Annotated in this window: 39 protein-coding genes, 3 tRNA genes, 1 other RNA gene, 1 pseudogene, 1 CRISPR repeat array and 1 riboswitch (1 of these 46 running past the window's edge); of the genes and pseudogenes, 31 read left to right on the top strand and 13 right to left on the bottom strand. The window is 49.5% G+C overall.

Translation table 11 applies throughout. From position 1 onward, the window contains the following. The 5 genes from Q0090_RS06430 to Q0090_RS06410 all read left to right on the top strand — a co-directional run. Positions 1 to 351, top strand: partial view of a hypothetical protein gene (locus Q0090_RS06430; protein ID WP_297948868.1) — the 3' portion only. Its footprint begins 162 nt before the window's first position; only the last 351 of its 513 coding nucleotides appear in the window; the start codon falls outside the window, past its left edge; it ends in the stop codon at positions 349 to 351. Beyond that, positions 348 to 1,649: a hypothetical protein gene (locus Q0090_RS06425; RefSeq protein ID WP_297948866.1), complete on the top strand. Its 1,302-nt coding sequence runs from the start codon at positions 348 to 350 to the stop codon at positions 1,647 to 1,649. The genes Q0090_RS06430 and Q0090_RS06425 overlap by 4 nt, the downstream gene beginning before the upstream one ends. Positions 1,650 to 1,779: 130 nt before the next feature. Further along, the gene (locus Q0090_RS06420) at positions 1,780 to 4,113 is read left to right on the top strand and encodes a cation:proton antiporter (RefSeq protein WP_297948865.1); all 2,334 of its coding nucleotides are present in this window, start codon (positions 1,780 to 1,782) and stop codon (positions 4,111 to 4,113) included. Between the two features lie 28 nt (positions 4,114 to 4,141). Further along, a complete protein-coding gene (locus Q0090_RS06415) occupies positions 4,142 to 5,872 on the top strand; it encodes a phosphoethanolamine transferase (protein WP_297948863.1) in 1,731 nt (576 codons plus the stop codon). 169 nt (positions 5,873 to 6,041) lie between these two features. Further along, positions 6,042 to 7,040 (top strand): malate dehydrogenase, encoded by a 999-nt coding sequence (locus tag Q0090_RS06410; protein ID WP_297948861.1) that lies wholly within the window; start codon positions 6,042 to 6,044, stop codon positions 7,038 to 7,040. A 69-nt stretch (positions 7,041 to 7,109) separates the two neighbouring features. Here the strand turns inward: Q0090_RS06410 and Q0090_RS06405 are convergent, their stop codons facing one another. Further along, complete coding sequence (locus Q0090_RS06405; RefSeq protein ID WP_297948860.1) at positions 7,110 to 7,313, bottom strand: hypothetical protein; 204 nt, start codon at positions 7,311 to 7,313, stop codon at positions 7,110 to 7,112. Positions 7,314 to 7,549: 236 nt separating this feature from the next. On the opposite strand from Q0090_RS06405, the gene Q0090_RS06400 reads away from it, so the two are divergent. The 11 genes from Q0090_RS06400 (at position 7,550) to Q0090_RS06350 (ending at position 20,335) form a co-directional block, all read left to right on the top strand. Then, positions 7,550 to 7,620 (top strand) — tRNA-Gln (locus Q0090_RS06400). Positions 7,621 to 7,866: 246 nt separating this feature from the next. Beyond that, on the top strand, positions 7,867 to 8,772 hold the full coding sequence (gene ftcD, locus Q0090_RS06395) for a glutamate formimidoyltransferase (protein ID WP_297948858.1): 906 nt from the start codon (positions 7,867 to 7,869) through the stop codon (positions 8,770 to 8,772). An 86-nt stretch (positions 8,773 to 8,858) separates the two neighbouring features. Next, the gene (gene hutI, locus Q0090_RS06390; RefSeq protein ID WP_297948856.1) at positions 8,859 to 10,115 is read left to right on the top strand and encodes an imidazolonepropionase; all 1,257 of its coding nucleotides are present in this window, start codon (positions 8,859 to 8,861) and stop codon (positions 10,113 to 10,115) included. Between the two features lie 24 nt (positions 10,116 to 10,139). Further along, positions 10,140 to 10,766, top strand: a complete 627-nt coding sequence (locus Q0090_RS06385) for a cyclodeaminase/cyclohydrolase family protein (protein ID WP_297948854.1) — start codon at positions 10,140 to 10,142, stop codon at positions 10,764 to 10,766. A gap of 8 nt (positions 10,767 to 10,774) precedes the next feature. Continuing rightward, on the top strand, positions 10,775 to 12,271 hold the full coding sequence (hutH, locus tag Q0090_RS06380; protein ID WP_297948852.1) for a histidine ammonia-lyase: 1,497 nt from the start codon (positions 10,775 to 10,777) through the stop codon (positions 12,269 to 12,271). Positions 12,272 to 12,547: 276 nt separating this feature from the next. Continuing rightward, complete coding sequence (rpsA, locus tag Q0090_RS06375; protein ID WP_297948850.1) at positions 12,548 to 14,347, top strand: 30S ribosomal protein S1; 1,800 nt, start codon at positions 12,548 to 12,550, stop codon at positions 14,345 to 14,347. A gap of 155 nt (positions 14,348 to 14,502) precedes the next feature. Next, the gene (locus tag Q0090_RS06370) at positions 14,503 to 15,198 is read left to right on the top strand and encodes an NAD-dependent deacylase (RefSeq protein WP_297948848.1); all 696 of its coding nucleotides are present in this window, start codon (positions 14,503 to 14,505) and stop codon (positions 15,196 to 15,198) included. Between the two features lie 147 nt (positions 15,199 to 15,345). Next, entirely contained in the window at positions 15,346 to 17,157 is a 1,812-nt protein-coding gene (gene argS / locus Q0090_RS06365; protein WP_297948846.1) for an arginine--tRNA ligase, read from the top strand. 10 nt (positions 17,158 to 17,167) lie between these two features. Then, positions 17,168 to 18,319 carry a tRNA 2-thiouridine(34) synthase MnmA gene (gene mnmA / locus Q0090_RS06360; protein ID WP_297948844.1) on the top strand — a complete coding sequence of 384 codons (1,152 nt, stop codon included), beginning with the start codon at positions 17,168 to 17,170 and terminating at the stop codon, positions 18,317 to 18,319. A gap of 14 nt (positions 18,320 to 18,333) precedes the next feature. Continuing rightward, a complete protein-coding gene (locus Q0090_RS06355; RefSeq protein ID WP_297948842.1) occupies positions 18,334 to 19,425 on the top strand; it encodes a hypothetical protein in 1,092 nt (363 codons plus the stop codon). Positions 19,426 to 19,456: 31 nt separating this feature from the next. Next, positions 19,457 to 20,335 carry a GSCFA domain-containing protein gene (locus tag Q0090_RS06350; RefSeq protein WP_297948840.1) on the top strand — a complete coding sequence of 293 codons (879 nt, stop codon included), beginning with the start codon at positions 19,457 to 19,459 and terminating at the stop codon, positions 20,333 to 20,335. 29 nt (positions 20,336 to 20,364) lie between these two features. On the opposite strand, the gene Q0090_RS06345 is transcribed toward Q0090_RS06350, so the two are convergent. The 12 genes from Q0090_RS06345 to Q0090_RS06290 form a co-directional block, all read right to left on the bottom strand. After that, complete coding sequence (locus Q0090_RS06345) at positions 20,365 to 21,072, bottom strand: LrgB family protein (RefSeq protein ID WP_297948838.1); 708 nt, start codon at positions 21,070 to 21,072, stop codon at positions 20,365 to 20,367. Then, positions 21,069 to 21,449 (bottom strand): CidA/LrgA family protein, encoded by a 381-nt coding sequence (locus tag Q0090_RS06340; protein ID WP_297948836.1) that lies wholly within the window; start codon positions 21,447 to 21,449, stop codon positions 21,069 to 21,071. The genes Q0090_RS06345 and Q0090_RS06340 overlap by 4 nt, the downstream gene beginning before the upstream one ends. A gap of 17 nt (positions 21,450 to 21,466) precedes the next feature. After that, complete coding sequence (locus Q0090_RS06335; RefSeq protein ID WP_297948834.1) at positions 21,467 to 22,045, bottom strand: DUF3109 family protein; 579 nt, start codon at positions 22,043 to 22,045, stop codon at positions 21,467 to 21,469. Positions 22,046 to 22,056: 11 nt separating this feature from the next. Next, positions 22,057 to 22,623 (bottom strand): aminotransferase class IV, encoded by a 567-nt coding sequence (locus tag Q0090_RS06330; protein ID WP_297948832.1) that lies wholly within the window; start codon positions 22,621 to 22,623, stop codon positions 22,057 to 22,059. A gap of 9 nt (positions 22,624 to 22,632) precedes the next feature. After that, on the bottom strand, positions 22,633 to 23,619 hold the full coding sequence (locus tag Q0090_RS06325; RefSeq protein ID WP_297948830.1) for an aminodeoxychorismate synthase component I: 987 nt from the start codon (positions 23,617 to 23,619) through the stop codon (positions 22,633 to 22,635). A gap of 118 nt (positions 23,620 to 23,737) precedes the next feature. Next, positions 23,738 to 24,376 carry a 3,4-dihydroxy-2-butanone-4-phosphate synthase gene (ribB, locus tag Q0090_RS06320; protein ID WP_297948828.1) on the bottom strand — a complete coding sequence of 213 codons (639 nt, stop codon included), beginning with the start codon at positions 24,374 to 24,376 and terminating at the stop codon, positions 23,738 to 23,740. A gap of 177 nt (positions 24,377 to 24,553) precedes the next feature. After that, positions 24,554 to 24,709: riboswitch (FMN riboswitch) on the bottom strand. Positions 24,710 to 24,860: 151 nt separating this feature from the next. Next, positions 24,861 to 24,935 (bottom strand) — tRNA-Pro (locus Q0090_RS06315). 98 nt (positions 24,936 to 25,033) lie between these two features. Then, a tRNA-Arg gene (locus tag Q0090_RS06310) sits at positions 25,034 to 25,107 on the bottom strand. 185 nt (positions 25,108 to 25,292) lie between these two features. After that, positions 25,293 to 26,003: a hypothetical protein gene (locus tag Q0090_RS06305; protein ID WP_297948826.1), complete on the bottom strand. Its 711-nt coding sequence runs from the start codon at positions 26,001 to 26,003 to the stop codon at positions 25,293 to 25,295. Between the two features lie 518 nt (positions 26,004 to 26,521). Further along, positions 26,522 to 28,936, bottom strand: a complete 2,415-nt coding sequence (locus Q0090_RS06300) for a T9SS C-terminal target domain-containing protein (protein ID WP_297948824.1) — start codon at positions 28,934 to 28,936, stop codon at positions 26,522 to 26,524. A gap of 131 nt (positions 28,937 to 29,067) precedes the next feature. Further along, positions 29,068 to 30,963, bottom strand: a complete 1,896-nt coding sequence (locus tag Q0090_RS06295) for a hypothetical protein (RefSeq protein ID WP_297948822.1) — start codon at positions 30,961 to 30,963, stop codon at positions 29,068 to 29,070. Positions 30,964 to 31,199: 236 nt separating this feature from the next. Further along, the gene (locus Q0090_RS06290; protein ID WP_297948820.1) at positions 31,200 to 32,243 is read right to left on the bottom strand and encodes an Omp28-related outer membrane protein; all 1,044 of its coding nucleotides are present in this window, start codon (positions 32,241 to 32,243) and stop codon (positions 31,200 to 31,202) included. 540 nt (positions 32,244 to 32,783) lie between these two features. Between Q0090_RS06290 and Q0090_RS06285 the strand changes: the two genes are divergently transcribed. From Q0090_RS06285 to Q0090_RS06215, 15 genes and pseudogenes are all read left to right on the top strand, one after another. Further along, a complete protein-coding gene (locus Q0090_RS06285) occupies positions 32,784 to 33,176 on the top strand; it encodes a DUF1573 domain-containing protein (RefSeq protein WP_297948817.1) in 393 nt (130 codons plus the stop codon). Positions 33,177 to 33,258: 82 nt separating this feature from the next. Continuing rightward, positions 33,259 to 34,380, top strand: a complete 1,122-nt coding sequence (locus tag Q0090_RS06280; RefSeq protein WP_297948815.1) for a DUF1573 domain-containing protein — start codon at positions 33,259 to 33,261, stop codon at positions 34,378 to 34,380. Between the two features lie 58 nt (positions 34,381 to 34,438). Next, positions 34,439 to 35,563 (top strand): methylmalonyl Co-A mutase-associated GTPase MeaB, encoded by a 1,125-nt coding sequence (meaB, locus tag Q0090_RS06275; protein WP_297948813.1) that lies wholly within the window; start codon positions 34,439 to 34,441, stop codon positions 35,561 to 35,563. Further along, complete coding sequence (locus tag Q0090_RS06270) at positions 35,556 to 35,897, top strand: hypothetical protein (RefSeq protein WP_297948811.1); 342 nt, start codon at positions 35,556 to 35,558, stop codon at positions 35,895 to 35,897. The genes meaB and Q0090_RS06270 overlap by 8 nt, the downstream gene beginning before the upstream one ends. A gap of 3 nt (positions 35,898 to 35,900) precedes the next feature. Then, the gene (gene trmB, locus Q0090_RS06265; RefSeq protein ID WP_297948809.1) at positions 35,901 to 36,689 is read left to right on the top strand and encodes a tRNA (guanosine(46)-N7)-methyltransferase TrmB; all 789 of its coding nucleotides are present in this window, start codon (positions 35,901 to 35,903) and stop codon (positions 36,687 to 36,689) included. 2 nt (positions 36,690 to 36,691) lie between these two features. Beyond that, positions 36,692 to 37,813, top strand: a complete 1,122-nt coding sequence (locus Q0090_RS06260) for an Mrp/NBP35 family ATP-binding protein (protein ID WP_297948807.1) — start codon at positions 36,692 to 36,694, stop codon at positions 37,811 to 37,813. A 32-nt stretch (positions 37,814 to 37,845) separates the two neighbouring features. Continuing rightward, positions 37,846 to 38,270: RNase P RNA component class A (gene rnpB, locus Q0090_RS06255), an RNA gene on the top strand. Positions 38,271 to 38,355: 85 nt separating this feature from the next. Then, positions 38,356 to 39,279, top strand: a complete 924-nt coding sequence (gene rsmH, locus Q0090_RS06250) for a 16S rRNA (cytosine(1402)-N(4))-methyltransferase RsmH (RefSeq protein ID WP_297948805.1) — start codon at positions 38,356 to 38,358, stop codon at positions 39,277 to 39,279. Positions 39,280 to 39,439: 160 nt separating this feature from the next. Next, a complete protein-coding gene (secDF, locus tag Q0090_RS06245; protein ID WP_297948803.1) occupies positions 39,440 to 42,412 on the top strand; it encodes a protein translocase subunit SecDF in 2,973 nt (990 codons plus the stop codon). Positions 42,413 to 42,543: 131 nt separating this feature from the next. Further along, positions 42,544 to 46,560, top strand: coding sequence for a choice-of-anchor J domain-containing protein (locus Q0090_RS06240; RefSeq protein WP_297948801.1), 4,017 nt, complete (start codon positions 42,544 to 42,546; stop codon positions 46,558 to 46,560). A gap of 276 nt (positions 46,561 to 46,836) precedes the next feature. Continuing rightward, positions 46,837 to 47,670 (top strand): annotated as a pseudogene (locus Q0090_RS06235) (IS30 family transposase); the annotation flags it as partial. 215 nt (positions 47,671 to 47,885) lie between these two features. Beyond that, a complete protein-coding gene (gene nusB / locus Q0090_RS06230; protein ID WP_297948799.1) occupies positions 47,886 to 48,932 on the top strand; it encodes a transcription antitermination factor NusB in 1,047 nt (348 codons plus the stop codon). Positions 48,933 to 48,961: 29 nt separating this feature from the next. Beyond that, the gene (locus Q0090_RS06225) at positions 48,962 to 49,720 is read left to right on the top strand and encodes a lysophospholipid acyltransferase family protein (protein WP_297948797.1); all 759 of its coding nucleotides are present in this window, start codon (positions 48,962 to 48,964) and stop codon (positions 49,718 to 49,720) included. A 9-nt stretch (positions 49,721 to 49,729) separates the two neighbouring features. Next, on the top strand, positions 49,730 to 50,221 hold the full coding sequence (locus tag Q0090_RS06220; protein ID WP_297948795.1) for an MGMT family protein: 492 nt from the start codon (positions 49,730 to 49,732) through the stop codon (positions 50,219 to 50,221). Between the two features lie 52 nt (positions 50,222 to 50,273). Continuing rightward, on the top strand, positions 50,274 to 53,564 hold the full coding sequence (locus tag Q0090_RS06215) for a DUF2723 domain-containing protein (protein ID WP_297948793.1): 3,291 nt from the start codon (positions 50,274 to 50,276) through the stop codon (positions 53,562 to 53,564). Between the two features lie 151 nt (positions 53,565 to 53,715). Beyond that, positions 53,716 to 57,615: direct repeats of the CRISPR family, unit length 32 nt; unit sequence GTTTCAATTCACGCACCCCTAAAGGGTGCGAC. Positions 57,616 to 57,671: the final 56 nt, after the last annotated feature.

Here is a 57,671-nt window from a genome sequence, read left to right as displayed (position 1 = left end):
GGTAAGATGCATCTCTCCGCAAAAGACAATGCAACACTGCCTATGGGTGGCGTCTTCTCCCTCAGTGGGATCGCCAAGTGTCTATTCTCCACAAAGTATGCTCCTACGGGGATTCTCTCTCCTCTAGTAGCTCCCGAGCTCATCACTTGGCGCGATACCGAGGGGGCTCTCTTCCTCGAAGGGCTTGACGCCGATCGTCTCCATAGCGTAGCCGTTTATGCTGCCAATGGAGCTACCATCGCTTCCTTCCCCAGATTCAAAGCCGGCACACCCATTCCTACCGTGCAATGGGCTCCCGGGGTTTATCTTATTCTCATCAACAATCAAACTATTAAATACGTAAAGAAATGAAGAATCTCTATACTCTTTTTATCGGTGCATGTGTGGCTGCTGCCTCTTGCTTTAGCTCTCATGCCCAAGTGCGCGAGCGCATGGTGGTTTATCCTAAGGGGGGTGCCCCCGTTGGTTACTGGGTAGATCGCACGGATAGTGTTATGTTCCTTACCGATATGCCCGACCTTACAACCACCCTCAAGATAACGGAGCCCACGACTCCTACCCCCGGTGGTATGCACCTTGAGTTTACGATGGGGCTCGATGTTAAGAAGGTGAAGATAGCCTTCCCCGAGCGCTTTATGTTCCGTGGCGATATCAATAAGTTGACACAGGAGCAGCTTATGGCTGCTTTTGATAGGATGGAGGTAAATGAATTCGCTCCCAGTGGGCCTAAGATGGAATTTGACCTCTCAGGCTTGCAGCAAGGTTACTCTTACTATGCTATATTCTACGTCTTGGATGAGTATGGTTGTGCCGGAGATATACAGTTCATGCCCTTCGATGTGCCTGCCGCCGCTATTACAGGAAATCCTCAAGTAAAGGTTGATTTCCTCAAGGTGGGTGCTACAAGCTTGGAGATCAAGCTGACCCCCAACGACGAAACTCTAGGGTACTATTACCTCGTACTGCCCGTAGAAGATCCCAACCGTGAGATGATGATGCAGATGATGGGTATCCCCGACCTCCAGCATTACGTTACTCTTTTTGGTGTTGACTTCCAGACTAGAAGACAACATGTTGGCACGAGCGAAATAAAAGTCGATGGACTTGCTAGTGGAACTGAGCACGCTGTATATCTAGTAGCTATCGACCAGAACGGCCAGTACACCAAGGTTATTGATACCAATCGAGTTACTACCAAAGTGTTGGGTACAGAGCAAAAGGCGCACATCACGCTCAGCGTTAAGGAAAAGACGGCCAACATGGCTAAGATTGTTTGTACCCCCGACGAAAACACAACCGTGTATCGTGTGGCTGTGCTAGAAAAGGCTAAATATGACGCAGCAGCAGTTGAGAGTGCATTCAAGGAAAGTCCGGATGAAGACATGAATATCCCTCTCTATGCCGAACAAAAGACTCTGAACGCTAATGGGCTTACCCCCAATACCGACTATGTGATCGTAGCTATGCCTCGTAACCTCAAGAAGGAATGGGGAGACCTTACCACACTCGAGTTTAAGACAGATGCAGGTGCTACACAGAGAGCTCCCTTCAGCCTTCAAGTTGTAGATGGAGCCAAAGAAGTAGTGCTTCCTACAGCCACTTCGCTCGAGATGTCCTCAGCAAAGGTCGCTCTAGAGCTTACAAAGTAATCATCCTTTCTTAGTGTTTTGATAGGAGGTGCTCCCGGGGCTACGGCTCTTGGGGGCACCTTTTTTTTTATGGGGTTATTCGTACCTTTGCGTCGTATTATTGGTATATGTCTCGAGAAGGATTCGCTCCATGAAAGAAGCTCCTACCCCTATATCTGCCACCCAAAAACGTGGTGCCATCATTTATTATTTAGTGCTATTACTCCTCTTTGTTGGGGCTATTTGGGCCACGGCAACTGTGGCTACACCTATCCTATCCTCAGGGGAGTTGGCAGGAGGCTCTTCGGGCGGTTTGCGAGGGGCTTTCACAGCCTTTGGCGAAGGGGTGCAGCACCATGTGGCTACCACTATTGGGCGTTTGTTGCTCCAAATCGTGGTTATCTTGTCGGTAGCTTGTGGGGTGGGGTGGCTTTTTGCCCGCCTCGGGCAGCCTACGGTTATTGGGGAGATTATTGCAGGTATCCTGTTGGGTCCGAGCCTTCTGGGACTGCTGGCTCCGGGCGTATCTGCTTGGCTTTTCCCTGAGGAAAGCATAGTTAATATCGAACTTCTGAGTCAATTCGGCCTTATCCTCTTTATGTTTACCATTGGGATGGAGCTGCGAATTGCCGATATTAAAGCCCAAGCACGCAACTCGATTATAATAAGTCAGTCCGGTATTTTTATCCCCTTTATTCTGGGCGTGGTACTGAGCATTATGACGTATGAGCGCTATGCCGCCGAAGTTGCCTTCTTCCCCTTGGCTCTTTTTATCGGTATTTCGATGAGTATTACAGCCTTCCCCGTATTGGCGCGCATCGTGCAAGAGCGCAATATGAGCCGCACCTATCTTGGGAAGCTGACTCTTAATACCGCCGCTGCCGGGGATATTATGGCATGGCTCATGCTGGCCGCCATTATGGCCATAACCCAAAGCGGGAGCGTAGCCAGTGCGTTCTTCAATTTTCTTTTCCTACTGCTCTATATGGGGCTGGCCTTTGGCGTACTGCGTCCCCTCTTCTCCCTTATTGGGCGTATGTACAACAAAGAAGAGCTACTGGGCAAGGGGCTTGTCGGGATTATCTTCATTCTGTTGCTCTTGAGCGCTTACCTTACGGAGATCCTGAGCATGCACGCCCTTTTCGGAGCCTTCATCTTTGGGCTGATTATGCCGGAGGACGTGAAGTTCCGGCATGTGATGACTGAGAAGGTGGAGGATGTCTCACTTAATATTTTCTTGCCGCTCTTTTTTGTTTCCTCGGGTCTTCGTACCGAGCTTGGGCTTATCAATTCGGGCGAACTTTGGTTACTTTTGCTCCTCTTTGTGCTTGTAGCCGTTGTAGGGAAAGCAGGGGGTACCTATATTGCCGCTCGCGTATGTGGGATCAATCAAAAGGATAGTCTTTACCTCGGGGCTTACATGAATACCCGAGGGCTCATGGAGCTTGTGGTGCTCAAGATAGGACTGGATATGGGGGTATTACCTCCCGTCTTCTTCGCGATTTTGGTATTGATGACGCTCGTCACAACGGTGATGACCACCCCTATAATTCATCTTATAGATTACCTCTTTTTACACTTCCATCGCCCAACCAAGGAGGCTGTGGCTCGCCTTTCGCACCGAATCCTTATCGCATTTGGTCGCCCCGAGACGGGGGCTTTGCTCCTGCGCTTGGCTCGGCAGTTGTTCCCCGACGAAAAACTCTCATCCGGGGTGTCGTTGTTGCACGTTACCATGAGCAACAATGTAAATGTAATTAACGAGGAGACCTTCTTTGCCGAAAACTTCCAACCCGCTTTGCGTGAAGCTCGCCACCTTGGGCTCTCTGTAGAGCCTATCTATCGAGTGAGCGATCAGGTCACAAGCGAGATCATTGATCAGGCCAATCTACCCCATCATACTTTCTTGCTCGTGGGGGCGGGGTTAAGCCTCTCGAGTGAAGAAGAGGACCGCAATGTGGTCTCTTACCGGATGCTCTTGCAGAAGCGTTGGCGCAAATTCTCAATAACCTCTCCCGAAGTGCTCCTCAACGCCCGTACCCTCTTCAATGATAAGATGACCCGATTTGCCGAGGAGACCAATTGCTCGTTGGGCGTATTTGTCGACAGACACTTTGGCTCTCTCAAGCGGATTTTGCTCCTCGTAAAGGATGCAACCGATAGAGAGGTGCTTCTCCCGCTGGCTCGGCGTCTCTCCAAGGCACACAATGCCTCTGTTGCCATTTTACCCTTGTCGCTCGGGGAAAATGCCCCGGCCCTCGATTTGGGTCCCCTGCCGGAGGGGGCGAATCTGCTCACAGCCGGAGATGGCGTAGGGGTGCTGCGTGGGTACGACTTCCTCTTCATTTCTTACGATACGTGGGGGCTTCTTACGGAGGTGCGCCCCGAGATCTTGCAGGAGTTGCCGAGTACGCTTATCGTTCGCCCCTTTGAGGCTAAAGCCGATCCCCTGGCCATCCCTGCCACAAAGAACGTTTTTGAGTGAGTCTTCTTATGAGTAAATAAATGCTTTTATGCCCTTTTTGTCCCGCCTTGCTACACGCTTTTATCGGAATTCTTGGGTTGGAGTTTTCATCATTCTCCTTGTTCTCTGCTCCAATTTTCGCTACTCTTTTATCAATACAGACCCGGGGGGCGACTCAACACTCCTCTCCCTGCCCGAAACTTTTGGGTGGGGATTTTTCATTCCGCTCCTCATAGCCTTCGTGCCCGATAGGTGCCGAGTGTTGCGCCGTTGCCTTATCGGCTTCTTCTTGTTCCTTGCCTCGCTGCTTTTTTTCGGGGAGCAAATTCTCATCTCCGGCTACAAAACGATTTTCACGGATAGTATTGCGCTTAATATCTTGGCGACGAATCCTCGTGAAGCCGCAGAGTTTATGGCGGGAGCCAGCCTCGTAAAATATCTCTTTTTGCCGCTCTTGCTATTTGTTGTCAGCCTTGCTATTGCCTACGTTGTGTACCGTCTTTCTCGTAGAACAAAGGGGGAGATAAGTGCCTATTGGCTGGCTGCTCCTCTCGTGGTCGTATTGGGAGCCGGTTTCTATTCCTCCGATCTCATTATTACAAGTTACCGAGATAATTACCCCAACTATAAGGTGATGACTCCCATTACTCGCCTTGCAACGGGAGTGATGAAGTGCGCCGAGGAGATGTCTTCTGTGGAGGAGACGCTGGAGGCTTTGCGGCGAGTAGACTGTGGTGCGGTGCATCAAGACCCCTCTTTTTCGGCGCATTCGTTGGTGCTTGTTGTGGGGGAATCTGCTACGCGTGCCTACCATCATTGCTATGGCTTCCCCTTGGCGAATACCCCTTTTTTGGATAGCCTAATTGCAAGCAAAGAGGTGATTCTCTTTGATAATGCTGTGGCTCCGGCTCCCTATACGGCGGCTTCTTTGTCCCAAGTGCTTACCTTTTTCCAACGGACGGATACGCTCTCTACGTGGGATGCTACGCCTACCCTGCCGCTCGTTTTGCAGAAAGCCGGCTACTATACCTACTGGCTGAGCAACCAAGAGAAGCAGGGCCTGTTTATCCAACCTGTGGCAGCGATTGCCTCCACTTCGGATAGTTTGTACTACGCTAATGTGCGTTCTTCTCGCGATTGGTGGGCTCAGGAGTTGAAGCTGGATGGCGATGTTCTGCCCCATTTGCTGACGAGTAGAACGCCCTCACTTCCCAAGAAAAAACTCTTTGAACTCGTGCATTTGATGGGTTCGCACCCCTCTTGCAAAGAGCGTTACCCGAGTAATTTTGCCCGATTCAAACCCGAAGACCTCCCTTCTCCCCTCAAGGATCGGAGCCAAAATGAGGCAATTTGCGAGTATGCCAATAGTATCCTCTACACGGACTATATGCTCCATGAGATCATTCAACGCTATGCGCAAGAGCCCTCTGTGGTAGTCTATGTGGCAGATCATGGTATCCTCACGTACGACCCCGAAGCCGGCGATATGAGTGATGTCTTTGGGCACGCTCCGCACTGGAAGTCAATCTCAGTACCCTTTATGGTGTACGTAAGTCCCAAAATGCGTCAGCTCCATCCCGAACTGGTTTTGCGTCTGGAGGCGGTGAAGCATCAGCTCTTTACTACCGACGTATTGCCCTACTTCCTTTGCTCCCTTATGGGGATTCGTGTGGAAAAGTACCCTGCCTCTTCGCAAGACCCCCTCTCTTCTAAATATGTTGCGGCAGACTCCGTGGTTGTGACTTGGCAAGATGAGCCTATCGTTGTGCGTGCAACGTAGTCTGCCCTATTGTGCGTGGCAACAAGCTTTTTATATATCTTTGCTTAGGAGTTGGAGGCTTCGTTTTTAGGCCCCTTCTCCGAGGAGTTTAGAGTGGCTACGTGCCCCCGGCGAGAGACCGTGGTCTAGGCTCCCAAAGGTGTGGAATGATAATAAAAAGAATATCGCTATGAATTATCTAACAAACGATAAGTTAACGCTCATTGGAGCAGCCGGCATGATCGGCTCCAACATGGCGCAAACGGCTGCCATGATGCGCCTTACTCCAAACATTTGTCTCTACGATCCATTCGCCCAAGGGCTGGAAGGCGTAGCAGAAGAGATGCGCCATTGTGCTTTTGAGGGGCTCAATCTTACTTTTACTTCGAGTATAGAAGAGGCTCTCCGTGGTGCTAAATATATAATCTCTGCAGGGGGTGCTCCACGCAAAGAGGGGATGACCCGTGAGGATCTTCTCCGTGGTAATAGCCAAATCGCGGCGGAATTGGGCGACAATATCAAGCGTTACTGTCCCGATGTACAGCACGTGGTGATCATATTCAACCCTGCTGATATTACAGGGTTGGTTACGCTCATCCATTCCGGTTTGAAGCCTTCGCAAGTAACCACGCTAGCGGCTCTCGACTCCAATCGTCTGCAAAGCGAGCTCGCGAAGCACTTCGGGGTACTACAAAGCAAGGTGACTCGCTGCCGCACCTATGGCGGTCATGGCGAGTCTATGGCAGTCTTTGCCTCTACGGCAGCTGTGGATGGAACTCCCCTGCTCTCGCTTATTGGTACAGAGAAGCTCTCGCAGGAAGAGTGGACGGCTCTCAAAGAGCGTGTTGTAAAAGGGGGTGCCAATATCATTAAGTTGCGGGGGCGTAGTAGCTTCCAAAGTCCCTCTTATGTGGCTGTGGAGATGATTGCCGCTGCCATGGGAGGCGAGCCTTTTACGCTACCTTCGGGGTGCTACGTGTCTCATGCTGATTACGGCAAAGTGATGATGGCCATGGAGACGCGCATCGACAAAGATGGGGTACATTGTCTCGAAACGAAGGGAACCGATGAAGAAATGGCCGCCCTCAAGCAGAGCTCAGAGCACTTGGCTACCATGATCGCTCAGGTGGCAGAGATGGGGATCATTCCCCCTGTTGCAGATTGGGCTACGCTCAATCCGAATCTCTAAACCAAATCCTTTTCCAAATATAACGTGAACCCCTTGCTCAACTCCTTTGGGCAGGGGGATTTTTTTCGTTTAGTGGCAGTCGTGATGGAGGCAGGCCATGCCCGAGCCGGACAATGTGCCTCGGAGATAGTCTTCTGCGACCTTTTCTACCAGACCGCTGCACCCTCTCCCTCTGCCACGTTGGGTGGGGACTTGGTTCGTTTTAGGAGTGAAATGCTCAGATTTTGCTGCTCTGTACTTTTCCCTTTTTAGGGCAGGAATAAAATGTTTCATGGGCTGTTTTTTGCAAAATATTAGGCAGAAGTCGGAGTACTTTCCGGCTGATTCTTTTTCAGAAATCAGCCTCCTTTTCTCTTCCTTTTTGCTCGGGAAATGGGGGAGGAATGGGCGCGAAAGAAAATCAGTGGGTTGTTGCCTTTTCGGATTTTTATTGTACCTTTGCACCGCAATCTCGCATGGGGCGCAACCTAAGCCGCCTACTTAGAGTGGGGTTGTAGCTCTAAATGAATTGTCCCGTGGTGTAATGGTAACACGTCAGATTCTGGCTCTGAAATTGAGGATTCGAATTCTTCCGGGACAACTTGGGCTGATAGCAAAAGAGGGAGGTGGTGTACATGCCCTTCTTTGTGGGGTTGCTCTCCTGTCTATTTTAGTGTCGCATCTTTCCTTCCGTGGGTTAGATGCGTTTTTTATTTCCCTTGGATAAGGTGCTGTGAGTATTGTTTCTTACGAGGTGGAGCTCTTCTTTGCCCCATATCTCTGTAAGCTCAAGAAAATGCGCTAACTTCGCCGACGAAAAGACTAAACTATTAAAGAATAAATCATCATGGCAAGTGCAACGAAAATTGTAGAATGCGTACCCAATTTTAGCGAGGGGCGCGACCGCGAAAAAATCGAGAAGATTGTAAATCCTTTCCGTACACGTCAAGGCGTTAAGTTGCTCAATTATAGCAACGACGAAGACCACAACCGCCTTGTTGTAACCGTAGTAGGTACTCCCGAAGCAGTGAAGGAGTCGCTCCTCGAAGCAGTGGGTGTAGCTGTTGAGGTTATCGATATGACTAAGCACTCGGGGCAACACCCCCGTATGGGTGCTGTGGACGTAGTTCCCTTCATCCCCATCCGCAATATGGAAATGGACGAAGCTATCGCCCTCTCTCGTGAGGTTGGCGAAATCATTGGTACTAAGTATGGTGTGCCCGTATACCTCTACGAAAAGAGTGCAACCGCTCCCCATCGTGAAAACCTTGCTAAGATCAGAAAGGGTGAATTCGAAGGCATGGAAACCAAAGTACACGAAGCTGAATGGCTCCCCGACTTCGGTCCCGCAGATCGTCACGCTACGGCAGGTTGTGTGGCTGTAGGTGCTCGTATGCCTCTTGTTGCCTACAACGTAAACCTCAATACTAGCGATGTAGCTATCGCTGATGCTATTGCTAAGAGAGTACGTCACATCGGTGGCGGTCTCCGCTTCTGCAAGGCTATGGGTGTGGAGTTGACCGATCGTCACATCGCCCAAGTATCTATGAACCTTACCGACTTTACCAAGACCAGCGTATATCGTGCACACGAAATGGTACGTATGGAGGCAAAGCGTTATGGCGTAGAGATTGTAGGTAGCGAAGTAATTGGTTTGCTTCCTATGGCTGCTCTTATCGATTGTGCAGAATATTACCTCGGGATCGAAAACTTCTCACACGATCAGATCCTCGAGCTCCGCATGATGGAGTAATATTGGAATGAGCTAGGAATATCTCTCGGGAGGGTGGTACATATCGCTTGCTCTCCCGGGAGCTTCCCTTGTTTTATATAGTGTACATGAGTCATAATCTATACGTAAAAAATATAGGCAATGTAGCTACGCCTAAGGGGAATAAGGCGATCCATGGGAAAGCCATGGGAGAGCTGGATATCCTTATGGGGCCTGCAGCTATCGTAATCCGAGATGGGATTATCGCCTATGTGGGAAAGGAGTCTGAGGTCCCCGGCGACCTTATCCAAGATTGTGCCGTCTACGACGCCCAAGGAGGTGCCGTAGTGCCCGGTTTTGTTGATAGCCATACTCACCTTGTCTTTGGAGGATTCCGCGAAGAGGAGTTCCAGATGCGATTGCGTGGAGCTTCCTACATGAGCATTATGCAGGCAGGGGGAGGAATTGCCAGTACTACCAAGGCAACTCGCGAGGCGAGTGTGGAAGAGCTAGAGGCAGCCGCCCAAGTTCACCTCCGCGCTATGCTCTCTATGGGTGTGACTACGGTCGATGCCAAGAGTGGCTATGGCATGGATTTGGAGACCGAATTGCGCCAGTTGGAGGTAATTCGCCGTCTGCAAAAGTCGCAACCCATTGCACTTCACGCTACTTTTATGGGGGCGCACGATACTCCTCCCGAGTTCAAAGGTCGCTCCACGGACTACATCGAGTATTTGGTACAGACGGTACTCCCCGAGGTTAAGAGCCGAGGGCTTGCCGAGTGCTGCGATATATTTACAGAAGAGGGGGTCTTCGACCACGAGCAGACTCGTCGCTTGCTCAATGCCGCTCGCGCTATGGGCTTCACCCTCAAGATGCATGCCGATGAGATTGTGCCCTTTGGTGGTGCCGAATTGGCTGCGGAGCTTGGGTGCCTCTCTGCCGACCATTTGCTTCAAATCTCAGAAAAGGGGATTGCCGCACTCGCTAATTCTAATACGGTGGCTACCCTATTACCCTGCACGGCTTTCAGCTTAAAAGCCGCCTATGCTCCCGCTCGTAAGATGATAGACAGCGGCTGCGCTGTGGCTGTTGCCAGTGACCTTAACCCCGGGAGCTGCTTTAGTGCATCCATCCCCCTCATGTACGACCTCGCGTGCATTTACATGGGCATGACGGCCGAAGAGACCCTTACGGCACTTACGCTCAATGGTGCAGCTGCTATCGGGCGTGCCGATAGAATCGGTAGTATCGAGGTGGGTAAAGAAGGAGACCTCGTGGTACTGGGTTATCCTAGCTATAAATTCCTTTCGTATCATATCGGTATGAATATCGTACACTCTACGATAAAGGGTGGTGCGGTTTATACCAATCACATAGACTGATTTTAATACTTAACAACCAGCAATATGCTTACCGAACTAACTGTAAAAGGCCTTCTTGCCGAGACTGCGGGCGACGCTCCCGTACCTGGTGGTGGAAGTATCTCTGCCCTCAATGGCGCCATTGCTGCCGCTCTTGCTGAGATGGTAGCCAATCTTACTATAGGCAAAAAGAAATATGCCGACGTACAAGACGAAATGGCAGAAATCGCTAAGAGCGCAGCTGCTCTACAGAAAGAACTCGTACTTGATGTAGACCGAGACAGCGAAGCTTACGACGGCGTTGCTCAAGCCTTCAAACTCCCCAAAGAAACGGAAGAAGAGAAGGCAATCCGCTCAGCGGCTATCCAAGAAAATACCAAAAAGGCAGCTCTTGTGCCTATGGAAGTAGCTCGCCGTGCCAGTGCGCTTTTGCCCGCTATTGAGGCTGTGGTAGCTCGTGGCAACCAAAATGCAGTAACCGATGGTTGTGTAGCCATGATGTGCGCTCGTGTAGCCGTGGTAGGTGCCCTCTTCAACGTTCGTATCAACCTTACCTCTATCAAAGACGAAGAGTTTGTAGCTCGCCTTCGCGAAGAAGCAGACCGCCTCGAAGCTGATATTCTAGCTCGTGAGGCAGCTGTTATTGCTCACACAAAGAAGGCTTGTGAATAAATAAAGACATGGCACAGACATTTTATATCGGGAGTGAACCCCTTACCCTCGCCCTTTGTGAACGTTATCTCAAAGAGCGTTTCCCCCTAGCATTGGGAGACGATGCACGTGCTCGCATTGAGCATTGTCGCAACTATCTTGACAATAAAGTAAAGGAGAGCGATCGCCCTATTTACGGTGTAACCACGGGCTTTGGCTCGCTTTGCAATCGCTCGATCTCGGCTGAGGCTTTGACTACGCTCCAAGAAAATCTCGTTAAGAGTCACGCTTGTAGCTGTGGTACAGAAGTGAATCAGGATATCGTGCGTTTGATGTTGCTCCTCAAGGCTCACGCTTTGCAATTAGGGCATAGCGGGGTACAGGTGGTAACGGTAGAGCGTATCCTCGATATGCTCAACAAGGATATTATTCCCATCGTGTACGATAGAGGTTCTTTGGGTGCATCGGGCGACTTGGCTCCCCTTGCCAATCTTTTCCTCCCCCTTATCGGCGAAGGCGAAGTGCGTGTAGCCGGTGGCGAAAAGCGTTGCGCTCGCGAAGTCTTTGCAGAGCACGGACTTAGCACGGTTACTCTCAAGAGCAAAGAGGGTCTTGCCCTTCTCAATGGTACGCAGTTCATGAGCTCGCATGGGGTATATGCCCTCATCAAGGCTCATCGTATCGCCCGTCTTGCGGACTCTTGCGCCGCCCTCTCACTAGAGGCTTTTGATGGGTTGGATGCTCCTTTTGCAGACGCTCTTCACACCATTCGTCCGCATAAGGGTCAGCTCACCGTAGCTCGTCACCTCCGCTCTCTTCTAGAGGGTAGCGAATTGATCGCTCGCCCCAAAAAGCAGGTACAAGACCCCTATAGCTTCCGTTGCGTGCCCCAAGTGCATGGAGCCTCTAGAGATGCCATTGACTACGTTACCTCTGTGGTTGAGACCGAGATTAACTCTGTAACGGACAATCCTACGGTATTCCCCGACGAAGATAAGGTGGTATCGGGTGGTAACTTCCACGGACAGCCTCTTGCCATCGTATACGACTTCCTCGCTATTGCTTTGGCTGAGTTCGGAAATATCTCTGAGCGTCGCGTTGCTCAATTGATCCTTGGTTTGCGCGATCTCCCCGAGTTCCTCGTTGCCAACCCCGGGCTTAACTCCGGTTATATGATTCCTCAGTATGCTGCCGCTTCTATGGTAAGCAAAAACAAAATGTACTGTTTTGCTGCCTCTAGCGACAGCATCGTTTCGAGCAACGGTCAGGAAGACCATGTTTCCATGGGGGCGAATGCGGCTACTAAGTTGCTCCCTATCATCGAAAACTTGGAGATCATCTTTGGTATCGAATTGATGAATGCGGCTCAGGCTTTAGAGTTCCGTCGCCCTGCTAAGTCTTCTCCCAAAATCGAAGAGATGTTGGCAGCATTCCGTCAGGTTGTACCCCGAGTTGAGGATGACATCGTAATGTACAAGCTCATTCAAGAAGCAACAGAGTTTGTTCGCACCTACGCCTTTGCCTAAAAGAGGCTGAGAGCAAATTCGGATATAATGGAGGTCGTCTCCAGGCTCTTCTCTCTTGAGGGAGAGGGCCTTGGAGGCGATCTTTTTTTTGCTTTCTCTCTGATAGTTAGTTTGTTTTTAGTGAATTATTTGTACCTTTGCCGAGCACGTGTCTCTACACATGCAGGGTTCTTGCGGTAGGCGTTTGCGATGGGCGCTTGGGTAGGAGTCCGCTGAGGGTAGGGCAGTGTGTATTAGTTTAAGTATAACAGTTTAGATCCATCGCATTAATTATTGATGAGCAATCAAGAACATCTTACACCCAATCCAGATTTCGACTGGGGGATGTATGAAAAAGGGACGACCCTAAGCGAGGCTGCCCGCAAAGAGCAAGAAGCTAAGTATGAAGAAACCCTTAACTCTCTCAAAGTTAATGAGGTAGTTATTGGTAAGGTAGTTGAGTTCGTAAAGAACGATAAGACTATCCGTGAAGTGCTTGTAGACGTAGGTTACAAGTCGTTGGGCGCAGTTCCTTACACAGAGTTCCGTTACAATCAAGACCTTAAGATCGGCGACGAAGTAGAAGTGTACGTGATCAGTCAAGAAGACCGCTCCGGCGCACTCGTACTCTCTCACCGTCAGGCTCGTCTCGAACGTGCCTGGGAGCGTATCAACGAAGCTCAAGAAAAGGACGAAGTTATCCTTGGTTTTATCAAGAGCCGCACCAAGGGCGGTATGATTGTGGACGTGTTTGGCGTGGAAGCTTTCCTCCCCGGTTCACAGATCGATGTTCGCCCCATCCGTGACTACGATGCTCTCATTGACAAGACAATGGAGTTCAAGATCGTAAAGATCAATCAAGAGCAAAAGAATGTGGTTGTATCGCACAAGATCTTGGTAGAAGCCGAGCTTGAGCAACAAAAACGCGACATTATCAGCAAACTCGAAAAGGGTCAAGTACTCGAAGGTACGGTTAAGAACATCCTTCCTTTCGGTGTGTTTGTAGATCTTGGTGGTGTAGATGGTCTTATCCATATTACCGACCTCTCTTGGGAACGCGTATCGCACCCCAGCGAAGTGGTAGAGCTTGATCAGAAGATCAATGTAGTAATCCTCGACTTCGATGAAAACAAGACGCGTATCGCTCTTGGTCTCAAGCAGCTCACTCCCAACCCCTGGGATAACCTCGACCCCAACCTCAAACCTGGGGATGTACTCAAGGGTAAGGTGGAACTTATCACGGATTACGGCGCATTTGTAGAGATCGCTCCCGGTATCGAAGGTCTTATCCATGTAAGCGAAATGTCTTGGGCTCAGCACCTCCGCAGCGCACAAGATTTCCTTAAGGTAGGCGAAGAAGTAGAAGCTGTAATACTCACTCTCGACCGCGAAGAGCGCAAGATGAGCCTCGGTATGAAGCAACTCACTCCCGACCCCTGGGCAGATATCGAAGAACGCTACCCTGTAGGCTCTCGTCATCAGGCTAAGGTTCGCAACTTCACAAACTTCGGTGTATTCGTAGAAATTGAAGAAGGCGTAGATGGTCTTATCCACCTCAGCGACCTCTCTTGGACTAAGAAGGTAAAGCACCCCAGCGAAGTAACCGAAATCGGTGCGATGATCGAAGTTGAAGTTTTGGAGATCGACAAAGAAAATCGTCGTCTCAGCCTTGGTCACAAGCAGACCGAAGAAAATCCTTGGGATGCTTTTGAAGATACCTTTACGGTAGGCTCTATCCACGAAGGTGTGATCACAGAAATCATCGACAATAAGGGTGCTGTTGTGGCTCTCCCCTATGGAATCGAAGGTTTTGCTACTCAAAAGCACCTTGTAAAAGAGGATGGCTCTAAGGCTCAAGTAGACGAAAAGCTCCCCTTCAAGGTTCTTGAGTTCAACAAAGACAAGCATCGTATCATTGTATCGCACAGCCGTACATTCGAAGACAAGCAACGCAGCGAACGCGCTTCTGAAGGCGCAGAACGCAAGCCCGCTCGTCGTGCAGAAGAAACAGCAGCTCAGGCTCCTGTAGAAAAGGCTACACTTGGCGATCTTGGTGCTCTTGCCGCTCTTCGCGATCAACTCGACGAGAACAACTAATAGTAAACTCCGCTTCCTCCCTTCTTTGTGAGGGGAGGAGGAACGATTTTGTGACCCCTCGCTCGGGAGAAATCCTGGGTGTGGGGTTTTTCTTTTGCTGCCTAGCAGTTATCAATTATCTTTGTGTTATATCACAAAAGAATAAGCAAGATACTATGGGAAAGAAGCGTTTGGTAGTCCTCACAGGGGCCGGGATGAGTGCCGAGAGTGGCATATCGACATTCCGAGACAGCGACGGTTTGTGGGAGCATTATCCCGTACAGAAGGTAGCTTCCATAGAGGGATTTCGTGAGAATCCTCAGTTGGTACTCGACTTTTATACAGCGCGGCGGCGAGACTTCATGGGTTGCGAGCCCAACGCCGGTCACTATGCTTTGGCTGCATTGCAAGAGGAGTGGGAGATGACCATCATAACCCAAAATATCGACGATTTGCACGAGCGAGCCGGTAGTCGGCACGTGATCCATTTGCATGGGGAGATCTTGAAAAACTGCTCCGTTGCCCATCCCGATATTACCTACCCCGTGGATATGGAGCATCCCGAGATCAAGGTGGGAGATCTTGCCCCCGATGGCAGTCAGTTGCGTCCCTTCATTGTTTGGTTTGGCGAGGCTGTGCCCATGATTGTCCCGGCGGCAGAGGCGGTTTGTCAAGCAGATTGTTTTGTGGTGATTGGTACCTCGCTCAACGTTTATCCTGCGGCAGGTCTTCTCGCTTATGTGCCTCGCTCTACGCCTATTTATCTGATAGATCCTAAGCCGGTGGAGAGTTCTTATCGAAAGGATATTGTCTTTATACAATCTACGGCTTCCGAAGGGGTGGCAAAGCTTGTAGCCCTTCTGGCCAAATAAGACTCCTCGTCCACTTCTTTCCTCCCTCTCGGTTTTGAGGATATTTCAGCCCTCCTCAAGGGTGCTTCTTGCCCTGCAGGTAGAATTTCGTAACTTTGTTCCACAAAACTAAGTAGGTAACAACGAACTATACATCCCTATATAAAGATGTCTCCCATCGAATCACTCAATCAAGCTATTACTAGTACATTGGGGAAGCTTTACGGCGCAACCCCGAGTCCGGATCAAATCCAAATACAAAAAACGAGGGCCGAGTTTGCAGGGCATTATACCCTTGTTGTATTCCCTCTACTCAAGCTCTCTCGCAAGAAGCCTGAGGATACGGCTACCGAGATTGGTACTGCCCTCAAGGCCGAATATCCCTGGATTACCGATTTTAATGTGGTAAAGGGGTTCCTTAACTTGAGCCTCTCTACGGCTCTTTGGCTTGAGCTTTTGAGTACAATCGATGGCGACAGCGCATGGGGGCATACCGCCGTAACAGAGCAATCGCCCCTTGTAATGGTGGAATACTCTTCCCCCAACACCAATAAGCCTTTGCACCTAGGGCATGTCCGCAACAACCTGTTGGGGAATAGCCTTGCGCGCATCCTTACAGCCAACGGAAAGCGAGTGGTAAAGACCAATATCGTAAATGATAGGGGTATCCACATCTGCAAATCTATGCTTGCGTGGCAGAAGTGGGGCAATGGCATTACGCCCGAGAGTGCCGGTAAGAAGGGCGATCACTTGGTAGGAGACTTCTATGTTGCTTTTGATAAGCACTACAAAGCCGAGGTGGCAGACCTCATGGCTCAAGGTATGACCAAGGAAGAGGCCGAGGCGAAAGCCCCCTCTATGGTAGAGGCTCGAGACCTGCTCCGCCGCTGGGAGGCCGGAGACGAAGAGGTGCTTGCCCTCTGGCGCATGATGAACCAATGGGTGTACGATGGTTTCGATGAGACCTATCGCCGTTTGGGCGTTGACTTCGATAAGATTTACTACGAGAGTGAAACCTACCTCAAAGGGAAAGCAGAAGTGCTCCGTGGTTTGGACGAAGGCCTTTTTGTAAAGCACGAAGATGGTAGTGTGTGGGCAGACCTAACGGCCGATGGTTTGGACGAAAAGATCCTACTCCGCTCCGATGGTACGTCTGTGTACATGACCCAGGATATCGGTACCGCCAAGATGCGTTACGAGACCTATCCCATCGACCAAATGATTTACGTTGTGGGCAATGAGCAAGAGTACCACTTCAAGGTGCTCTCCATCCTTCTCGATCGTTTGGGATTCTCTTTTGGCAAGAGCCTTGTGCACTTTAGCTACGGAATGGTGGAGCTACCCAACGGTAAGATGAAGAGCCGTGAGGGTACGGTGGTGGATGCCGACGACCTAATGGACGAAATGATTGCCTCGGCACGAGCCATCGCTCAAGAGGCAGGGCGTGCAGCTCTCCTCCCCGAAGACGAGATGCAGGAGGTAGCCCGCCGTGTGGGCTTAGGTGCTCTCAAATACTTTATCCTCAAGGTAGATCCGCGCAAGAATATGACCTTCAATCCCGAAGAGTCTGTGGACTTTAACGGCAATACGGCATCGTTCATTCAGTACACGTATGCCCGTATCCGCTCTCTTGTAGAGAAGGCGCGTGTAGCCGGCGAGGCCCCCGAGGCTCCGCTTACTTCTGAGGCAGCCGTTCGGTTAGACAATGCTCATTCCGATCGCGAAGTTGCCCTTATCCGCCAACTCTCTGAGTATCCCTCTATTGTGGCAGAGGCTGGGAAGAGCTTCAGCCCCGCCCTTATTGCCAACTATGTATACGAGCTGGTAAAGGGGTACAATTCGTTCTATCACGATTGTCCCGTGCTGCGTGAGGAGGACGATTCGATACGTCATACTCGCCTCTATATTAGCCGTATTGTAGCCGACATTATTGTCCGAGCTATGGATCTATTGGGTATCGAAATGCCCGAGAGAATGTAACTACTCCCGAATGACTCTCTCTACTTATCCCCTGCCCGAAACTCTGCAAGAGGTTCCGCGCGATGCTTCTATCGCCGTTTTGGCGTCGGGTGGCGTTGATAGCTCGGTTGCGGTGCATCTATTGCTACAAGCCGGCTTTCGTCCCGATCTGTTTTACATCCGTATTGGGATGGAAGATGAGGAGGGCTTTATTGATTGCCCTGCCGAGGAGGATATGGAGATGGTTACCCTTCTGGCTCGCAAGTACCAATTGCACTATGAGGTGATAGACCTGCACAAGGAGTATTGGGAGCGCGTGGTAAAGTACACAATAGAGAGTGTGCGTCAGGGATTGACCCCCAACCCCGATATGATGTGCAACAAACTCATCAAGTTTGGGGTCTTCGAGGAGCGTGTGGGGCACCAATACGACTATATTGCCACGGGGCACTATGCCTCTACGGCTCGGGTGGATGGGAAAACATTTCTCGCTACCGCCCCCGATCCTGTAAAGGATCAAACCGATTTCCTTGCCCAGATCAATTTCAAACAAATATCCAAGCTCCTCTTTCCCCTAGGGTGCCTTACTAAGCAGCAGGTGCGTATGGTGGCGGAGGAGGCAGGCTTGGCCAATGCCCACCGCAAGGATAGTCAGGGCATTTGTTTCTTGGGAAAAATCAATTACAACGACTTTATCGAGCGTTACCTAGGCAAGCGCCCCGGCCGTATCATTGAGTACGAAACGGGCAAAACGCTGGGTACACATCAAGGCTTTTGGTTCCACACTATCGGGCAACGCAAAGGCCTGGGGCTTAGTGGTGGACCCTGGTTCGTGGTAAAGAAAGACTGCAAACGAAACATCATACTTGTGAGCCGGGGGTATGACCCGCTTACCCAGTATGGCACCGAGATTTTTGTGGATAAGTTCGATTTTATCACCGAAGATCTCTTTGCTCCCGAGGGGGCTGTTGGCAATAAAGAGGGGGCGCAAGTGGTGCCTATTACGCTCAAGATCCGACATACTCCCGAGTTCGTTCGGGCTACTATCCGCCGCCTCGAAAAGGGGTATCACATCATAAGCGAGACCCCCATCCAGGGTATTGCTCCCGGGCAATACGCTGTAATCTACGACACCGAGAGCCGTCTTTGCTTCGGGAGTGGTATGATTGTAAAAGGGAAATAAGTTGTACTCAAAATATGAATAGACGCTTCACTCATCTTGTAGGAGGCTTCATGCTCCTTCTCCTTTTGTCTGCTTGCAGGCAGAGCGGTCATCAGTTTAGTGTCCGTGGGGAGCTTACCGATACCCTCAACTCTATGCTCTACCTCTACGAAGTGGTGGGAGCGCCCCAACTCGTGGACTCTGTTAAGATTGAGAAGGGTCGCTTTACGCTCCACCATGCGGCAAGTGGCAATGCCAAACTCTATCAGCTCTCCACCTCGCTTGGTTCGCTCTATTTCTCGGCCGATAGTAGTACACAATTGCAGATTATGCCCTCTAAGGCGGGTAATGCACTGCCTTTTGAGTTTGCAAATGCAGATGAAGAAAACAAGGCGATCTACACCATACAGCAGGAGGTGCGTGCCTTTGAGGAGGAGACTCGCCAGACGCGAGATATAGCGACACTAGACTCGCTCGTATCGAATCTCCGCCAGCATTTGCTCCAAGACTATATCTATGCTCAGCCTCGTAGTATGGCGGCGATTGTAGCCCTTTTGCAGGCGCCTTTCAATATTCCTCTCTTCTTCCCCGAGTCGGGCCGTAAGGATGATATCCAGGCCTATGGGGCTGTGGCAACGGCTTTTGAGACCTTCCGACCCAATAGCGTTTACACACCGGTGCTCAAGGAGAAAGCCCTTTTGGGGATGGCTATTAAGTCGAAAGCCCAAACACAACAGGTCCGTGAGCAGGAGCTTATCTCGAAAGCCACGGAGATGGCCTTCCCTCCGATTCACTTATTCGATAGCAATGGGGTGGAGCGTTCGCTTGCCGATGTTGCAGCCCATCATCCCAAAGTTATTCTCGGATTTATAGCCTTAGGCGCAGAGGAGGCTCCCTCCATCATCTCTCGCTTGCGCAGTATTTATGAGCGGGAAAAAGGGGCCGGTTTGGAGATCTTTCTCGTCTCTTTGGATCAGGATAAAACCTTGTGGTTGCAGTCCGTTCGCACCCTACCTTGGATCAATACTTGGGATCCGGAGGGGCGCACTGCCTCTAGTTATGGAGTGCAAAGATTGCCTCTGTTTTTCATGATCCAAGGGGACGAAGTGCGAGAGCTAACCCTCTAGGGATTTCCTTCTCCCCCATTTGCTCCCTAAGATGAAGAATGAGTTCTTTACCGAAGTCTCTTGGCAAGGGATCCCTCTAGAGAGTAGGGCGCGATACAGTCATGGGCTACTTTCCCTCGGCTCTTGCTTTAGCGATAATATTGGCAATTGGCTACTTCAGCATCAATTTGACATCTCGGTAAATCCTTTTGGCACCCTCTATAACCCTTTATCTCTAGCTAGGGCGCTCAATATTCTTGCGGATGAGTCTTTCCATTTTACCCCTCAGCACCTATTTTACGATGGGGAGCGGTATAGAAGTTTTATGCATCATAGCCGCTATTCCGGCACTCAAGAGAGCGTTGCTCTAGAGCAGATGAATCGCGATCTTGAGGAGGGGCGGGAGAAGCTTTTGAGGGGCAATTGGCTTTTCTTAACCCTCGGTACCTCTTTCTACTACGAGCTAAGGGAGACGGGCGAAGTGGTGGCGAATTGTCACAAACGCCCTGCCGGAGATTTTCGCCAACTGCGTTTGAGTGCCGAGCAATCTACTCAAGCTCTTCTTGAGGCTCTCACCCCTATTCTGCATCAGAATGAGCAACTCCGCCTCCTTATTACGGTAAGCCCCATTCGCTACCGTAGCTATGGAGCTGTAGAGAATATGCGAAGTAAGGCCGATTTGCTGCGTACGGCTGAGCAGTTAGAAGCCGCATTTCCATCCCGGGCCTACTACTTCCCTGCCTTCGAGATCATGCTGGACGAACTCCGAGACTACCGATTTTATGCTCGAGACTTAGTCCATCCCTCCGAATTGGCCATCGACCTTATTCGTCAGAGACTGCTTGCCGGCTGGCTCCATCCCAGCGAAGAACCCAATGTAAGAGAGGCTGAAAGAAACTTCCGTCGCAGCCAGCATCGCCCCCTTTTGTAGTCTATTCGGGAGGGCGAGATAGGCTAAAATCAACCGAAGAAATAGAAGAAAATCTTATCGGCAAGAGGGATAAGTATGGAGGTGAAGAAGCCCATAATCCCGATGGCAAGCCCTCCGATAGCCCCCTCTACAGTACCTAATTGGATGGCGGTGAGCGTACCCATACCATGAGCCGACGCCCCCAAGGCAAGCCCTTTGGCTATCTTACTCTCAATCTTTAGTAGGCGGAAAATGGGAGGACTCACGAGCCCTCCAAAGATGCCGGCAATAACCACCACAACGGCTGTGAGTGCCGGGATGCCTCCCGATTGTTCTGCAAGAGCCATGGCAATAGGGGTTGTTACCGATTTGGGTTGCATGGAGGCTGCAATCGCTCTACTGGCTCCAAATAGGTAGGCGATGGCTACGACGCTTACAATCCCCACTACTGCCCCCACGAAAACAGAGGTGAGAATGAAAACAACACGCCCCTTGAGGTGGGCACTCTCTTTGTAGAGCAAGTAGCCCACGGCCACCACAGAGGGACCTAGGAGGAAGCTGAGAAGGTGACTCCCCTTTTCGTAACTCTCGTAGGGGACTGAGAAGGTAAGCAACAGCCCTATGAGCAGTCCAATGGTTACGAGTAGGGGGTGAAAGAGGGGGAAATGTACCCGACGATAAAACCATTGTGCCCCGAGATAAATCCCTAGCGTGAGGGGTAAAGTAAAATAGGGATTCGATAAAATTTGCTGCATCATAGGGAGCCCTCCTTACGTCGTTTGCGTTTTTCTGCACGTTGTTCCATGGCTTGTTCGCTCCAGGCCACTACGGCTAGTACAAGTACGGTACTGAGCACCATAGAAAGCACAATGGCGATCCAATAATTTCGAATCAGGTCGAGTTGCGTGATCAATCCCACTCCGGCAGGGACAAAGAAAATTCCCATATTCTTGGTGAGAAAAGAGGCCACATTCTCCACTTGGTGAGGCCGTACAATATTTGCCCTTAGCCCGGCAAATAGGAATATCATACCCAAGACACTCCCGGGGATAAAGTGCCCAATGAGGATGCTAAGTGCCTCCCCAAAAGCATAGAATAGTAGGATACAGAATATCTGTTCTAGATGATTTGACATTGCGGCTTGCGGTGTGATTAATGATGCATTTCGTTGAGCAGCTGTTCGGCCTCCTCTAATTGATGGAAAAACTCTTCGCCAAAGGCTCGTATAAGAGGCTCTTTGAGCGCTTTGTAAACGGGTACTCCTAGTTTTTTGCCGAGGGCACAGGCCGGTCGGCAAATCTCCCAGCGGTCGTAATTAAGTGCCGTAGAGTACTTGTATTTGTGTACCCTGATGGGGTAGAGATGGCAGCTGATGGGCTTGGGGAATATACTCTTGCCTTCTCGATAAATCTTCTCAAAGGCACAAAGGCAGCGCCCCTCCTCGTCGTAGGTGGTAAAGACACAATCTCGTCCATTAACGAGCTGAGTTACCTCCTCCCCCGAGGCATCTATGTAGCTGATCCCCTTGGTGCGGATTACCTCCAAAGCCTCTGCGCTGAGCAGGGATTCTACCTCGGGGAGTAAGCGTCGCATCGTGATGGCTTCGGCATGCTCTAGGGGAGCTCCGCTATCGCCCTCTACGCAGCATATCCCACGACACGCCTCGTAGTCGCAAACAAACTGCACCTCTAGGATGTCTCGGCTCACTATTTTATCCTCAATTTGTATCATAATTAGGAGTCTTAAAGAGGTAGGGGGAGCATGGCATTGATGGGGAGGATTTGATCGTATTCCCCTAGGTCTGCAACCCGTATGGTGCAGGGAGAGAGTAGCCCCTCTTGGATGAGATATTGTCGCTGTACCCCCTCCAAAAGAGGCGTATCGGGGGTGTACCATCGTCCCTCTCGGCGGAGAGCAAGATTGGCAAAAGAGCAATCGGTAATTCGCCCCTCGCTGTCCACTAAAAGCACTTCGTCCGCCGGGCATTCTGCCTTGAGGCGATTGAGTACCGCCCGCTCCAGGCTCTTGTAGGAATATTTATAGCCTGCAGGTAGTGCCATAGGGGCAAACGTGTGAATAACTCGTGGGGTGTAGGGAGTAAAACTTAGCTCACGAATGCTCTCTCGATAGACGAAGCGACACTTTACTCTCCCCTTTCTGAGAGGCTCAGGGCAGAGCTGCTCCAAGGGCGGCAGGACCGGACACGTAAACCCAAAGGCCCGGGCCGTCCGCTCCATACGTGCTTGGTGCAGGGCTTGCAATTGTACCTTTCCCTCCTCGAGGCGAAGGGTCTCTATAAACTCCTCCATACGCTCCATTTAGAAAAAGGGTAGGTAAACTTTGGCAATAGCCTCGCGGTACTCATCGTGGCAAAGGCTGTTGATGGTAATACCCCCTCCGCTGTGGTAGTGGAGAGAGCCATCGGGATGCTCGGCAATAAAACGAATCAGGACCCCCGTATCAAGATCCTTGCCATCGAAGTAGCCGAATACTCCGGTATAAAAGCCTCGTGGCTCGCCTTCGGCTTCTGCAATGGCTTGTAGAGTAGCCTCTTTGGGGGCGCCCGATATAGAGCCTGCGGGCAGTAGTTCGAATAGAATATCCCCCAAATGTTCGGAGGCATCCGGGGGCAGGTCGGCCGCAATCCGCGAACTCACCTGTAGCAGTTCGCCCTGAAGTGTCTTTACCCGATCGATGTAACGGAAGTCCTCCACGCGCACGTTTGTTGCAACTCGTGCAAGGTCGTTGCGCATCAGGTCTACGATGGTGTAATGCTCGGCAGTCTCTTTATAATCTTGTAGGATATGCTCTCGGGCGTTGGGCGTAGCGGCATCTATGGTTCCCTTCATGGGGTTCGTTTCGATGGTCTTGCAGCCCCCTTGGGTGCGAATGAATCGTTCTGGAGAGAAGGAGACGAATCGCCCGGGTACCATCAGCTTATAGGGCGCTTCTGCTCGAGCAAATATCTCCGGGAGGGTGAGAGGTGTCTCTATAGGGGTAGAGATGGTGAGGTTGGCAAGAAATGAATCGCCCCTCGATAGCGCCTCTTGGATGCGTGCAAACTTGCCTTGGTAGCACTCCTCGGATAGGGGGTGAGAGACCAATAGGGGATGGTGAGGGAGTGGAGGAAGCTCGGTTGTAAGGGGGGCGTTGGTATAGGAGCCCACCCTAAAAAGCACTTCCTGCTGAGCCAATGGCTCATCCCAAATCCAGCCTTCGCGAACGGCAAAATCGATGGCAAAAAGAAAAGGTTTCTTTTGCGATCCTAAAAGATTTATGGCTCGACGCAGGTCGTGAGCTGCCATGGGGGCAGAAGGACTAATTGCTCTCTCTAACACGACCACAAAGGTACATCATACGGAGCAAAAAGCCCTTACTCTCACACGCCCCTCGGCTCAATAGAATAGTGATGAATACTCAGAATTAGATATTGTGGGCTATGCGGTAAGCCACAATATCTTCGATGGTAAGTACCGGCATATTATGCTTCTCTCCAAAGATCGTGATCTCGGGGAGGCGAGCCATAGTGCCGTCTTCGTTGGTCAGCTCACAGAGTACAGCGGTATCTCCCAAACCTGCAATACGTACAATATCAATACTGCCCTCGGTGTGCCCTCTACGCTCCAAAACGCCATTCTCACGAGCACGAAGGGGGAATACATGCCCCGGGTGAACGAGGTCTTCGGGGCGAGCACCGGGGCGAGCTGCCGTCTGGATGGTGCAGAGACGGTCCCGTGCCGAGACACCCGTAGTAACGCCCTCTCTTGCCTCTATGGAGATGGTAAAAGCGGTTTGATTTTTGCAGGTATTGTTTTGCACCATGGGCGGGAGCTCCAGCTCTTGGCACTTCTTATCCTTCATACATACGCAAATAATACCGCTGCACTCGCGTATCATGAGGGCAACATTTTTCTCTGTTAGATTGGAGGTGGGGTAGATAATATCACCTTCGTTTTCTCTGTCTTCGTCATCTACAAGCAAGATGCCGCGTCCCTCTTTGAGGGCTTGGATGGCAGCGGCAATGCGTTGCTCTACCACCTCGAGGTCGTTCCCTTCTTTCATTTTATCTCCACATTAGTGTATTTGTAGTTTACTCACTGTTGATCCGTGAGGGGAGAGGGAAATAGAAGTGACGGAGGTATTTGGGAGATAGTGCAAAGGCTCTCTTAGAGCGAGAGTCGCAACTACCCAAGACAGAGCCCTAACCCATGCGCCTGTACGGCAAAAGGTTGGTCTCTTAAGATTCAAATACCATCCGGACTATAACCGTCGGTTATGGAGTTGCACCATATCAGTCCCCCCTATAAAGAGCCTCCGCTATTAGATGCTCCCAAAAAGGGGAGTTGTGGACTATTACCACCGGTAGGGATTTACACCGCTCCTCTTCAGAATCACCTACAAAGGTAGTACATTCTAGGGTAATAATACCCTAGATAGGGAGACCCTTTCTTTCCTCTTGATAAAAAGAAAAGCAGCATCACCCTCGATTGGATAATGCTGCTTTCCCGGCATGAAATGCTCAAAGATATACACAATCTTTTGTCTGTCGGGGTACCGCGATTCGAACGCGGGACCCCCTGCTCCCAAAGCAGGTGCGCTAACCGGACTGCGCTACACCCCGAAACCCTTTAAGCGGCACAAAGGTACATATTATATCTCAATCTGCAAGCCCTCGCCTCAAGAAAACCCCTTGGGCGGGGGCGGCGCACGAGGGGGATGTGACCCGGGTGGGATTCAAACCCACGACCTTCAGAACCGGAATCTGACGCTCTATTCAGCTAAGCTACCGAGCCTTATTGCCTCTTTGTGCCCTGCAAAGGTACATTTTTCTTTCCACCCGCTTGATACCACTCTGCTCAAGAATAGAGACGATAGCCCCCATTTGCCTACCATACGAAAAGAAAAAGAGCTTCACTTTCCTCCTTAAAGTTGGAGGTGAAGAGAGCCCCTTATTCTGAGGAGCAATCTCTTTTTCCGATTATTTCCTCGGATCTGAGAACTTTACATCCACGCTATGGCTAATGGTTTTCTCGCCATTCTCCAAAGAAAATGTCATGCTTATCGTAAAGCGGACAGTCTTGTCGTTCCAAGATTTGGGATGTCCCCTCATCATAAGGTGCCACTCGGGATCCGACGCTAATAGCTCGCTGTATAGGTAGCGGAAGTTTAGAGGCGATAGCGTGAAGGAGGATTCCGATTGGTAGCCCCTTTTGATAAATCTAAAATGATCCAGATATCGGATTGCCATTATATTGTTTAGGAGGGAGCCTGCTTTTAGCTCCGAACTATAATCATGATCGCATGTAATTGCGAAATTTGTTGGAACAGAAATGATCCCTCTTATGCGTGTGCTGCGATGGTCGTAGTCCGTCCTATTAAGGTAGGCTGTATCCCCTATAGAGGAAAGAAAATTGCTGATTTTGGAGTTCTTTTTATCGTAATTGAAGAAGGTTACCCGATTTGCTTCTATATCAGTTAGGGTGATGCCGATGAGGGGTTCCGGCATGGAAATGTTTCGGTATTCGGGTTGGAGTTCGAAGTCTATTGGCTCTATAAACTCGGTTAGGTAGTGAGGGTATTGTTTTTGGGGGCTAGAAGGCGAGTTCTTAATGCAGCTGCTTAAGCTTGCACTGAGCCCAAAGGTGAGTGCGACAGCAAGCATCCCCTGTTGTAAAAAAGATATCTTCATAATGATTTCTGTTCTTGAGATGATAGTCTAAACTCCGGTTGTCTTCTTGGAGTAGGGCAAGAGTAGGGAGTGGTTATGTGTGTAATTTATTTTCGGCAATATGCCTTGATCTTTGTGTTACAACGAGAGCAAAGGTATAGAAAATAGGGGGATTTCCCCTTTATATTATATCCTCCCAAATCCATTGCAGAGCTGGGCGGAAAAGAATCCTGCCGAGTAAGGTGGGGAATGTTGCCTGGTTTTGGATTGGAAATCAGCTGGAAAGAGAGTCCCTTTTTGGGTGAGATTTTTTCTTTTTCTCGCCGAAAAACTTTTATTTCTTGCCCTGGTTCGGCGGAAAAGTTGCAGGCCTGCGATTTTCTTCGACTTCCATAGAGGGGGGATTTTGGAAGAGATGATAAAAACAAAGAGAGGGGGCAGGAGTTGTATGGGAGTTTCCCACAAGTCACTGCCGCCCTCTCTCTCGGATGTTCCCCTCCTCGGAGCCGAGAAAGGAAGGATTTATAAGGTCTCTTTACCTATCTGACGATTGCCTTGTAGTTTTTCTCCGTTGTGTGGAGGATGTAAACACCCCTATCTAGAGAGGTAAATCGGGGTGCCCCGGCATGAAGAGGTACCTTGCAGATGAGGATACCCGAAAGGTCGTAGATGGCAAGAAGTGTATCTCGGTCTGCCGATAGTATCAGTCCGCCCTCTATTTGTTGTACGATTAGCCCGTCTGTTACCTTTGGCTCGAGGAGAGCTGTATTATTGGGGTTTGCAACGGACATGAAATCGGAGATCTCCGAGACATAGTCTTGGTATATGCGATTGCGAGTTGCGACCACGTTGTACACAAAATTCTGCCCATCAAGACCATGCTTTACCTCGTAGAAGTTGTTGTCGGCAACAAAATTCGTTTGGAAGGGAGCGTAGCCGTGTTCCCCTTCGTTGATGTTTTGGAAAACAGCCATCTCGTCAATGTAAAAAGGTTTGCCTCTAAGGCTCATAAATCCGATGCGGATACGCTCTCTTGTGTTGAGTTCCTTAGGGGGAGCAAACTGCACTGTGGACGAGATTACGCCTGCTTTCTCGGGGAAGGGTATGCGCATAAATTCATCCACTTTGTTGTCTGTGTACTCTTTCATTACCATCACAAAGAGGGTATCGCAATCCACCGTACTGTGTGCTTTTACAGAGACTTCAAAAGCACCCTTGTCGGGAGTGAGGTAAAGAGCTGGAGATACGACCAAGCCTGCAGTTGAGCTATATGGAGCGGTCTCTTTAACGCCCATCATGCCCTTGGCGTAGGCGGGAAGTTGTGCAATCCAGTCGGTCTTTGTTTGTCCGCCTTTGGCTAGGAAGATGACTTGCTCATCTGGTTTAACAGGAGCCTCCAAGCTCCCTACGGTAATATTATCGAAGGTCTCGTGGAGAATCTCCTGCTTGGGGGCGTCTGGTTTGTGGATTAGATCCTTGTAGTTATTGAGCTGATAGAGGCCTGCGCTGTAGATCTTCTCCCAATTGGCGACATAGCATGTTGCAGAGACAGAAGAGGCTGCATGTACCGCTGGTTTTACTCCTCTGATCCCATCTACCCAAGTGGGGTATGTGCGCTCAGATATGGCGTCTCCATCTTTGGCACATACGTAGTAGTAGTGTTCCTTTGAAGTATCGTATTGTGAGACTTCGTACTCTGTTGCCGTCAGTTCCTTATCTTTATGGATATAGTAGGGTACGGGTTTGCTGCCGTAGGTATAGGTTATATTATCAACATAAAAAGAGACGCTATTCTTTTGAATGAGTTTGAGTCGTACCTGCTCTATGTTGTAACTTTTCAATACCCCGCTATTGAATACATAGTACCCGCCCTGCTCTTGCATCCACATATTGGGAAGGTTGGCAATGGCTACCCATTTGCCATCTGAGAGTACAGATACCTCCAGTAGAGTGTAGGTGTAGTCTGTCTCCTGTTCTATGGAGGTGGGCTTTACCCAAAAGGATAGCTCCGTGATGGGTGCAATTGTCTTGGGTGATACTATAGAATCGTCTACCGCATCGAAGACCAAAGCAAGGGGGGAGGAGCGAAAGTTTCCCTGAGTTTGGATTACATCTTGAGAGCCGTGAGAGGAGAGGTCGATGGTCCAGCCATCGGGGTAATTAGGTTGAGTTGTGTCTATTTTCCCATTGTCATCGGTCTTGATTCTATCAAAGCCTTCTATAATGGTTGTAGGCGGGATAACCTCTTGTGGCATGTCGAGGTAGTAGAGCGAGAATAGGTAGCTCTTTGCATCGGGAGAGGCTTCCCATCTTGCCTTAAAGGAGGTGGAAGAGGTATTGAGTGGAGGGAGAGCGTTTGGGGGAATGAGGGTTGTTTGTTTCCTCTCTACCACAATATCATCAATAAGCATATCGCACTCGAGCGGCTGTAGCTGGAATATGTTTTTGTCGTTGAAGGTTGCCTTGTCCGACACCATTTCGTACTGTTGCCACTCGGTGGTTAGGTCTACATCTTTGTTGTCTACAGGCCCCTGAGTGTTGTCACATAGGGCAATCCAGAGTTTTCCCTCTGATTGTTTCCCGGGAAGGAGCTTTGCTCTGAAGGTGATCTTTACCACCCCATAGAGTGCCATCTCTGGGGTCTGGAGGTGCCCCGCCACTCCGTCGTCGGTCAGTTTGAGGTAAGCACACCCTCCTGCTTGATAGACGAAGTTGCCCTTCCAGCCGATCTGGTGCATGATGGCAGAGTTGAGGTTGTAACTATTGGCGCTACCTCCCTCTGTTTTATTATGTGGAGTGGTTTCGCTGCCTTCAGTCCAGAGAGAGAAGTCCTCTTTTACGACTTCTTTGAATGGGGGTTCTGTTGCTTGGGCAAGAGAAACGTTTCCGATTGCTCCTAAAAGAATAGAGAAGAGGAGCATTCTCATGGCGGAATAGGAATATCTGTTTTTCATACGACTCATTTATGTTTGATTGGGAGGTTGATTTCTTGGAAACAAACCCTCGGAGAGAGTCTTTATCTCGCTTAAGGTGTAGGCCGTTAAGACTAAGGATAGGGCTCTCTCAGAGGGGCAAGGTGTATTATTTATTCTGCGTTTATAAATAGGCGTACCGAGCACTTAAGTCTGCTCATATAGCGCCCCACGTCAGAAGATGAGTCGGTAAAGAACATGCCCCAAGCGTAGAAGGGACCATTGTCGGTCGCTGACCAGAAGTAGCCATCAGACCCTTTTTGTACGACCGAGCCGGAGGAGGTAACCATACCCGAGGCGGGGAATTGTCTTACGATCTCTTTCTCTCCCGTCCAGAAAGAGGCTTTGGCAATATCTTCGACAGTGAGGGCTAGAGGAGTCTCTAGAGGTCGTGCTGTGATCTTTAAGAGCCTATCTCCGTCATTAGATATGAGTTCGTAGCGCCATGCGGAGACAAGCTCTGTCCCCTTATAGCGGAGGGCATATACGATACCATCGCCTGCGGCATGGTAGTCATTGGTCGATGTAACTTCTTTTCCGGCTACGGATACTGTTTCTGAGATATCCGTCTGATCGTAGGCTACAGCAAAATTGATATAGTCAATGGGGATCTTGTCTAGAGGAATGATAGACATCCACTCGGCTTGAGAGGGAAGGTGGTAGTTTACACCGTCTATCGTTGTCTTGAGAGCTTTTGTTTTGGCCTCCTCATAGGAGAAGAACCCACTGACGTCGCTCGCCTGTGTGCTAACGAGATGATCGCCATCTTGGTTGAGATTGTATTCTGCTACATATGCAAGAGGGATTTGGGGCTCCACTTGAGGTGCCTTGGTGGTGAACTCTTTTCGTACAAGAGGTCCCCACTTGTCGTCTGCATTTCTAGCAAGGGCAACGGCTACGTAGGTGGTTGCCGGATCTAGTCCTTCCCAGACTTGTGTCTGGGGCTCGGTGTAGAAGGGAAGTTGGGCTGTCTCTGGAGTATCTCTCAAGTATGTGAGCATTTCTTCCTCTGTCTTCGTTCCCTTCTTGAAGATACTTCTCCTAAAGGCTGAGGTGTTGACATTGGGCGTGGTTATGATGGTTGCCGTTTGCTCGGTAATCTCCGTCACTTCGATGGTACAGGATGCAGTCTCGGAGGTGCCCTTGGGTTTTGTAATCACCTTAAAGGTGTCGTAGAGATCGGAGTATTGCCCTTCGGCGTCAATTAGAACCACATAGAGGGTATACTCTACATTCTTTTTCAGTTCGCTAAAGGTCTTTTCTTTTACTCCTTCGTATGGCTTCCCCGTTTCAGGGTCTACCCCGAATTGTACTATATAGTGTTTCAAGTCGGGGATCCCAAGTTCCTGCATCTTCTGGTTGCGTGCAGGGTTGTTGGTCTCTTCGCATAGGAAGAAGTAGCCTTTAACGTCCCCATTGGGGGTCATCTTCGCCTTGAACCCATTGCCCTGCACCTCGGAGAAGTCCACTTGTATGGAGGGAGCTCCTTTGAGAGATCCTAGGGGTACGGTGAACCGGACGCGCGTAACATCTCCGGGGCAACCTAACTCATCGTAGGGCAAGAAGAGAGCCGTATAGCTATACCCTCGCTGCATGCTTGGTAGGTCGTATTGCATGTTCCCCTCTGCCTCAAAGATTTGCACTCCAGTACGAGCTGCCTCTTCGGGATCGAATAGTCGGAGACTCTGATACTCATCCATCTTTGCTGTCTGATGTGCCTCAAGAAGTACATAGGAAATACGTCGAACATTTTGCCCCACGGCGCCTACGTTCATCTTCATGGCTCCGGTTGCACCATCGGGTCTTGGGGCAATTTGAGGATGAAGTGCTAGATCTATGTTATCCGTTAGGAACTTGATGCTATCAAGGTGTTGGACACGATACGGAATGACTTTTCCGCTCTTGGTGTACAGGAGCATGCGTTCGCCATTCTGTGCCTGTGCTACAGCGGGCCGGAATAGCCCGAGGAACCCTACAAGGAGGGTTAGTAAGAGTAAGGATCTTTTCATTGCACTAAACCTATTTATTCGTATTAATAAGATTCCTAACTACTATGTCATGGGCGGTGTTTCTATGGGCAAATATAATAAAAAAATCACCCCCTTCGGAAAAAAGAGGGTGAAAAAAGTGAGTATTGGGGGTGGGGAGGAGTAGGGGCAGCCACCTGCACTTCGTAGCTAACGAAAGGCCCTCCCCAGCTAGCTGAGGAGGGCCTTTTCATTATTATAACCTAGGGGGTCGGTTATTAGTAACCTTTGCTACTGTTGACATCGGCATACTGAGAGTTGAGAACTCGTCCTTTCTTGTCTAGAACCATAACAACAACTCCAAGGTTTTCTTTTTGCCAATCGCTCTCGGGCGTGAAAGTGTACTCGCCGATATGGATGTTGTCATTGAACTTAATGTCCATCCCTAGAGGAGCCTTCTGGTAGAAATCGCGGAGTACGTGGTCAAATCTTTGGTTCTTAATAGGATTGCCCTTGTCGGGGAAAACCGCATTTCTCTGATCGGCATGGAGATTGTTTTCGTAGAGAGCAATACAGAGGCGAACGTCTGATGTAAAGGCGGGTTGGCGGCGTACTTTTACTTTCGCTACCACATCGTTCCCTTTGAGCTTCACGTCCATGGCGATACCAACCTGAGTAGTAAAGTCGGCAAACATCTTCTTGATTCCTTCAAAATTGGTGTTTGAAGAATACATGCGATTAGCCCTAATTGTTGGGTATTCTTGGATGCTCTGAGAAGCCATGAGGGGCTTGGCCAATGCGTCAACTGCAAAAGGATCAGATCCTTTTCCTATGTGAATCTCAAGGGTCACGAACTTAGGATCCTTATCGGCGTCTTCCAATATTGCATGGGCTCTAGGGCAATATTGACACCAAGTGCCTGTCCAGTCTTCGAGTAGGACGCGTGGAGTGGGGTTGAAGTCTTTCGGCTCATCCAGGGTTTCGTCTTTGGTAGCCGTGATGATAATTTCGTTGGAGACGGCATCCCCTACCTTAGCTACGATTTTGTATTCTCCGGGCGTCGTGGTGGAAAACTGTGCCCTCTCTAGTATTTCTCCATTAGCCGTAAATGTTGCTTGTTTTGTGTAGAATTCGTTGTTTTCGTCTCGTACAAGAAACATCGCTTTTTCTTGACCATCGGCTACGATCGAGTGCTTGTCGGTAGTTAGTATAAGCTTGGGTTGGGTGGGGCTTACCGGGTCCTGGCCGGAGTTTGATGAGCCCTTGCATGCTACTAACAATAGGGTTGCTAGTAAGAAATAGATGCTGCTAATCTTTTTCATTTTGATGAGTTTTAGTGTTTTTATCCTTTTTATTTCAGGAGTTCGTTGGGTTGTGAGGTTCCGTACAATCCTTAGGTTTGTTTGGAAACCTGGCGGGCTGAAGGAAAATCTCAACCTTTATATCGCAAAGGTAAGCAAAACATTGAATAAGCCACACTCCCCGGGCGGCGTGTAGCAATAGCATCTTGAGTCTCCTTTTTCGAGGAGATCGCTACCATCCCATGGGGAGGTACACCTCATTATATACAAGGTCTGCTTCTTGTTCGATACGCTCATCTCGTTTTGCTGTCTGCCTTGGCCCCCATTCCCTCTCTTGGGGCGGGGGAGGGGCCGGTACCCTTATTAAAGAGAGCGTGTATCGTCTGTTTCTCTCGCCTTGGGCGGTCGATTAACCTCAACTTGCGGCGCCTTTTGCACGCCTTCTCCCCTTAAAAAGAGATCGGTTTCCCAAAAAGCTTTGTATATTTGCGGAGCCGAGTAAACGTTGTCGGCGTTGTGTTGTCAAAGATGATAGATATAGTATAAGTAATATTCAATGCTATGAAGAAAGTTGTTTTTTTACTAGTCACCCTCTTTTTTTCCTTGGGTGTAGCTCTTGCTCAGGACGGCAAGAAGGATAATGGCGCCGTTATAAGCGCAGAAAAAACTGAGTTCGACTTTGGAACGATTAAGGAAGTAAATGGCCCTGTAAGCCACGTATTTGTGATAAAGAATGTGGGTACGGCTCCTCTCGTTATTACTAGAGTAAATGCAGCTTGTGGCTGCACTAAGCCCGAGTTTTCGACCGAGCCTATTGCTCCGGGTAAGGAGTCTAAGATTAAGGTCACCTACAATCCTGCCGGTCGTCCCGGTCAGTTTGTAAAGACAGTGGCCGTCTATAGCAATGGCAAGGACGGAGCCTTTACTCTTCAGATAAAAGGTACGGTAGAGTAAGCCGATACAGTAAATTTATATCCTCCCTCTGGGGTGTTCTTTCTATGGAGCATCCCCAGAGGGGGCGGTTTTTATCGTAGATATGAAACGAGCAATACACCATCTTGGGACCCTGCTTTTGGTCGCTCTTGTGCTCTCCTCTAGGGCTTATAGTGTATGGGCACAAGGGGCCGTGAGTGAAGCGATCCCTGTAATGACATTTGCAGACTCTGTTCACAACTTCGGCTTGGTAGCCGAGGAGAAAGGCCCCATTGGGTGCATTTTCTATTTTAGGAATACGGGTTCTGCCCCCCTCGTTATTACCAATGCTACGGCAGACTGTGGTTGTACCACCCCCTCTTATACCCGAGAGACGGTGGCACCCGGAGCTAGAGGCGAGGTGCGAGTAACCTATAATCCGGAGGGGCGCCCGGGTACTTTTGTTAAGAAGGTACGCATCTACTCCAATGCTGGAGAGCTCCCCAAAGAACTTGTAATCAAGGGAAATGTAACAACGCTCGGGGGGAATGAAGATCGGAAATATCAGCTTCGAGTGGGCGGTCTTCAGGTGAGCAATCATCTTCTTGCCTTCCCAATCGTGTCTGCCGAGGGCGATGCAACAATTCGTTTGGTTGTCAATAACCCTACCGATCGCCCTATTATGGTGCGCCTCCGCAAGGTGCCTAAGTTCGTTTCCATCAGTAAGACCGAGTTTACGCTGGAGCCCAACGAACCCGAAGAACTTTACCTCACCTCTTTGGTCTCTCCCAGGGATAAACCTGCACTCCGTTATGGGGTTTTTCATCTCGAAGCCTGTGATGCAGAGGGGAAAGTGAAAGAGAGTGCCGATGTTGAGGTGAGTATGCCTATTATCCCCGATGAGCTTATCTCGGGTACCGGCAAGAGCCCCAAAATGGATCTCGTGACCTATTACGATTTTGGGGAACGCCCCGCATCGGAGACAATCAAGGGACGTATTACGCTGGAAAACAAGGGGGAGGCTCCTCTCGAAATCTATAGTGTGGTCTCCGGTAATAAGGCTATAAAAATCAAAGCGACGAGTAAGACCATAGCCCCCGGAGCAAAGAGCGAATTGGTTTACAGCATCAATATGCGTGAGGTGGCTCGTCAGGGCGGTAAGCTCTCTCAGAATGTAGACATCTTGGTCAATGACCCTCATGGGCCTCTTCGTAAGGTGCGCTTCGAAGCCTCCATTAAGAAGTAATCCTTTGTGAAGCGGTTGCTCGAGACCCTTACCGAACGCTAGTAAGATTATTATCCCTATGGAAGATAAGCATCACCACCCGGAGAACGATCCGGCCTATAAGGGGCTTAAGGTGCAGAGTGGGGTGGCGTCTGCACCTCCTATTGTCAATCCGCATTTCCGGCGACGTCGTCTGCCGGAGCTCTCCGTTGAGCAGTATGTGGAGGCTATTGTGGCAGGGGATATTACGCGATTAAGTCAGGCTGTTACCCTTGTGGAGAGTACGCTGGAGGCTCATCGGGCTAAGGCGCAGGCGATTATAGAGGGGTGTCTACCCTATGCCGGCAAGAGTATCCGTATCGGTATTACAGGTGTGCCCGGGGCAGGCAAGAGTACAAGCATAGACTCTTTTGGTATGCACCTCGTGCGCCAAGGTCGTAAGCTCGCCGTCTTGGCCATCGACCCTACGAGTGAAGTGAGTAGAGGAAGTATCTTAGGCGATAAAACACGTATGGAGCAGCTTGCTCGTGAGCCGCATGCTTTTATTCGTCCGAGTGCAGCCGGAGATTCCCTGGGGGGTGTCGCCCGCAAAACGCGTGAGACCATCATCTTGTGTGAGGCTGCGGGGTTCGATACCATCTTTGTCGAAACCGTGGGTGTAGGGCAAAGTGAAACCGCCGTGCACTCCATGGTAGATTTCTTTTTGCTCATCCAGCTTGCCGGTACCGGAGACGAACTGCAAGGGATCAAAAGGGGGATTATGGAGATGGCAGACGGCATTATCATAAACAAAGCTGATGGGGAGAATGTGGATGCTGCACGACTCGCTGCTGCCCACTTCCGCAATGCGTTGCAACTCTTCCCCCGGACGGAGTCGGGCTGGGAGCCTAAGGTGCTTACTTATAGCGGTTACTATGGAATCGGGATTAAGGAGATCTTTGATATGATCGATAAGTACCGCCACTATACCGTAGATACCGGCTACTTCGAGCTCAAACGCCAGCGTCAAGCCAAATGGTGGATGTATGAGGCGATCAATGATGCCCTCAAGCATTCGTTTTTCCACAACGAGGAGATTGTGAAGCTCCTCCCGGAGATGGAGTACGCCGTGCAAACGGAGAGTATAACGCCCTTTGTGGCGGCTCATCGTCTCCTCTCTTCTTATTATAATAGTATATCACAAGAAACAATATATAATGAATAACGAACCCGAATCTTTTGAGTATGACGATAGCGAGGCTGTCGCCTATATCCGTAAGAAACTCTCCCCGACTCTAAAGGAGCGTCTCAGTGATGATGATATTGTTTACTTCGTGGATTTGATCTACGAATACTACGAAAGCCGTGGTATCATAGAGGAATTCGAAGACGAAAGTGACGATGCGGTAGTGGATATCGACCTCTCTGAGATTGTGGAATACATTATCAAGAATGCCAAGAAGGATCAAATCGGCTCTTTTACAGAAGAGGAAGTCTTGTCGATTGTAGAGGCAGAAATGGATTTCTGCGGCTTTGAAGAGGGAGAAGAAGAGGCTTAATAGATGGGCAAAAATAAACTCTCTAAGTTTGCAGATCTAGAGACCTTTTCGTGCGTTCTTCAGTACCCTTATGCACGTCTGGAGGCTGAGGGGTTCCCTCATAAAGGCTCTTGGCGTACGACCTATTTTGCCTCGCCCACTTCGCCTCTTGTAATAGAGCTGGGGTGCGGTAGGGGTGAGTACACCGTGGCGCTTGCCGCAAGCAACCCTGGGTCGCTCTATGTGGGATTCGACCGCAAAGGGGCGCGTCTGTGGGCAGGAGCCGGGGTGGCACATCGTACAGAGATGCCCAATGCCGCCTTTGTGCGTACCGATATAAATCTGCTCGATCACTTCTTTTCTGAGGGGGAGGTTAGTGAGATTTGGATCACCTTCCCGGATCCTCAGATGTCGAAGACAAGGGCAAGACTCGTCTCTTCGTTTGCCTTTCGGCTTTATAGGCGCATCCTGGCAAAAGAGGGCATTATCCATCTAAAGACCGATAGTCCCTTCCTCTACCAATACACGCAAGACCTCTTGGCGGTAAACGAGATTTCACCCCGCTTGGCTACAGACGATCTCTATGGCACGGGGCGCGAGGTGCTAGAGCAGATCCCCAATACACAGACGGCCTACGAGGCGCAGTGGCTGAGTCGTGGCAAGTCCATCAAATATATTTCTTGGCAATTGCCCCACAGAGAGACTTTTGTAGAGCCGGCGGAGGAGCCGGAGCATGACGATTATCATAGCTTCTCTCGTGGCGTAGTCTCTCCCCCTTCTTTTGAGGAAATAGAGAATAACAGATCTAAATAAATATGGCAACTCAATTATATCCGGCACTCATTATAGAGGCATTGAAGCATGTGCGTTACCCCGGTAGCGGCGTGGATATTGTCTCTTCGGAGATGCTGCAAGACGATATCCGCATAGAGGGATCTAAGGTATCCTTCTCGATTAAGTTTGCTAAAAGCAACGACCCCTTTAAGGCTTCTGTAATTAAAGCTGCAGAGCAAGCGATCTTGACGTATATAGCTCCGGATGTGGAGGTTCGTGGGAACGTAAAAGCTGTTTTTGACGAACCCCAAAAGGTGGAGCGCGAGAATCCTCTAGAGGGCGTGCGCAATACGATTGCCGTCTTCTCCGGAAAAGGCGGAGTGGGTAAGAGTACCCTTACCGCCAACTTGGCTGTAGCTCTCGCTCGCAAAGGCTATCGAGTGGGTTTACTGGATGCCGATATTTATGGCCCTAGTATGCCAAAAATGTTCGCTTGCGAAGATGCACGTCCCGAGATAGAGACGGTAGAAGGGCGAGGCGATACCATCCAACCCATTGTGGTGGCAGAGGGTATTAAACTGCTCTCCATCGGCTTCTTTGTGGATCCCGATAAGGCACTTCTATGGCGCGGTTCCATGGCTTCGAATGCGCTGAGTCAGCTCATCAAGGATGGTAATTGGGGAGAGTTGGATTATCTCCTTATTGATATGCCTCCCGGTACCAGCGACATCCATCTTACTCTTGTGCAGACCATCGGTTTGAGTGGGGCTGTTGTTGTGACAACACCTCAGGAGATTGCTCTCATTGATGCTCGTAAGGGTATTGATATGTTCCTCACCGATAAGGTAAATGTGCCTGTATTGGGTATTGTCGAAAACATGTCTTGGTTTACCCCCGAGGAGCTCCCCAACAATAAATACTATATCTTTGGGAATGGCGGGGGAGCTCGCCTTGCCGAAGAACTCGGCTTGCCGCTCCTGGGGCAAATCCCCCTCGTGCAAGGGGTTTGTGAAGCAGGGGACGAAGGAACTCCTGTGGCCCTAGGCGAAAATACGCTCCTTGCGGAGTATTTTTCTGAGTTGGCCGATCGTGTGGCAAAGCAGGTGGCTTTGCGCAATGAGACGTTGCCCGAAACCAAAAAGGTAATTGTCTCGAAGCATTGATAAATAACAGAGGATAGAAGCAAAATCTCTCTTTGGTAGACCGGTCTGTCGCTGCTCGAGGGGTAAAAGCCTTGGGGAGAGGAAAGTCCGGGCAACATAGAGCACCATGCTTCCTAACGGGAAGGCACTGAGTGTACCTCTATGGGGTATGCGAGGTGTAGTAGCGTAACAGAGAATAACCGCTCATCGAGGGCCTTTTAAGGGTTCTCTCGGTGAGTAAGGGTGAAAAGGTGAGGTAAGAGCTCACCGGGGTGGATGGTGACATTCGCTGCCGTACGTCTCATGGGTTGTAAGATCAAGTACACCGGCATATAGGAGTTGCTCGCGCCTTGCCGGGGGGTAGATTGCTAGAGCCATGCGGCAACGTATGGCGTAGATTAATGGCAGACGCTCCGTAGCCTTTCTCTCGTAGGGAGGCTGCAGAGTACAGAACCCGGCTTATAGGTCTATCAAAAAGAGCCCTTTTTGCTTTCTTATTGTGGGGTCGGATCCCACTCCCCATATCCCCAACATCGTTATAGTTACTCATAAAGAGATAGATCATGTATCACCTCCCCGTACTTTGTCGCGAAGCTGTAGAGGCTTTGCTTACTCGCCCCAATGGCGTCTATGCTGACGTTACAATGGGAGGTGCAGGGCATACGAGCGAGATTCTTCGACGCCTGGGCGATAAAGGCCATTTGTATAGTTTCGATCGAGATGGAGACGCTATTGCCAACGCTCCCGTGGATCCTCGCTTTACTTTTGTTGCCTCCGATTTCCGCTATCTCTCGCGCTGGATGCGCTATTTTGGCGTTGAGCATCTAGACGGAGTGCTGGCAGACTTGGGCGTCTCGTCCCATCATTTCGATACGGCCGAACGGGGGTTTAGTTTCCGCTTTGAGGGTGTTTTGCCCGATATGCGCATGAATAATCGTGCCGGCCGCACGGCTGCCGATCTTCTTAATACCTACTCTGTGGAGGCTCTCTCCGACCTCTTTTATTACTATGGAGAGCTCAAAGATGCTCGCCGCATTGCCGCTCTTATCGAGAAGGGGCGCCCCTCATCAGGGTACCGCACCATAGAGTCTTTGCTAGAGGTTTTGGCCCCCGTACTTCCTCCACAGCCTCCCCTGCGTCGTAAAAAGCTGAGTCAGCTCTTCCAAGCCCTACGCATTGAGGTCAATGACGAGTTGGGGGCACTGCGCACCTTGCTTACTAGCCTCACTAGTCTCCTCGCTCCGGGTGGGCGACTGGTGGTCCTAACGTACCATTCGCTCGAGGATCGCTTGGTAAAAGAGTGGGGAAAAGGTCTCTTGGGAGTCTCTCAGAGTGAGGCGGATAGTGATCCCATGGCGGCTATCTACGGACAAAAGAAGGGCGAAATAGAGGTGGTAACCCGCAAGCCCATTCTCCCCAGCGACGAAGAAATCGCAGAAAACCCTCGAGCCAGAAGTGCCAAAATGCGCATTCTGCAACGCCGCTAGGCACCTTTCCTAATACCTTTTTCGTCTTTCTTTTTTCGCTCTTAGAGAGAAAAGAAGCGATTATTAGATCTAATTCGTACCTATAAGGCAACTAGGTCAACAAAATCCTATAACTTTGCGGTCGTGGAAAAAAGTAACTGATATATAATAGTAACAACAGATGCAGAACAAAGGATTTGTGATATTTATCACGACAGCTTTGGCCATTATCTGTGCCTTCTACCTCTCTTTTACCCCGGTGGTGCAGCACTATGAGAAGCGCGCCGAGGCTCTTACGGCAGCAGGTCAAGATGGTAAAGCCTACCTAGACTCCATGGCAAACGAAAAGGTTTGGTTTGGATACACTCTCAAAAAAGCACGTACACAGCAGATCGGTCTTGGGTTGGACCTCAAGGGCGGTATGAACGTAGTACTTCGTCTGAATGCTAAGGATCTTCTCCGTAACTTGTCCGGGAAGAATGAGGATCCTAACTTCTTGAAGGCGCTAGATAACGCCGTTAAGAGCACACACTCGGGCGACTTTATTGATAAGTTTGTCGCAGAATACAAAGCTCTCGTGCCTAATGGGCAGCTCGCTGTAGTCTTCGGCAATGGTAGTCTCCGTGAAGAAATTTCTGCACGTAGCACCGATGCGGATGTGATAAAGATCCTCAAGGCAAAGTACGAAAGTGCTTCTGAGGCTTCTATCAATGTGCTTCGCACCCGTATCGACCGCTTCGGGGTTGTTTCTCCTAATATCCAAAAAATCGAGGGAGAAGGACGTATCCTTGTTGAGCTCCCTGGTGTAAAAGAACCAGAGCGTGTACGCGGTCTTCTCCAACAGAGCGCTAACCTCCAATTCTGGCGCACCTATACATACGCTGATGTAGAGAGCGATCTTATCGCAGCGAATGAGCGTCTCGCTGCTCTTGCCGGCGCTCCCGCTGTGGAGACGGAAGCTGTTGCAGTGGAAGACTCTACTGCTAATGGGGCTACTCCTGCAGCTGCTAATGCTTCAGATTCTAACGCCGTTGCCGAGCAACGCGCTCGTGAAGCCGTAGAAGCAATGGATAAAAAGATGGCCGAAGGCACGAAGCTTTTCGACCTTCTCCAGGTTGTAAACCGTGGAACGGTAGTGGGGCTTGCTCGTAACGCCAACCGTGCAGCTATCGACAGCATGCTCGAAGTGGCTCATGAGCGTGGCTTCATCCGGGAAGACCTCATGCTCCTCTGGGGTAACGATCCCTATGTAGATCCTCAAACAAAGAAGGAAACCGATATCTACGAACTCTATGCCATCCGTGGTAACCGCAATGGTGATCCGGACCTCTCCGGAGACGTGGTGACGGGAGCAAAGAGCGAAGTAAGTCAGGGTATTGCCAGCAAGGGCCCTGTTGTTACTATGACCATGGACGAAGAAGGCGCTCGCAAGTGGGCTCGTCTGACAAAGGATAATATCGGTAAGGCTATCGCCGTAGTTCTCGATGGCGTAGTGTACTCTGCACCTAACGTTAATAGCGAAATTACGGGTGGACGCTCGGAGATTTCCGGTCACTTCACAGTAGAGCAAACGACCGACCTTGCCAACGTACTCAACTCGGGTAAGATGGAGGCTTCGGTAATGATCGAGCAAGAAAACGTGGTAGGTCCTACCCTCGGGGAAGAATCTATCCGCTCTGGGATTATTTCGTTCTTCATCGCATTGATACTCCTTATGGTGTACATGTGCCTCATCTACGGTCTCATCCCCGGTCTTGTTGCAGACGCTGCTCTTATTGTTAATAGCTTCTTTACGCTCGGTATTTTGGCTTCGTTCCACTCCGTGCTCACACTCTCCGGTATTGCCGGGCTTGTGCTTACGCTGGGTATGGCCGTCGATGCTAACGTGCTTATCTTTGAGCGTATCAAGGAAGAGCTCCGTGCCGGCAAGTCTATGACGCGCGCCATCGCCGATGGCTATGGCAATGCATTCTCTGCCATCTTCGACTCCAATATCACCACCATCATCACCGCAGCTATCCTCTTCATCGTGGGTACGGGTCCTATCAAGGGGTTCGCTACTACGCTTATGATTGGTCTTGTTGCTTCTTTCATCACAGCGGTATTCCTTACTCGTATTGTGGTAGAAGCTCTTGACAAGAAGGGTAAGATGAATAAGGTGACCTACGCTACATCCATCTCTCGCAACATGTTGGTAAATCCCCAATACGACATCCTTGGTAAGCGCAAGATGGGTATTACTATCCCCGTTGTCCTTGTCATTGCCGGTATTGTAGGGCTCTTTACCCTCAAGCTCAATATGGGTATCGAATTCTCGGGTGGTCGCAATTATGTAATTGAATTTGACCAACCGGTACAAGTTGCTCAGGTGCGTGACGTACTCGCAGCTCCGTTCGATAACAAACTCGTCGTAACCTCTATTGGTTCTGATGGCACTCAGGTACGTGTTGCCACCAACTTTAAGGTAGAAGAGAATACAGCTGAAGTAGAAGACGAAATCAACACAATTCTCTACGAAAATACCAAGTCGCTTTACAAGAATGCTCCAGACAGAGAAACATTCCTCTCTACGGGTATCGTAAGCTCTCAAAAGGTGAGTGCAAGTATGTCGCACGATATTGCTCGCAAGGCTCTTATTGCGGTGATCTTGGCTCTCGTCTTCATGGCCGCTTACATCTTGTTGCGCTTCCGTCACTTGTCATACTCATTGGGAGCCTTTGCTTCTGTATCGGCAACGACATTGAGTATTATCGCATTGTACGTACTCCTCTGGCGCATTATGCCCTTCACGATGGAGTTGGATCAAAACTTCATTGCGGCTATTCTTGCCATCATCGGGTACTCTATCAACGATACCGTGGTAGTCTTCGACCGTGTACGTGAAACGGTAAAGAACTATCCTAATCGTGAGCCTCGCACGACTATGAATGACGCTCTTAACAGCACATTGAGTCGTACATTGAACACCTCAATTACCACCTTCCTTGTGATGTTTATCATCTTCATCTTTGGTGGAGCTTCGATGCGCAGCTTTACGTTCGCCATCCTACTTGGGGTTGTTATCGGTACCTATAGCACCTTGTTCGTAGCCTCTCCTATTGCTTACATGATCTGGGAGAAGCGTCGTAGCAAGAATCACCCTGCAACTAAATAATTTGTAGGCAGTATTTATGTTCTCTATAGGGGACAGTCTATCATCGTATAGGCTGTCCCTTTTTTCTGTTTTAGGGTACTATATTTGTGAAATCAGTATCTTCGCTAGAGTGTTAATACAAGAAACTCAATATGAAAAGAAAACAATCCTTTATTACTGCACTGTTACTTCTCGTGCTTACTACCTTTGGGTGGAGTTTTTCCGCTCGTGCGCAGGGGGCTAGCGAGGTTAATTGGGGCGAGTTATCAGACACAACACCTCTGTCTGATTTATCTATTACTTCCCAATACAAGGAAGCTCTCATTGGGGGTGCGTGGAAGAATCTGACAAATAACTTTGCTGGGGCAAAATGGATTGGATCGTACAAAAACGACCGCTTCCAAATGTCCATTGGCACATTTAATCTCAAGGGTAAGGGCCCTTATCACACCTATTTAGTCTCTCCAGCACTCTCTCTTGGTGCTATTAAGGGTAAGAAACTCTCTTTTGAGTTTACGAATTCAATGGGTAAGGGTACTATATCTCCTCTGAAAGTACTGCTCGTGAAGAAAACGGGTGAGGTAATCAAAGAGGTCACTACTGTGCAGGGGGCTGTGGATGAAAATATATCTACGCTAACTGCACATACTGCCGTCATTCCTAATGATATAGACGGAGCGGGTTTCCTCGCATTTTATGCTACGGGAGACTATGATAATAGGGCAGCCTATATGGTTAAGAATATAGAGATTACGGATGGAGGTGCCGCTTCGGAGCCATCTATCGTGGCTAATCCTAATAAGTTGGACTTCTATGATGTGCCCATAGATACATCAAGTGATGCTAAAACAATCAATGTATTGGCAAAGAATTATACGGGCGCAATTACCATAACTAAAGAGGGGGATGCAGCCAATGACTTTGTCGTAAATCCACTCTCTCTTATGGATGCTGGTGGTGCAGTTACCGTACAATTTGCACCCAAGACAGTAGGGGATAAGTCCGTTACTCTTGTCTTTACTGCTGGTGCAAAAAAAGCACAAGTTACCCTTGTTGGTAAGGGTACAAATTCAAGTGGGGGTGCCCCTAGTCTTACGGCAGATCCTACGGAATTGAAGTTTGCCCTTACTCAACTAGGAGCGACCTCTCAACCACAGACAGCCTCTATTACAATTTATGGATTTATGGGTACCCCAACGTGTGAGATAACAGGCGTGGCGAAGTCTGACTTCCTAATTCAGGGCACATCGGGCAATCTTTCTTCTTCTGGTGGGGCTGTTTCTGTTGTGTTCAAGCCCACTATGGCAGGTGAGCGCAAAGCTGCTCTCAAGGTTTCTGCGGGCACAGAGGCTATAGAGGTGCTTCTCCGTGGTGAGGGTGGCACAGAGGGTGCTGGTGGCAGTACACCTGTTGAATCTGCCTTTGAAGCCCTCAAAGACAACTTCTTCTATGAATTTGATGCCAACGATAAACCTCTAAAATGGGAAACGAAGGGTACCATCACGAAGCTACAAGGGAGTGATCGATACAACTCAAGTAGTCAGTTTGGGGTGGGGATTGCCACTGCCGCTGGTGAGACTGGGTATATTAAGCAAGTTGTTGTTTTAGATAAGGCTGGTGAGGCTGGTAATAAGGTAATTAAAGAGGGCAATGAGCTAGAGGGGCTTATCCACTACCAAACGGTGGAGAGCGCGTTGGAGTCTGGCCCTTTCCGCTTGGCTTGTCAATGGTTGGATGCCGAGGGGCGTGAGATTACTACAGATACCGAAAAAGGGTTGCTCAATAACGATAAGCTCTTCTTTGGTCGTGCAAAGGCTTATGGAGAGTTCAAGTTCCATACGGTTTGTCCCAAGGGGGCTGTGAAGTTTGTATTTTCTCTAGAGGTTGCTCCAGAGAGCAAGGTCTTTGTAGATGACTTTGGGCTTACTTGCCTTGATAAGTCTGGCATGATGAAGCCTTTTGCAACTATCTTGCCTCAGTATCGCACTATCTACGGTAAGATAGGAGAGACCAAAGAGTATCCCATAGCAGTGCAGATAAAGCACTTTAACGCATCTATTACACCCAACTTTAGTGGTACAGATGCGAGCAATGTACTCAAACTAAAAGATGCTACAATGCTAGGGAAGGATCAAACTCTTGCTACCAACTTGCAAGTAACTCCCACGGCAAAGGGGGCTTTCTATATGGATAAGGCAGGTGCTTATAGCGTTGCTCTCAATGGGGGGGATGATACGGCTCAAGGTACGCTTGCTCTCACCGCTTTCTTTATTGATCCCAAGACGCCTCCCACGATGAAACTAAAGACGCCTACTGAAGCTGTGGCTATGACTGCCGCTCCTGGAAAGACGCAAGAACAGACGTTTACATTTGATATTTCAGGGGTTATCACGGATGTGAAGCTGGCTATTAAGCAGAAAGAAAATGGGGCATTCCGCATCAATAAGGGGCTTTTCTGGTACTCTTCTACTACGGGTAAACTATACGATGGCCCCGTTATTGTTACTTTTGCGCCTAAAGTAGAGGGTGAGTATGAGGCTACGCTAACACTCAGCTCTCCAATGGCACAAGACCTTGTAATTAACTTGAAGGGAAGCAGCAAAAAGCCCGATGGTAATGTCATTGTTGAGAAGTTCACGGCAGACAATCCTAAGGATGCACGATTTACTGGAGATGCTTGGAAGGGCTACCATAAGTTCGACCAAGGGTATTGGTATCTCGATGGCACGTGGAATAAAGCGAGCGACATAACGCTCAAAAATAAGGGGGTGCTTTACTATGACGAGGTGTTGCCTACGGGTATTGAATCTCTATCCGTACAGCCAAGTACTGCGGCAGATCAGCTAACTCTTGAGTATTCTATTGATGGTGGTGGGCACTGGATTGCGTCTGATAAAAAAGCGGTAGCGGGAACCTTTACCCTTGCGACAAAGCGTCCAACATTGGTACGATTTATCAATACAGGGGTAGAGACTACTTTAAATGAAGTAGCTCTTGCTCCCAATAAGGAAAACGAACGCCAAACGTTTAAGGGAATTGAAGAGGCTATGCTTCTTAAAGTGGACAAAGCACCTCTTGCCCTCCTCAATGAAACCTTTAATGGGTACCGTCACACGCGTATTTTGAGCATCCCTGGTTGGCAAAACCTTATGCTACTTGCTGAGCGTCCTTTCTACGGATTCCAGCAAAAGAATGCCACTCAAGATGTTGTTGAGAATGATGTAGTTCAAATTTGTTTCCTTGCCTATGGTAAGGTAGATGATCGTCCTCACCACACGTGGTTACTCTCGCCCACGCTTTCATACAAACAAGCGAAGAGTAAGGTACTCACTTTCCGTATGCAGTACCGTAATCCGATTGAGAATGGACAAGAAAAGTTCGGGTTGTACGTTATTACGGAAAAAGAGGGTGTAGCTCAATCTACCTATGTAGACCTCACGAAGTTTGTGCCTATGGGGGTACAAGTAGAGCCTAATATTTGGTTTGATTATTATATAGATCTCTCTAAGGTAGAGGGGCTTGTTATAGACGACCTCTTCCACGTAGGATTCTCGTTCTCATCACCTGTCGGGGGCAATAAAACAAGCCTCAATATTATGATAGATGATGTGACTTTTGGTCGTGATGATTTGCCCTCTATTACGGTGGATAAAGACCTTCTTGCTTTTGAGTTTTATCCTGGTCAGAAGGCAGAGCCTCAAGCATTCAATGTAAAGACTACAAATGCAAATTCTCCTGTTACACTCTCTCTTGTGCCCTCTCGTCTTAAGAGTACGTTCTTAATGGCAAAGACCCAATTGCCTAAGGAGGGTGGAGCCGTTGCTGTCGGTTTTAAGAGTGATTCTAAAAAGGATGTCGCAGGTATGTTGCTCGTGCAAACACGAGGTGCGGAGCCTAAAGTGGTGCGTCTTTTCGGTAAGAATCTTACGGCAATAGAAGATATTGCTACGGAGGCTCCCGTAACCGTTTATCCTACCACAGCTCACGATGTGTTGCACGTAAAGGGATACTACCAAAGCTATAGTCTCTTTACCCTCTCGGGTGAGTTGATTGCAAGTGGCGATGCTACGGATAGCATTTATATTGGTTCTCTTCCCTCTGGTCGTTACCTTGTACGTCTCTATGTAGAGGGTGTAGGCTACAAACCTTTTGTGGTAGAGAAGCAGTAAAAGGAACTTAATGCTCCCTGTGGTTTTGGCTATAGGTGAGCTCTATTGAATCCCCCCCCCCTCTGGGTTACTCTTCGCTTGTGTGAGTAGCTCTTTGGGGGGAGTTGTATTTTCCAGTTGTAAGTGCAACGCTTAGATAAACAAAAACCACCCTGGGGCTAGCCCCAGGGTGGTTGAACTCAAAAAGTTTATATTTGCGTTGAATATGAAAAAATACAACCACTTGAGCCAAGAGCAAAGATACACAATTGATCGACTTCTCAAAAGCAAGGCAAGTCCTATTCTTTCATTGCAGAAACTATTGGAGTGGCCACTAGTACTGTCTCTAGAGAGATCCGTAGGAATCAAACCCCTCGCGGAAGATATTCGTATCGGCAGGCGGAGACATATGCCTCGGAACGCAAAGAATGGCGTTATTATCCGCGCAAATTCACCCCGAAGATGCGGCATGAAGTCGAACAAATTATCCGGCAGCAACAATGGTCACCCGAACAAATTGTAGGACGCTTTCACTTCGAGGGAATTCCCATTGTGGGCAAAACCACCCTATACACCTTTCTCCATAAGGACAAAGAGAGGGGTGGGGACCTCTATCGCCATACGAGACACCATCTAAAATACCGTCACAAGCCTTTAGCTTCTCCCCAAAAAGGGAAATGGGGACGGCGAAAAAGTATAGACGAGAGACCGGACTGCATTGACCGTAAAGAGCGTTTTGGAGATTTCGAAATGGATCTTATCATCGGGGCTCAGCAACGAGAAGCCATCCTTACTCTGACCGAGAGAAAGACGGGGTATGCCATCATTGAAAAGCTGCCTAATGGCAGGAATGCCAAATCGTTGGCTCGGGTCGTTAATCGGAGTTTGGCTTACTTCAAGAGGATGGGATTGTTGCATTCCATAACGACGGACAACGGATCGGAATTTATGGCTTTTAGATCCATTGAGAGGGCGCTCCGTATTCCCGTCTTTTTGGCCAAACCCTATTGTTCCACAGACAAGCCCCATGTTGAATTGCTCAACAAACTCATTCGAGACAATACATACCCAAAGGAACTTCGTTCAAAGATGTTGATGACAAACAAATACGAAATATCAGGATGCTGCTAAACAACAGACCTAGGAAAAGTTTGGACTTTAAATCCCCGAATGAAGTCTTAGCATTACTTTTGTCACACCGTTGCACTTGATACTGGAATCTGCAGCCCCAGCTTCTTTTGGGGAATAGTATTGTAGAGAACCTAGAAACCGCTACCTTTGTACTCCCGTAAGGGGGTGGGTAAAAGTGCCCTTTTCCCCCTGCGATGGATTGAAATAGAAACTCAATGATCAACCGAACGCTCATTCGCATCCGTGTGTTGCAAGAACTCTTTGCTTATTACCACAATCCTGGGAAGCAACTTGCTGAGGCGGAAGCCCAATTGACCACTTCTAACGAGAGAACCCACGACCTCTATCTATACCTTCTGACTCTTGTACCCGCCCTGACTCGCTTTCATCAAGCGCGTTTGGAGCGACGTCGCAATAAACTCTTGCGCACCGAGGAGGATATTAACCCCAATATGCGCTTGGCTAATAATCGCTTGGCACAGGCGATTGAGGCTAGTACTACACTACAGGAGTTCATCCGTGAGCGTGGGCTTATCTGGTCAGACGATGATAGACTCTTGTCCAAACTCCTTGATGAGATCTTGGCGAGTGATCTCTATAAAGAATACATAACCTCAGCTCCCGATACCTTTGCTGCCGATGCCAAGTTTTGGGTGCAGGCTTTTTCTGCTTATACCTTCCGCAACGAAGAGCTCGACGAATTCCTCGAAGGGCTTTCGCTCTACTGGGATAATCCTTTGGGTGTAACCGAAAAGATAGAGGTAGAAGACAAGGTAGACATAGACGAGGTAGACGAGGTAGTAGCCGGACTTAAGGGTACGGAGTATTACCACGCTGTACGGCTTGCCTCCAGTCCGGTAGAGATTGAGAAGGAGTTTGCCCTCAAGAGTATGCGTAAGGCAAAGCCTGATACCTCTTTCGATGAGGTTATTATTCCGGCTTACAAAGATGAGGAGGATACGAACCTCGCAGTCGAATTGCTCCGAACCACTATTGTGCACGAGGACGAGTACCGCGAGATTATCAATAAGAATCTCAGGAATTGGGATATGGATCGAGTGACCGATGTGGATATGATTATTCTGCAAATGGCACTTGCGGAGCTACTGTCGTTCCCCACGATTCCCACCACGGTAACGCTTAATGAGTATATCGAACTTGCAAAGATCTACTCCACGGCAGAGAGTGGCGTCTTTGTTAATGGTTTGCTAGACTCCGCCCTGCATCAGTTGCGAGACGAACGTCGCATCCTAAAGTACTAAGGATAAGAAGATCAATAAATCCTCCTCTCATGAAGAAACTGCTGCGGGCTCTCTATCTCGTTTACTATTGTCTCGTGGCTGCACCCTTGTTTGTTGTAGCAACCATCTTGCTCTCTACAATTACGGTTATAGGGTGTGCCTTGGGTGGGCGACGTATCTTTGGCTACTGGCCCGGAGTCTTCTGGTCTCGCATTGGCTTGGTGCTTTCTCTGTGCCCTACTCGGGTGGTGGGGCGCGAGTATATCCCCAAAGATCACAAACCTTGTGTGGTGATGGCCAACCATCAGGGTGCCTTCGATATCTTTATGATGTATGGCTTGCTCCCTATCCCCTTCCGTTGGGTAATGAAGGCGAGCCTGCGTAAAGTGCCTTTTATGGGTAAAGCCTGCCAGATGGCCGGATTTATTTTTGTAGATGACCAAAAGAAGGGATCCATCCAGGAGACAATGGAGAGTGCAAGACAAGTATTGAGCGAGGGTACTTCTATTTTCATCTTCCCCGAGGGGAGCCGTACACTCACGGGGCGAATGGATCGCTTCAAAAAAGGCGGATTTGTATTGGCGCATGAGTTAGACGTCCCTATTATCCCGGTCTCCCTTGATGGTTCTTATCAAGCCCTCCGTGCAGGGACACGTTGGGTCCATCCCACTCGCCTTACTCTTACCATTCATCCTCCCATTCATATTGATAAAACGGGCGAATATCCCCGCAATATGCTACAAGCCTTGGATGAGGTGCGTAGCGCCATAGCCTCTGCGCTCCCCGAGGAGCAAGAGACTCTCTCGTAAGGGGTGGCTATGTCCCTATTTTTACTTCCCTTCTTGGGTGGGATTGAGCTTGAGACCTCCCCTAAGTCTTGGCATTTGGTGGCACCTCATGTGGAGCTCCCTCCCTGCCCCCAAGAGACTCGCCTGAGTACCCTTTATTCTTTCGATCTCCATCTTGAGGTACCCCTCTCTTCGGACGAACGGGAGGTGTTAGCTCTTCTTGCGGTTGCTCGACCCGAGTTTACTGAGGTGGCGGCTTCTCCCTTCCGCAAGGCTGTGTGGCGGGCGATAAGGTCTGTTCCTCTAGGTGAGACGGCTACCTATCAAGCCCTCGCTCGGACTATTGGTAGCCCTGGAGCGTTGCAAGCCGTGGGCACGGCTGTGGGGGCTAATCCCTTTGTTTGGGTGGTACCATGCCATCGGATTGTACGGGCCGATGGGCGTCTGGGCAACTTCGCTTTGGGCTCCACTCTCAAGGCGGCACTGCTCCTTTGGGAGCGTCGGGTGCTTGCTCTTCGCTAATTCTCAACTATCTTTGTACCCAATGTAATAGGGTATTTATTTACCATATAGTATGGAATGGAAATCTTTTAGAAAGATCAATTGTGGTTTAGGATGGCTCACATTTGCCGTTGCAGCCATAGTTTATCTCTTGACTATTGGTCCCTCAGCTAGCTTGTGGGATTGTGCTGAGTTTATTGTTACTGTGCGTAATCTGGAGGTGGGGCATCCCCCCGGCGCTCCTTTCTTTATGCTTGTGTATAACGCAGCTACGCAGGTAACGAGCGATCCCATGAAGGTAGGGCTAATCTGTAATGCCGTGAGTGCTTTACTCAGTGCCTTCACTATTTTGTTCCTTTATTGGACCATCACTCATCTAGTGCGGCGGCTTATCGCTCCCGGGGTGCGTACGGGATTCACCTCAGATGGCAAGCCGGCTCACCTCACCAAAGCTCAGTCTATTGCTATTTTTGCTTCGGGCGTTGCCGGGGCATTGGTCTATACATTTAGCGATACCTTCTGGTTTAGTGCCGTGGAGGCGGAGGTGTATGCCTTTAGTTCTTTCTTCACAGCCCTAGTCTTTTGGCTGATGCTGGAGTGGGAAGAGCACGCCGAGAAGCCCGAGTCCGATCGCTGGCTTGTGCTCATTGCTTACTTCATGGGCTTAGGTATCGGGGTGCATCTCCTCAATCTTCTTTGCATCCCTGCCATGGCATTGATTTACTACTATAAGAGGACTAAAACCCCCTCTATGAAGGGTGCTATTGGAGCTGTTTTGCTCTCCTTCGTCCTCATTGTGGTGATGATGTATGGTATCATACAGGGTACTGTAAAGATCGGGGCGGCATTTGACCTCTTTGCCGTAAATACATTGGGATTGCGCTTCAATAGCGGCTTCCTCTTCTATGTTATCCTTCTCTTGGGCGTGCTGGCATGGTCGGCATGGGAGTTCTATCGTGGCAAGAACGAGCGTCGTAGCCGCATCTTGCTACTCTGTAGCTCTATCTTGATGGGGATCCCCTTCATGTCCGATAGCGTATGGGTGTGGTTGCTCTGCCTTGGTATCCTAGTTTGGCTGACCCTCTTCAACAAAAAGGTGTCGCAGCGTGTGATGGGGCTTTTGCAGATTTCTATGGCTGTAATTGCCATCGGGTTCTCTTCCTATGGTGTGATCTTGATTCGCTCTGTGGCAGATACTCCGATGAATGAGAATAGCCCCAACAATGCCTTGTCGCTAAAGAAGTATCTCAATCGTGAGCAGTATGGCGATAGGCCCCTGCTCTATGGACAAACGTTTGCCTCTAGGGTGATGCGCTACGAGCCGACCAAGAAGGTGATAAGTGCCGCCCCCAAGTCAAACCCCAACGACCCCGATCGCTATATAGAGCTCTATATGGAAGAGAAGCCGGTTTACACCAATCAAACCCTCTTCCCAAGAGCTTATTCCTCGGATCCTAACCATATTGCTAGTTACAACAGCTGGATGGGTCGTAGCGAAGAAGACCTCTCTCAACCCACTTTTGTGGAAAATCTGAAGTTCTTCTTCGGCTATCAGGTCAACTATATGTACTGGCGCTATTTTGCATGGAACTTTATAGGACGCCAAAACGACCTCTACGGTGATGGTTCCAACCTCCGAGGCGGTGTCTCCACGGGGCTTCCTTTCATTGATAATATAGTATTGGGGAGTGGAGACGACCTCCCCGATGAGATTGCAGATAACCGAGGGCATAATGTCTACTATCTGCTCCCTTTCATCCTCGGTATCTTGGGGATTGTATTCCAATTGATGCGAGGTGCGCGAGGGATACAGAGCTTTTGGGTTGTCTTCTTCCTCTTCTTTATGACGGGGTTGGCCATTGTTATATACATCAACCAAACCCCCGGGCAACCCCGTGAGCGAGACTATGCCTATGCCGGTTCGTTCTATGCCTTTGCTATTTGGGTAGGTATGGGTATCGCCGGGCTTTACTACCTATTGCAGCGCCTAAAGCTCTCGCCCATGGTGAGCGCAGCTATTGGGGCTGTGGTGGCAGTGCTGGTCCCCCTCCAAATGGCGGGTCAGAACTGGGACGATCACGACCGCTCCGGCCGAACCGTTGCCTCCGACTTTGGCTACAACTTTCTGATCGGGTGTCAGCCTAACGCAATTATCTTCGACTTTGGAGATAACGATACCTTCCCGCTCTGGTATGCTCAAGAGGTAGAAGGAGTACGCCCCGACGTGATGGTGGCCAACCTAAGTTACCTGGGCGGCGAGTGGTATGTGGATCAGATGCAGCAGCAACTCTACGATGCGCCTCCCATGCCTCACCGCTTCATGACCCCCGATTTTTACTACAGAAATCCCTTTGCCTTTATACAAGAGGGGCCTCTACTTCCTCTAGATAAGGCGCTGGAGATGGTCGTTCAATCCCCGGGGTATGGTCAGGCCGTATTACCTTCGAATCAACTTTTGCTCCCGCTGGATCGGTCGATGCTGGCTAAGCGTTATCCCCTCTTGGGCGATAGCTTGCCCGGCGAAATGCTTATCGACCTCTCGGGGAGTCGGATTGCCGGGCGAGATAAGCTCGCTATCCTCGATTTGCTCGGGGCGAACAGTTGGCAACGTCCTCTCTATTGGGCACGTTCGACACCCATCAACGCCTTTACCAATCTGCCTAATTACCTCACGGCTGATGGTATGACTTGGCGCCTCAACCCCATCTCCGTGATAGGCACTCCCTATGAAGAAGATGTTGAGCATGAGTACGATCTCGTGATGAATAAGTACCGTTGGTTTGGAGCTAGTGACCCCAATATCTACTTCGACGAGAATATCCGCAATACGATTAGTGGCTACTATCGTGGTATGCTCTTCCCCTCTTTGGCCAATGCGCTACTCGCTAAGGGTGATAAGAAGCGTGCGTGCGAGGTTTTGGAGAAGTGCTTCAAGGAGATCAATCCTAAGGCAGTCCCCTATTCGCGCAACGAGCTTATGCTTGCCGATGTCTGCTATAAGGCAGGGCTTACACAGCGAGGGGATGAGATTGTTTCGGATGTAATGTCCAAATATATGCGCAAGATCCGTTGGCTGATGAACCTAGCCATGGGCGGACAGAGATTGCAAAAGATGTTCTTCCGCCACTACAGAGATGGCGTGGTAGACGAGACTTTCTCCGTGGCTCGCCTTGCCTTGCAAGTGGCACGGAGCCATGGATCCAAGGTGGTAGACCACGAAGCGAATACGCTGGAGGGCTTTATCCGGATGATATACGGAGACGAGTCCGCTCGTGGAGCCGAGCAAGCCGAAGCGGCACAGCCCACTCCTCAGCCCACCGATAGTGTGTTGCCTCAGGAGGATGTAGATAAGAATACTCCCTAAGATCCTGCGCAACTTCTAAGAATACAAATCACCCCTCTTAAGAGTAGATACTCGCCCTAGAGCGAGCTCCCTTGAGAGGGGTTCCCTTTTTCTGTACTTATGGAAGAAGGATGCACCCATACTTCAATTCCGCATAACGCTCATTATATCCGTTTCAATTCACGCACCCCTGAAGGGTGCGACTAATAGAGGGCCTCGGGATTAGCTCCTCCCGACCCGTTTCAATTCACGCACCCCTAAAGGGTGCGACGTTGAGGAGCTAAAGGTACGAGGGTATGATGCCGTTTCAATTCACGCACCCCTAAAGGGTGCGACATGTCTTTAATCACAAGTCCTCAGTCTATCGGCTGTGGTTTCAATTCACGCACCCCTAAAGGGTGCGACTCGAGGGGCTGCAGAACAACATCCAAAAGCTGCAGGTTTCAATTCACGCACCCCTAAAGGGTGCGACTATAGATACAACCCACCACATAAATAGATACCATGTTTCAATTCACGCACCCCTAAAGGGTGCGACCGTTGTTTCGTTGTTGTTTGATTTATGCTCTTATGTTTCAATTCACGCACCCCTAAAGGGTGCGACATTGAGTCGTAGGTAGTGTAGATGTAAAATAATCTTGTTTCAATTCACGCACCCCTAAAGGGTGCGACCGCAGCGGGCTAAATAATTACATGATATGAAGCGATAGTTTCAATTCACGCACCCCTAAAGGGTGCGACTCATTGAAATAGTCAATAAGCATACATGGCTCGGTTTCAATTCACGCACCCCTAAAGGGTGCGACTGCCGCCTCGGGTGCCGCAGCCCTATTTGGCGAGGTTTCAATTCACGCACCCCTAAAGGGTGCGACTAAGATACTCGGGTGTATAATCGGAGAGGATACGGCGTTTCAATTCACGCACCCCTAAAGGGTGCGACCAAAACTTGCTGTACGGTCAGACTTTTCAATAGTCGTTTCAATTCACGCACCCCTAAAGGGTGCGACCTAGGCTCTTTATTACTAGGACTTGGGTCGCTAGGTTTCAATTCACGCACCCCTAAAGGGTGCGACGTTATCTATGCTAGATTGCATTTGTTGCATCTGCTTGTTTCAATTCACGCACCCCTAAAGGGTGCGACGGGCTTTTTATGCCCCTCTTTGTGTGTTACTTAGGTTTCAATTCACGCACCCCTAAAGGGTGCGACCACGTGTCATATACAACGATTACGATACCTACTCCGTTTCAATTCACGCACCCCTAAAGGGTGCGACAGCCTTACAACTTGCAAAAGCAAGGAGGATAGCAAGTTTCAATTCACGCACCCCTAAAGGGTGCGACACACTATTATGTCCAAAAATGGAATTTATTAACGTTTCAATTCACGCACCCCTAAAGGGTGCGACAAAATTAGGCTAGATTATGGGGCTATACAACAAGTTTCAATTCACGCACCCCTAAAGGGTGCGACTTTGGGGGCGTGAGTCGCCCCTGCTTACCCGCGTTGTTTCAATTCACGCACCCCTAAAGGGTGCGACGATACCCAACGAGTCTGTATTATACTTTACATCGGTTTCAATTCACGCACCCCTAAAGGGTGCGACCCCATAAGATGCTCTCCATACTCTGTCCCCTTGTTGTTTCAATTCACGCACCCCTAAAGGGTGCGACTTGCGGCAAGACTCAATAAAGAGAGCAGCACAGACGTTTCAATTCACGCACCCCTAAAGGGTGCGACACATTATAGATACCAATCAAGGATCACTACTCAAGTTTCAATTCACGCACCCCTAAAGGGTGCGACACGGCTCGCGTCAGTACCTCCTTGAGGCTAAGGATGTTTCAATTCACGCACCCCTAAAGGGTGCGACTGCTCATTCCCAGCATATGGTATACAATGTTTATAGTTTCAATTCACGCACCCCTAAAGGGTGCGACTGCAATTCCAACGCCACAAAGGTAATACACAATTGCGTTTCAATTCACGCACCCCTAAAGGGTGCGACCATAATTTCTTCGCTAAAGGATCTAACAAAAAAAGTTTCAATTCACGCACCCCTAAAGGGTGCGACCGACATAAGCGTATGCCATGCTCTCCGCCTCGGTGTTTCAATTCACGCACCCCTAAAGGGTGCGACGGTATTGGACAAGTCCGCTGCTTGTGTTGCCCCATAGTTTCAATTCACGCACCCCTAAAGGGTGCGACATTGGTCTCTCGTCCGTAAGCTCCAAAATATCAGTTTCAATTCACGCACCCCTAAAGGGTGCGACCGTGCCTTTACCTCCTACTCGGTCTATAAGCCATGCGTTTCAATTCACGCACCCCTAAAGGGTGCGACGAGTATTTTACAGTAGTAATATATTGCATGTATGTTTCAATTCACGCACCCCTAAAGGGTGCGACGGTCTACTTCGAAAGTCGTACGTTACAACTCTGAGTTTCAATTCACGCACCCCTAAAGGGTGCGACTGAGGGAATTTTCCCCTTTTGTTCTCGTAAAAACCGTTTCAATTCACGCACCCCTAAAGGGTGCGACAGTCGTGAACGGAACGTTATATTGATCCTCTACGTTTCAATTCACGCACCCCTAAAGGGTGCGACTTCGCAACGGAGCTCGTGTCTGCAAGTGTCACCGAGTTTCAATTCACGCACCCCTAAAGGGTGCGACGTTGTCTATGCTGATGAGATCATAGCCTACGGAGGTGTTTCAATTCACGCACCCCTAAAGGGTGCGACCCATTGTAGCGGTCGTGGATTTACATCAAGAGGGTTTCAATTCACGCACCCCTAAAGGGTGCGACGGGTATCTAACATTGACAACAGTCTTGTAAGCAGGTTTCAATTCACGCACCCCTAAAGGGTGCGACTCAAATTATCAATAATACTAGTAAGATAAAGAGAGCGTTTCAATTCACGCACCCCTAAAGGGTGCGACTCAGCGATTCTCTTGCAGGCTTTCTTGATTTTTCTAGGTTTCAATTCACGCACCCCTAAAGGGTGCGACAATGAGTTTTTGCAAGAATTATGACAACACAAGAGGTTTCAATTCACGCACCCCTAAAGGGTGCGACCTTGCGCACGGGTATTGTCGTCAAGGCTAGCAGTGTTTCAATTCACGCACCCCTAAAGGGTGCGACGTCATCCGGCAAGCCCTCGGGCAACGTGTCCGAGGGTTTCAATTCACGCACCCCTAAAGGGTGCGACTTACTTAACGTAACAACAGAGCTTAATCACTTACGAGTTTCAATTCACGCACCCCTAAAGGGTGCGACGCCGATAGGATTGCATCCACTTCGGGCAACGCCATGTTTCAATTCACGCACCCCTAAAGGGTGCGACCTTGCTAAGGCTCAAGCCTTTAAGGCCACCCAGGTTTCAATTCACGCACCCCTAAAGGGTGCGACGAACGGGTGGGTTGTTGTAGTGTATAAGGCTATCAAGGTTTCAATTCACGCACCCCTAAAGGGTGCGACTACCACCTACATCCAAGTTCAAATAGTTTTTTCTGTTTCAATTCACGCACCCCTAAAGGGTGCGACACCACGAGTGGGTAAACTTAAAGCCAAATTCAAGCGTTTCAATTCACGCACCCCTAAAGGGTGCGACAGAGCCTATCGACTTAACCTACACGACCGAAATGTTTCAATTCACGCACCCCTAAAGGGTGCGACTCCGAACAAATCTCGAACAAACCCCTCATCAATAGTTTCAATTCACGCACCCCTAAAGGGTGCGACTACCTTTTACTTGGCTTGATGTTGTGCCAGGCGATGTTTCAATTCACGCACCCCTAAAGGGTGCGACAATCTAGCATAGATAATATAAAGGCCGATACGGAGTTTCAATTCACGCACCCCTAAAGGGTGCGACTATCCAAAGAAACAGCAGAGCCGTATTGTGTATTAGGTTTCAATTCACGCACCCCTAAAGGGTGCGACTTCTTCTTATTGGGATTATGCCTATAACCCCTTAGTTTCAATTCACGCACCCCTAAAGGGTGCGACTTCAGCATCGGTTTTAAGATGATTATCCCATTCGCGTTTCAATTCACGCACCCCTAAAGGGTGCGACTCCATAAGATGCTCTCCATACTCTGTCCCCTTGTTGTTTCAATTCACGCACCCCTA

Source organism: uncultured Porphyromonas sp., assembly GCF_938023125.1.
In the GTDB taxonomy this organism is placed as follows: domain Bacteria; phylum Bacteroidota; class Bacteroidia; order Bacteroidales; family Porphyromonadaceae; genus Porphyromonas.
This window is presented reverse-complemented; position numbering and strand designations above follow the sequence as displayed.

Coding starts and splice junctions, on each gene's coding strand:
- Q0090_RS06425 (WP_297948866.1), top strand. CDS start 348: ATGAAGAATCTCTATACTCTTTTTATCGGTGCATGTGTGGCTGCTGCC.
- Q0090_RS06420 (WP_297948865.1), top strand. CDS start 1,780: ATGAAAGAAGCTCCTACCCCTATATCTGCCACCCAAAAACGTGGTGCC.
- Q0090_RS06415 (WP_297948863.1), top strand. CDS start 4,142: ATGCCCTTTTTGTCCCGCCTTGCTACACGCTTTTATCGGAATTCTTGG.
- Q0090_RS06410 (WP_297948861.1), top strand. CDS start 6,042: ATGAATTATCTAACAAACGATAAGTTAACGCTCATTGGAGCAGCCGGC.
- Q0090_RS06405 (WP_297948860.1), bottom strand. CDS start 7,313: ATGAAACATTTTATTCCTGCCCTAAAAAGGGAAAAGTACAGAGCAGCA.
- ftcD (WP_297948858.1), top strand. CDS start 7,867: ATGGCAAGTGCAACGAAAATTGTAGAATGCGTACCCAATTTTAGCGAG.
- hutI (WP_297948856.1), top strand. CDS start 8,859: ATGAGTCATAATCTATACGTAAAAAATATAGGCAATGTAGCTACGCCT.
- Q0090_RS06385 (WP_297948854.1), top strand. CDS start 10,140: ATGCTTACCGAACTAACTGTAAAAGGCCTTCTTGCCGAGACTGCGGGC.
- hutH (WP_297948852.1), top strand. CDS start 10,775: ATGGCACAGACATTTTATATCGGGAGTGAACCCCTTACCCTCGCCCTT.
- rpsA (WP_297948850.1), top strand. CDS start 12,548: ATGAGCAATCAAGAACATCTTACACCCAATCCAGATTTCGACTGGGGG.
- Q0090_RS06370 (WP_297948848.1), top strand. CDS start 14,503: ATGGGAAAGAAGCGTTTGGTAGTCCTCACAGGGGCCGGGATGAGTGCC.
- argS (WP_297948846.1), top strand. CDS start 15,346: ATGTCTCCCATCGAATCACTCAATCAAGCTATTACTAGTACATTGGGG.
- mnmA (WP_297948844.1), top strand. CDS start 17,168: ATGACTCTCTCTACTTATCCCCTGCCCGAAACTCTGCAAGAGGTTCCG.
- Q0090_RS06355 (WP_297948842.1), top strand. CDS start 18,334: ATGAATAGACGCTTCACTCATCTTGTAGGAGGCTTCATGCTCCTTCTC.
- Q0090_RS06350 (WP_297948840.1), top strand. CDS start 19,457: ATGAAGAATGAGTTCTTTACCGAAGTCTCTTGGCAAGGGATCCCTCTA.
- Q0090_RS06345 (WP_297948838.1), bottom strand. CDS start 21,072: ATGATGCAGCAAATTTTATCGAATCCCTATTTTACTTTACCCCTCACG.
- Q0090_RS06340 (WP_297948836.1), bottom strand. CDS start 21,449: ATGTCAAATCATCTAGAACAGATATTCTGTATCCTACTATTCTATGCT.
- Q0090_RS06335 (WP_297948834.1), bottom strand. CDS start 22,045: ATGATACAAATTGAGGATAAAATAGTGAGCCGAGACATCCTAGAGGTG.
- Q0090_RS06330 (WP_297948832.1), bottom strand. CDS start 22,623: ATGGAGGAGTTTATAGAGACCCTTCGCCTCGAGGAGGGAAAGGTACAA.
- Q0090_RS06325 (WP_297948830.1), bottom strand. CDS start 23,619: ATGGCAGCTCACGACCTGCGTCGAGCCATAAATCTTTTAGGATCGCAA.
- ribB (WP_297948828.1), bottom strand. CDS start 24,376: ATGAAAGAAGGGAACGACCTCGAGGTGGTAGAGCAACGCATTGCCGCT.
- Q0090_RS06305 (WP_297948826.1), bottom strand. CDS start 26,003: ATGAAGATATCTTTTTTACAACAGGGGATGCTTGCTGTCGCACTCACC.
- Q0090_RS06300 (WP_297948824.1), bottom strand. CDS start 28,936: ATGAAAAACAGATATTCCTATTCCGCCATGAGAATGCTCCTCTTCTCT.
- Q0090_RS06295 (WP_297948822.1), bottom strand. CDS start 30,963: ATGAAAAGATCCTTACTCTTACTAACCCTCCTTGTAGGGTTCCTCGGG.
- Q0090_RS06290 (WP_297948820.1), bottom strand. CDS start 32,243: ATGAAAAAGATTAGCAGCATCTATTTCTTACTAGCAACCCTATTGTTA.
- Q0090_RS06285 (WP_297948817.1), top strand. CDS start 32,784: ATGAAGAAAGTTGTTTTTTTACTAGTCACCCTCTTTTTTTCCTTGGGT.
- Q0090_RS06280 (WP_297948815.1), top strand. CDS start 33,259: ATGAAACGAGCAATACACCATCTTGGGACCCTGCTTTTGGTCGCTCTT.
- meaB (WP_297948813.1), top strand. CDS start 34,439: ATGGAAGATAAGCATCACCACCCGGAGAACGATCCGGCCTATAAGGGG.
- Q0090_RS06270 (WP_297948811.1), top strand. CDS start 35,556: ATGAATAACGAACCCGAATCTTTTGAGTATGACGATAGCGAGGCTGTC.
- trmB (WP_297948809.1), top strand. CDS start 35,901: ATGGGCAAAAATAAACTCTCTAAGTTTGCAGATCTAGAGACCTTTTCG.
- Q0090_RS06260 (WP_297948807.1), top strand. CDS start 36,692: ATGGCAACTCAATTATATCCGGCACTCATTATAGAGGCATTGAAGCAT.
- rsmH (WP_297948805.1), top strand. CDS start 38,356: ATGTATCACCTCCCCGTACTTTGTCGCGAAGCTGTAGAGGCTTTGCTT.
- secDF (WP_297948803.1), top strand. CDS start 39,440: ATGCAGAACAAAGGATTTGTGATATTTATCACGACAGCTTTGGCCATT.
- Q0090_RS06240 (WP_297948801.1), top strand. CDS start 42,544: ATGAAAAGAAAACAATCCTTTATTACTGCACTGTTACTTCTCGTGCTT.
- nusB (WP_297948799.1), top strand. CDS start 47,886: ATGATCAACCGAACGCTCATTCGCATCCGTGTGTTGCAAGAACTCTTT.
- Q0090_RS06225 (WP_297948797.1), top strand. CDS start 48,962: ATGAAGAAACTGCTGCGGGCTCTCTATCTCGTTTACTATTGTCTCGTG.
- Q0090_RS06220 (WP_297948795.1), top strand. CDS start 49,730: ATGTCCCTATTTTTACTTCCCTTCTTGGGTGGGATTGAGCTTGAGACC.
- Q0090_RS06215 (WP_297948793.1), top strand. CDS start 50,274: ATGGAATGGAAATCTTTTAGAAAGATCAATTGTGGTTTAGGATGGCTC.